The organism is Curtobacterium sp. VKM Ac-2884, from assembly GCF_015350945.1.
Classification (GTDB): Bacteria; Actinomycetota; Actinomycetes; order Actinomycetales; family Microbacteriaceae; genus Curtobacterium.
In genome coordinates, this window is the sequence record NZ_JADKSA010000006.1 from 230,687 (window position 1) to 277,291 (window position 46,605).

Below are 46,605 nucleotides of genomic sequence, written 5' to 3' on the forward strand. Positions count from 1 at the left end.
CCACCTTCGCCGAGCAGCTCGCCGTCGGCCTGGCCGAGCGCGGGCACGAGGTCCACGTGGTCGCCCCGGCGTCGAGCCGCCACCACGGCACCTTCGACGAGGAGCACCAGGGCGTGACCCTCGTCGTGCACCGCCTGAAGTCGTACAAGTGGCCGCTGCACGCCTGGCTGCGCTTCGTGTGGCCGTGGAGCGTCAAGAAGTGGACCGGCCCGATCCTCGACGCCGTGAAGCCCGACGTCCTGCACATCCAGTCGCACGTCGTCATCGGTCGCGGGATCGTCCCCGAGGCGAACGCGCGCGGCATCCGGGTCATCGCGACGAACCACTTCATGCCCGAGAACCTGCTCGAGTACACGCCGTTCGGCAAGTGGACGCTGCCCATCGCGCTGAAGATCGCGTGGAGTGACGCCGCGAAGACCTACCGGCTCGCCGACACCATCACGACGCCGACGAACCTGGCCGCCGACTACCTGCGGAAGGCCATCGCCGGGCAGCGGGTGCTCGCGATCTCGTGCGGGATCGACGCGTCGCGGTACGTCGCGCGCGCGGGCCGTCCGGTCAACAACGACATCGTGTTCGTCGGCCGCGTGGCGCCGGAGAAGAACCTCGACGTGCTGGTCCGGGCCGTGGCTTTGCTGCCCGGCTCGCTCGCGGCGACCCTGACGATCGTCGGCGACGGCGAGATGATCCCGAAGCTGACCGCCCTGGCGAAGGAGCTCGGGCTCGAGGACCGTGTCCGGTTCCTCGGGTTCGTCTCGGACGAGGTCAAGCGCACCGCCCTGACGAACGGCACCGTGTTCGCGATGCCCTCCACCGCCGAGCTGCAGAGCATCTCCTCGCTCGAGGCGATGGCGTCCGGGCTGCCGGTCGTCGCCGCCGACTCGATGGCACTGCCCCACCTGATCGACGGCAACGGGTACCTGTTCGCCCCCGGTGACGAGCACGACCTCGCCGCCAAGCTCGAGGCGGTGCTGACGGCGTCGGACGCGGAGTACACGGCCATGCGGGAGCGCAGTTCGGCCATGATCGAGGCACACGACATCAACCGCACGCTCACGACGTTCGAGGCGCTGTATCGTGGGGAACCGGTGGCCTGACGGCCGTCGAGGGGCGGTAGCCAAGCTGGTCAAGGCAGTCGGCTCATAACCGAACGATTCGCGGGTTCAAGTCCCGCCCGCCCTACGTGCAGATGAAACGCAAGCGCGAGGACGACCACGACGGTGCCGGTCCGACGCCGAACGTCACGTTCCAGGTGAACCGCGGTGGCACCGGCGTGCGCGTCAACGCCTTCCGCATCGGGTTCATGGGTGCCATCGGTGTGCTCGTCGCGCTGCTCGCCGGCACCATCATCGGCGAGCTCAGCACCGTCCTCGTCTACATCGGGGTCGCGCTGTTCCTCGCGCTCGGCATCGACCCGCTCGTCTCGTTCCTCGAGCGACTCATCCCGCGGTGGGCGGCGATCACCGTCGTCGTCGTGGGGGTCCTGGGAGCGTTCGCGGGGGTCGTCTTCGCGGTCGTCCCGATCCTGGTCGAGCAGGCGACGAACCTGATCCAGAACTTCCCCGAGGTCGTCGACGACATCTCGAAGCAGCAGTGGGTGCAGGACCTGTCGAAGCAGTTCGCCGGGTCGTTCGACATCGACCACGCGCTCGAGTCGGTGCAGTCCTTCGTCGAGAACCCGGGCAACCTGCTCAGCGTCGGCGGCGGCATCCTGGCGGTCGGCAGCGGCATCCTGTCGGGGCTCACCGGCGTGCTCATCGTCCTCATCCTGATGCTCTACTTCCTCGCGTCGATGCGGGGGATGAAGCGCGCGGCGTACCGGTTCGTGCCGGCGTCTCGCCGCGAGAACTTCATCGACGTCAGTGAGCAGATCACCCAGGCGGTCGGTCGGTACGTCGTCGGCCAGGTGTCGCAGGCGCTCATCAACGGCATCCTGAGCCTGGTGTTCCTGCTCATCATCGGTGCGCCGCTGCCCGTGCTGCTCGCCTCGTTCGCGTTCCTCGGCTCGCTCATCCCGCTCGTCGGCACCCTGGGCGCTGCGGTCGTCATCTCGTTGCTCTGCCTGTTCGCGTCGCCCGCGACCGCCCTCGCCGCGGCGATCTACTACCTCGTCTACATGCAGGTCGAGGCGTACCTCATCTCGCCGCGCATCATGTCGCGTGCCGTGCAGGTGCCCGGGGCCCTCGTGGTCATCGCCGCGGTGGCCGGCGGCACGATCGGCGGCGTGCTCGGCGCCCTGGTCGCCCTGCCCGTCGCCGCGTCGATCATCATCATCGTGCAGAAGGTCATCTACCCGCGCCAGGAGCTGGCGTGACGGACGACGCCGGCGGCTTCGCCGACCACGTCGCGGAACGCGATCGCTGGGCACGCGGTCCCCGTGGCCCGCTGGCGCTCGTGAACGCCCAGCACGTCGACCAGCAGCAGCCGGTGTGGCCGGTCCCCGGCACCTGGGCACCCGCGGTCGGCGGCCTCACGGTGACGGCCGCCGCCACCGACGGTGTCGTCGTGGACGGCGTCCCGGTCGACGGCACCGTGCTCGTCGCCGGTGACACCGCCGTGGTGCCGTCCGCCGTCGCGTTCCCCGACGGCTTCGCGGGCACGGTGTCCGGCTCGACGCTGCGCGTCTGGGACCCCGCAGCGGAGCCGATCCACCGCTTCGCGCGCATCGCCCGGTTCGACCGGTCCGACGACTGGGTGGGGTCCGGCACGTACGTCCCGCTGCACGCCGGTGCGGGCGACGACCGGGAGGCCCGTGGCAGCGTCCTCGACGCCGCCGGCGACGCCCTGCCGGTCGCCGGGCACATCGAGACGGCCGTCGGCAGCACGACCATGCGGTTCGTCGCGGTCCGGTCCGCCGCGTTCCGGGGTGCTCCGCGGCTGCAGCTCATCGTGCAGGACGCCACGAGCGCCCTCGCCGAGGACGACCCCGGCAGCACGTACTCGATGGGCCGCTTCCTGTACCTCGACGACCCCGGCACCGCGGACACGGTCGAGCTCGACTGGAACCTGCTCGTACTGCCGCCCTGCGCGTTCTCGTACCAGTTCGCCTGCCCGATCCCGCCGGCCGAGAACCGCGTGCCCGTGCCGATCACGGCGGGGGAGCGGCACCCCGTCGACTCCGCGGGCACCGTCCTGCACTGAACTGGATCGTGCTCGGCGGGGTCCTTGCCGTTCCCAGCCGGAACGCTGCATAATGGGCGTGTCCTGTCGGGACATCACAATCGCATACCGAACGGTTCCGTGGCTCGCAGCCGCTCGGATCCTCCGCACCAGGTCGATGGGGAAGTCGCACCTGACGTATCGGAGGAACCGTGAACGGAACGACGACAGGAGTGCTCTACGTGCACTCCTCACCCCGCGCGCTCTGCCCGCACGTCGAATGGGCAGCAGGCCGCGCGATGAACCGCGCCGTGAACTTCTCCTGGCTCGACCAGCCGGCACAGGACGGAGCCCGGCGGACCGAGTTCACCTGGACCGGTGCGGTCGGTGCCGGTGCCGCGATCGCCTCCGCGCTGCGTGGCTGGGAGCACCTGCGCTACGAGGTGACCGAGGAACCGACGACCGAGTCCGACGGTGGCCGTTGGATGCACACGCCTGACCTCGGCGTCTTCTACGCGCAGACCGACGTGACCGGGAACATGGTCATCCCCGAGGACCGCGTCCGGTACGCCATGGAGGTCGCGGGCAGCAACGCGCTCGAACTCCACCGCGAGCTCCGGCTCGCGCTCGGACAGGCCTGGGACGACGAGCTCGAGCCCTTCCGCCACGCGGCCGAGGGCAACCCCGTCGTCTGGCTGCACCGCGTCGGCTGAGCTGTCGTCGGGCACTGGGCGGTGCCACGGAACGACGGAAGCCCGCCCCGACGACGCGGGACGGGCCTCCTGGCAGGGTGCGACGGATCAGACGCTGCGGAACGCGACCACGGCGTTGTGTCCGCCGAAGCCGAACGAGTTGCTCACCGCGAGCAGGTCGCCGTCGGGCAGCGCACGCGGCTCGCGCGCGACGTCCATGACGATCTCCGGGTCCTGGTCGTTGAGGTTGATCGTCGGCGGCGCGACACGGTTGTGCAGCGCGAGGACGGTGAACGCAGCCTCGATCGCCCCGGCACCACCGAGCAGGTGACCCGTCGACGCCTTGGTCGCCGACACGACGATGTCGTCGAGGTGGTCACCGAAGACGCGGCGCATGGCGTGGTACTCGGCGACGTCGCCCACCGGGGTCGAGGTGGCGTGCGCGTTGACGTGCACGACGTCCTCGCGGCTGGCACCGGCGTGGTCGAGAGCCTGCAGGACCGCACGGGCGGCAGCGCTGCCCTCGGGGTCCGGTGCCGTGATGTGGAACGCGTCCGAGGTGATGCCGGCGCCGGCGACCTCGGCGTAGATGGTCGCACCGCGGGCCTCGGCGTGCTCCTTCGACTCGAGGATGAGCGCCGCGGCGCCGTCACCGAGGACGAAGCCGTCACGGGTGACGTCGTACGGACGCGAGGCGGTCTCGGGGGAGTCGTTGCGGCGCGACAGGGCCTGCATCGCCGCGAACGCCGCCAGCGGCAGCGGGTGCAGGGCGGCCTCGGCGCCACCGGTGATGACGATGTCGGCGTCTCCGTCGGCGACGTGGCGGTACGCCTCGGCCAGGGACTCGGTCGACGAGGCGCAGGCCGACAGGTAGGTGCGGGCGCCGCCACGGGCGCCGAACTCCATCTCGATGGCGGCGGCCGGACCGTTCGCCATGAGCATCGGGACCGTCATCGGCAGGACCCGACGCGGGCCCTTCTCGCGCAGGGTGTCCCAGGCGTCGAGCAGGGTGTTCACGCCGCCGATGCCGGTCGCCCAGTCGACGATGAGTCGCTCGGGGACCACGGACTCGGCGTCGATGCCGGCGTCGGCCCACGCCTCACGCGCCGCGACGAGCGACAGCTGCGACGAGGGGTCCAGGCGCTTCGACTCGGGGCGGGTGAGCTGGTCGGTGAGGAACCGACGTGCCTGGCCGGCGAACTCCACGGGGAGTTCGAGCTCGGCGTAGCGCGGGTCCTCGATGCGGGTGATGCCGGACTTGCCGGCGAGCAGCGCGTCCCACGTTTCCGGGGCAGTCGCGGCGAGGGGTGAGATCGCACCGATCCCGGTGACGACGACGGTCTTCTTGGTCATGGAACGACGGTTCTTTCGTTGGGGAACAAGATGAGCGCCGCGGCCGACGGTGACCGCTGGCCGCGGCGCTCAGGAAGCTCGTGTCAGGCCTGGGCCTTGACGATGTAGTCGACCGCGTTGCCCACGGTCTTGAGGTTCTTGACCTCTTCGTCCGGGATCTTCACGTCGAACTTCTCCTCGGCGTTGACCACGATGGTCATCATCGAGATGGAGTCGATGTCGAGGTCGTCCGTGAAGGACTTGTCGGCGGCGACGGTGTCGGTGGCGATACCGGTCTCGTCGTTGATCAGCTCGGCCAGGCCGGCGAGGACTTCTTCGTTGGACAGGGCCATGAGTTTCTCCTTGAGGGGGGTGTCGTTTGACCGTGGACCAGCCTAGGGCACGCAGCGTGCTCGCGCCCGGAGACTCGTCGGGGTGGTCGCTGGTCGCGCGGGATGCGCGGCCGGGTGGGTTCGGGTTCGCCGGGTGGGCGAGTCAGGGGAGCACGACGACCTGGGCGCCGAACACGAGCCCGGCACCGAAGCCGATCTGCAGGGCGAGCCCGCCGGACAGCTCGGGGTGTTCCTCGAGCAGGCGGTGGGTGGCGAGCGGGATGCTCGCGGCGGAGGTGTTGCCGGTGGTGGTGATGTCGCGCGCGATCGTGACCGACTCGGGCAGGCCGAGCTGCTTCGCGAACTCGTCGATGATGCGGATGTTCGCCTGGTGCGGCACGAACGCCGCGAGGTCCTCCGGTCGGACACCGGCGGTCTCGAGTGCTTCGCGGGCGACCTTCACCATCTCCCACACGGCCCAGCGGAACACCGTCTGGCCCGCCTGGCGCATGGTCGGGCGGGGCGCGCCGGCTTCCCACTCGTTGTAGGTCGCCGTCATGCCGATGGCGTCCCACTTCGAGCCGTCCGAGCCCCAGATGGTCGGGGCGATGCCGGGGAAGTCGCTCGGGCCGACGACGGCTGCGCCGGCACCGTCACCGAGCAGGAACGAGATCGAGCGGTCGGTCGGGTCGACGACGTCGCTGAGCTTCTCGGCCCCGACGACCAGGACGTGGTCGGCGAGCCCGGACTTGATGAACGAGTCGGCCTGGGCGATGCCGTAGGCGTACCCGGCGCACGCGGCGCTGATGTCGTACGCGGCGGCGGGCGTCGCGCCGATCCGCTCGGCGAGCAGCGACGCCATCGACGGGGTCGCGACGGTGTGCGTCACGGTGCTGACGAGCACGACACCGATCTGGTCGGGGGACAGGCCGGCCTTCTCGATCGCCTCGCGCGCGGCGGTCTCGGCGAGGTCGACGGCCTCGACGTCCTTGCCGGCACGCTTGCGCGTGATGATCCCGGTGCGCTGGCGGATCCACTCGTCGGACGAGTCGATCGGGCCGACCAGGTCGTCGTTCGGTACGACGTTCTCGCCGCGGGCGGCACCGAAGGCCAGGATGCGGGTGAACTCGTGGCCGCGGCGCTGGGAGAGTGCGGGACGTTCGGTCATGCGGTGGCGTCTGCTTCCTGGTCCGCGCGCTGCAGCAGGTCGATCGCTGCGGGCAGGTCCTCGGGGGTCTTGATGGCGACGGACGGCGTGCCGCGCAGGCCGCGCTTGGCGAGCCCGACCAGGGCGCCGGCCGGCGCGAGCTCGATGATGCCGGTGACCCCGGCGGCCGCGAACGACTCCATCACGGCGTCCCAGTGCACGGGGCTCGCGATCTGCTGGACCATCAGGTCGACGAACCGGCGACCGTCATCGACCCGTGAGCCGTCGGCGTTGGTCCAGATCGGCAGGGTCGGGTCGTGCACCGTGGCGGCCGCGGCGACCGGGGCCACGCGCTCGACCGCTGGGGCCATGAAGTCGGTGTGGAACGCACCGGCGACCGCGAGCGGGATCACGCGGGCCTTGGCGGGCGGGTCGGCGACGAGCGCGGCGATGCCGGCAGCCGTGCCGGCGACGACGGTCTGGCCGCCGCCGTTGTGGTTCGCGGGGACGAGCCCGTGGGACTGCAGTGCTGCGGCGACCGCGTCGGCGTCGCCACCGAGCACAGCGGCCATCGAGGTCGCTTCGAGGGCAGCGGCGTCCGCCATGGCCCGGCCGCGCTCGGCGACCAGCGACACGGCGTCGGTCGGCTCGAGGACCCCGGCGACCGCAGCGGCGGTGAACTCGCCGACCGAGTGCCCGGCGACCCCGCCGACCAGCGCACGGCGGCCGTCGGCCAGCAGCGCGTCGGCGGTCACGAGACCGGCGGCGACGATGAGGGGCTGCGCGAGTGCGGTGTCCTTGATGGTGTCGGCGTCCGACGTGGTGCCGTGTGCGGCGAGGTCCACCCCGATCGACTCGGACCACTGCCCGACACGTTCACGAACGGCGGCGTCCTCGAGCCAGGGGGCGAGGAAGCCGGGGGTCTGGGAGCCCTGTCCGGGCGCGACGACGACGATCACCGGACAATCCTGTCGCTCATGCACCGCGGGGCCCGTGTGGGCTTCCCACACGAAACCCCGCGTGACATTGTCGGTTCCCTACCGGCGAGGGGTGATCCGGCGACGACCCGTGGCCGATTCGGACATCGCACCGAGGATCAGGGCCGACTGCACGATCAGGGCGTCCCGAGCGTGCGTGGCGTCCCACCCGATGATGTCCGCGACGCGGCGCAGGCGGTAGCGGACGGTGTTCGGGTGCACGAAGAGCTCGCGCGCCGTGGCCTCGAGCGACCGCCCGGTGTCCAGGTAGCACCACAGGGTCTGCAGGAGCTCGGTGGACTGGTCCTTGAGCGGCACGTAGATGCGCTGCACCAGGGCGGACCGGGCGAGCGGGTCGCCGGCCAGGGCGCGTTCGGGCAGCAGGTCGTCGGCCAGCGCCGGACGGGGGACCCCGCGCCATGCCCGCGCGACGGCGAACCCGGCGAGGGCTGCCTTCGCGCTGGTCGAGGCGTCGACGACCCCGGGGACCTCGTTGCCGAGCACCAGGTGGCCCTCGCCGAACAGCGGCTCGAGCGCCTGCGCGATCGCCGTGAACGAGACCGGGTCCTCGCCCTCGGGCACGTCGTCCCGCGGGGTCGAGCGCCCGATCACCACGACGAGCCGCGAGCCCTGCACGCCGACGAGCACGTCGGCGTCCATGTGGCGGGCGGTGCGGCGGACCTGGTCGACCTCGAGCTGCTTCGGTGCCGTGCCGACGAGCACCGCGACCTCGCCGTGCCCGTGCCACCCGAGGGCAGCGATGCGGGACGGCAGCTCGTCGTCGTACTCGCCCGACAGGATCGAGTCGACCACGAGCGCCTCGAGTCGGGCGTCCCACAGCCCGCGGGCCTCGGCCGCTCGGGCGTAGACGTCCGCCGCCGCGAAGGCGATGTCCCGCGAGTACTTCAGGATCGCTTCCTGCAGCATCTCGTCGTCGGCAGCGCGTTCCTCGACCACCGTGACGACCACGCGGATGAGCTGCAGGGTCTGCTGCAGGCTCACCGAGCGCAGCAGTTCACGCGGGGCCGACCCGAAGACGTCGGCCGCGGCGATCCACGGCGTCGACGCGGTGCCCTCGAGCCAGCTGATGAACGAGGTGATGCCCGCCTGGGCGACGAGGCCCACGGCGGAGCGGCGCCCCGGCGGCATCTCGCTGTACCAGGGGAGGGTGTCCTCGAGCCGCTTGATCGTGGCGGTGGAGAGTTCTCCGGACACCTGACGGAGCCAGGAGAGCGCCCGCTCGCGCGCGCTCTCCTGGCTCTGGGCCTTCGACAGGCCCTCGGTGTCCGGCTGGACGGGTGTCACCTGCTGATCAGCTCTCGCCGCCCGCGCTGCCCGTGGTCCCAGCGGTCACGTCGTGCAGGCGGTACTTGTCGATCGCCTGCTGGACGAGTGCGCCGTCGACCTTGCCCTGGCGGGCGAGCTGCTGCAGCGTCCGCACGACGACCGAGGGGCCGTCGATGTGGAAGAAGCGACGAGCGGCCGGACGGGTGTCCGAGAAGCCGAAGCCGTCGGCGCCGAGCGTGGCGTAGTCGGTCGGCACGAACGGGCGGATCTGCTCCTGCACCTGGTGCATGAAGTCGCTGACGGCGACGACCGGCCCCTCGGTGGCGAGCAGGCGCTCGGTGACGTACGGCGTGCGCGGCGACTCGTTCGGGTTGAGGAACGCGTGCTGCTCCGCGTCGAGACCGTCGCGGTACAGCTCACCCCAGCTCGTGACGCTCCAGACGTCGGCGGAGACGCCCCAGTCCTCGGCGAGCAGCTGCTGCGCCTCGAGGATCCACGGCACGGCCACACCGGACGCGAGCAGCTGGGCCTTCGGGCCGTCGTGCTCGCTCGGCTTGAGGAGGTACATGCCCTTGACGATCCCGTCGACGTCGACGCCCTCGGGCTCGGCCGGCTGGACGATCGGCTCGTTGTACACCGTCAGGTAGTACATGACGTTCGGGTCGCTGTGCTTCGGCGAGCCGTCCTCGTTCGTGCCGTACATCCGGTCGAGGCCGGCCTGCACGATGTGCCCGATCTCGTACCCGTACGCGGGGTCGTACGACACCACGGCCGGGTTCGTCGTCGCGAGGAGCAGCGAGTGGCCGTCGGCGTGCTGCAGGCCCTCACCCGTCAGCGTGGTGCGACCGGCGGTGGCGCCGATCATGAAGCCACGGGTCATCTGGTCGCCCGCCGCCCAGATCGCGTCACCCGTGCGCTGGAACCCGAACATCGAGTAGAAGACGTAGACCGGGATGAGCGGTTCGCCCTGCGTCGAGTACGAGGTACCCACCGCGGTGAACGCCGCCAGGGCGCCCGCCTCGTTGATGCCGACGTGGATGATCTGGCCCTGCGGGCTCTCCTTGTAGGCCAGGAGGAGCTCGCGGTCGACCGAGGTGTAGTGCTGGCCGTTCGGGTTGTAGATCTTCGCCGACGGGAAGTAGGCGTCCATGCCGAACGTGCGTGCCTCGTCCGGGATGATCGGGACGACGCGGTCGCCGAAGTCCGGGGAGCGGAGCAGGTCCTTCAGCAGTCGGGCGAACGCCATGGTGGTGGCGATCTCCTGCTTGCCGGAGCCCTTCTTCACGACCTGGTACTTCGAGTCCTCGGGCAGGGTGATCGAGGTGTACTTCGTGCGACGCTCCGGCACGTAGCCGCCGAGCGCCTGACGACGCTCGTGCATGTACTGGATCGCCTCGTCGTCGTTGCCCGGGTGGTAGTACGGCGGCGTGTAGGGGTTCTCTTCGAGCTGCGCGTCGGTGACCGGGATGCGCATCTCGTCGCGGAACTGCTTGAGGTTGTCGAGCGTGAGCTTCTTCATCTGGTGGGTCGCGTTGCGGCCCTCGAAGCTCGGGCCGAGGCCGTAGCCCTTGACCGTCTTCGCCAGGATGACCGTGGGCTGGCCCTTGTGCTCGGTCGCGGCCTTGAACGCGGCGTAGACCTTGCGGTAGTCGTGGCCACCGCGCTTGAGGTTCCAGACCTGGTCGTCGCTGTAGCCCTCGATGAGCTCGAGCGCCTTCGGGTCGCGCCCGAAGAAGTTCTCGCGGACGTACGCGCCGTTCTCGGCCTTGTACGTCTGGTAGTCGCCGTCCGGCGTCTGGTTCATCAGGTTGAGCAGCGCGCCCTCGGTGTCGCGGGCGAGCAGGTCGTCCCACTCACGCCCCCAGACGACCTTGATGACGTTCCAGCCCGCACCGCGGAAGAACGCCTCGAGCTCCTGGATGATCTTGCCGTTGCCGCGCACCGGACCGTCGAGCCGCTGCAGGTTGCAGTTGATCACGAAGTTCAGGTTGTCGAGGCCGTCGTTCGCGGCGACCTGGAGCTGTCCGCGCGACTCGACCTCGTCCATCTCGCCGTCGCCGAGGAACGCCCAGACCTGCTGGTCGGAGGCGTCCTTGATGCCACGGTTGGTGAGGTACTTCGCCTGCTGCGCCTGGTAGATCGCGTTGATCGGGCCGATGCCCATCGACACGGTCGGGAACTGCCAGAAGTGCGGCATGAGCCGCGGGTGCGGGTACGACGACAGGCCGCCGCCGGCGTGGGACTTCTCCTGACGGAACCCGTCGAGCTGGTCCTCGCCGAGACGTCCTTCCATGTAGGCGCGGGCGTACATGCCGGGGGAGGCGTGGCCCTGGAAGAACACCTGGTCGCCGCCGGACGCGTGGTCCTGCGCACGGAAGAAGTGGTTGTAGCCGACCTCGTACAGCGCGGCGCTCGACGCGTACGTCGAGATGTGGCCGCCGACGCTGATGCCCGGACGCTGCGCACGGTGCACCGTGATGGCCGCGTTCCAGCGGATCCACCGGCGGTACCGGCGCTCCAGTTCCTCGTCGCCGGGGAACTCGGGTTCGTTCTCCGGCGCGATGGTGTTCACGTAGTCCGTCGTCGGGACCATCGGCACACCGAGGTGCAGTTCCTTGGACCGCTTGAGCAGGCTCAGCATGATCTCGCGACCGCGCTGGTGTCCGTGGGTCTGGACCAATCCGTCGAGGGACTCACGCCATTCGGCGGTCTCCTGCGGGTCCTGGTCGTTCGCCCCGGTGCTGTACGGGTCCTGGTCGTTCACCGTCACCCTTGACCTCGTTCGTTCTCGTGGTGGTGGACATGGTGGCTCCGGTGGTCGGGTCACGACCGGATGGGGCCCCGTCCACTCTAGGCCCCAGCACCGACGGTGATGCTGATGGTGTGGTGCACGTGGCGGGTGCTTGCATTCGGGTGCGGTCGGCGTAGCATGGCCGATCGTGCACACGCGACCCGCGTGCGCACGGACCCGACGGGTACACCCCACACCCGAGGAAGAAGCACACGTCCCGATGGCTCTCGAGATCGGCTCTCTCGCGCCGGACTTCGAGCTCCCGAACCAGTTCGGTGAGCACGTCCGACTCAGCGACTTCCGCGGCAACCGCCCGGTCGCACTCGTCTTCTTCCCGCTCGCGTTCTCGTCGAACTGCACGAACGAGCTCTGCGCCCTGCAGGACAACGTCGCGATGTTCCAGGACCAGCGCGTCGAGCTCATCGGCATCTCGGTCGACTCCAAGGCGACGCTCCGCTCCTTCGCCGAGCTCAACGGCTACGACTTCGAGCTCCTCGCCGACTTCTGGCCGCACGGCGCGGTCTCGAAGGAGTACGGCGTCTTCCTCGAGCACAAGGGCTTCGCCACCCGCGCGACCTTCGTCATCGACGTGCAGGGCCGCATCAAGGCCTCGATCATCACGGAGCCGGGCCTGCAGCGCGACGTCGCCGAGTACAAGGCCGCGCTCGACCGCCTCGCCGCCTGCACCGCACCCGTCCCGGTCGGCTAGCGTTCCGAATCCCTCCTGCGACGCATCCGCGTCGACAGCGGACAGGAGGCCCGGTGCACGCCATCGACACGGACGCACGTGACCGTGTGCTCACCACCGAGGCCTACGCCCCCTACCCGGTGTCGCCCACGCCCGCCACGTGGCACCTCCGGCGCACCGAGGTCCTGACACCTGCCGGGCCCGTCGTGGTGCACCACCGCGCCGGCCCCGATCCGCTGCTGCTGCTGCACGGCGTCGCGGGTTCCTGGTCGACCTGGACCCCGCTGCTGACCGCGGCGCACGGCGTCGGTGACCGTGGCCTGGTGCTCGTCGACCTGCCGGGATGGGGATCGTCGCCGGCGCCGAGCGGTGCGTTCGACCTCGACGACGTGACCGTGTCGCTGGTCACGGTGCTGGATGCACTCGGGATCACGACGGTGGACGTCGTCGGGCACTCGATGGGGGCCTTCGTCGGGATGCACCTGGCGGTCGTCGCGCCCCGCCTCGTGCGGTCGGTGGCCCTCGTGTCCGGCACGACCGTCGCGACCGCGGACGCCGCACGGCACCCGCTCCGAGGGTTCCGGACGCTGCCGGCGTTCACCCTGCTGCGAGCTGGCCTGTCGATCACCGGCGAGGCCGCGCGACCGGTGCTCCGGGCGCTGTCCCGCGTCGGGCTGCTACCGCTGCTTGCCGCACCCGTGTTCACGCACGTGCGACGCCTCGACCGCAGCGTGCTCGACGCCTTCGTCGAGGAACTCCGGCCGACCCGGTTCACCGACGCGGCGCGGACCGCTGCGGGCTACGACCTCGGTCGCTGGCGGGGGATCACCTGCCCGGTCACCGCGATCGCCGGGCGCGACGACGTGTTCGCGCGCGTCGCGGACCTCGAGGCCCTCCGGGAGCTCGTGCCGCAGGTCCGCACGGTGCTGCTCGACGACTGCGGGCACTTCGCGCACGTCGAGCACCCGGACGCCGTGGCCCGGGAGCTCGCACTCGCCTGATGCACACGCACCGGAGCGGGACGCGCGGGTCAGGCGGAGACGGGGAACGTCGCCGCGACGCGGGAACGCACCTCGGCGCGCACGGCGCGACGCATCACGGGGGAGAACAGTGAGTGGTCGCCGTCCTCGACCCGCACGATCGACACCGAACCGCGCCGACCGACACCGCCGTAGCGGCGCAGGGCCTTCTGCCCGCCGAGCCGGTCGAACAGCGCGGCGTCCTCCGGGGCGGCGATCACCACGACGTCGGTGCCGTGCTCCACGAGCGGTCGGACGTGCTCGACGACGCCGCCGACCCGGTCCCGCCGGGCGATCCACGCACGCAGGCCCTTCGGCACGACGGCGTTGTACCGCCGACGGACCCACAGCCGACGTGCCGAGGGGGCGTCGACGGCGCGGACGGCGTCCTCGTAGCTGCCCGGTGCCGCCGGCTGTCGGCGGTAGTCGTTCGGGCTGATCTCGACGACCAGACGCGGAGCTTCGTCCGCCGACCGACCGGCGAGCCACGCGCCGGCGCACATGCCGACGAGCACCAGGCGGTCCGAGGGGGTGCCGAGGTCGGCGACGACGGCGGACTGGTCCTCCACCCACTCCTGGGCGAAGAGGAAGCTGCGTTCGTCCTCGCGCACGCTGGTGCTCTCGCCGGTGGCACGGCGGTCGACCCGGACGACGCGGGCGCCGTCACGGGCGAGCGCGCGGGCGAGGTCGACCTGGTAGTCGGTCGCACCGACCCGGTGTTCGGCGGCGCCGTTGTGCAGGACGACGAGCGGGGCGTCGTGGTGCTGGGCGGACGACACGGTCTCGACGGCGAACAACGCGTCGGGGCCGAGGTGGACGATGCGCTCCGACACGCGGCCGTCGACGTCCAGGACCTCGTCGAGCACGGGCGGCACCACCTGCGCCGCAGCGGTCGGCGCCCAGGCGTCGAGCCAGGCGACGGCTCGGTCGACCGCGGCTCCGGGGATCCGGGCGTGGATGCTCGTGCCGTCGAGCAACTCGGCGCTGCCGGGCACCTCGACGGTCTCGACGGGTCCGAGGGCCTTCGGCGCGCGGGTCTCGGGCCGCACCAGCGCCACGGTCGGACCGGTGCGCGGCGCGAAGGCGAGGGCGGAGAGCGCCGTCGCCTCGTCGGGTTCGACCTCGATGCCGATCAGGCTCTCGACGCCGTCGACGATCCGCTCGCTGCCGATCGTGATCGTCGCGAGGGCACGTTGCCGACGGAGCCAGCCCCGACCGGACGCCGGGGCGTCCCACACGAGCAGGGCGTCGGTGTCCTCGGCGGCGGCCGCGGCGACGAGGGCTGCGGAGGCGAGTCCGACGAACGCCACGTGCTGCACTCCCGACGTGCGGAGCACGGCGGCCGCGTGGCGTGCGGACCGGACCTGCGCGTCGGGGTCGGTGTCGGGTGCGCCGTCACCACGTCCGGACGGGTCGTAGCGCACCGAGGCGATGCCACGGGCCTCCAGGCGGTCTGCGAGCAGGCGGAGCGTGCGGTACGCGATCACGCCCTCCTGACCCAGTGGCGGGCAGACGACGACGCCGGCCCGCGCCGCGGGCGGCAGCTGCACGGCGGCGCGGACGGCCGGCGAACCGGACCATCCGTGCAGCGTCGTCACAGCTCGAGTGTCGCGCGGACCGACGCCGGCCAGGCGTCGACGTCCGTGCCGTGTGCGGCGAACAGGGCGATGGTGATGCGCTCCAGGCCGAAGGCGACGCAGGCGCTGTGGGCGACCTCGCCGTCGGCGGTGCGGAGGCCGAACGAGGTGCCGAAGTGGTCCTCGTGCAGGTTCGCCGAGCTGATCGCCGTGGTCGGGTGGTCGTCGCCGTAGACGGGCGTGACGAACTCGAACTTGAGCGCCTGCTCGACCTGGTTGCGGGCGAGCATCTGCCCGACGCGGCCGAAGAACGGGTCGTTGGCGGGGACGACGTCGATCTCGAGCCCGAACGACTCGAGCAGCTCGCGCATCACCGGGATCCGGCCGTCGCGGTGCTGCTGGGCCGACGCCGGCGTGCCGATGTGCACGAACTCGTGCATGTGGAAGGCCTGCAGGCGCATCGGGTCGAGCGACGGCTCGCGGCGGAAGGAGTCGCCGACGATGTCGAAGAAGCGGCCCTCCTGCGGGATCGTGTCGCCGACCAGGCCGTACACCGGGTGGCAGACCGCGGGGGTGAGCATGAGGTCGGCGGGCTCGAGGAAGCCCTCCCAGCGCTCACCGCGCTCGCGGGCGGCGAGCAGTGCACGGTGGGTGCGGTCGTCGCCGGTGAACCCGGAGATCGACGCGGCGAGGTCCGGGAACGACGCGATGTAGTCGGTGCGCTCGAACGCGGCGAGCGGCTCGACCGGCGGGAAGCGCAGCACCTCGGCGTCGAGGTCCTGCTGGCTGCGCACGGCCGCGGCGTCGACCGCCGTGTACACACGCTCGAACACGCCGGTGCGGCCGTACAGCCCGGGGGAGCCGAGGTCGATGAGCACACGGTCGGCGAGCAGGCGGGCACGGAGTGCGGCGCGGGCGGCGTCGAGGTCCGGAGCGATGGGGCTGGTCGTGCTGGTCGTGCTGGTGGTGGGGTCCGTGATGGTCACAGGATCACTCCCGTCATGAGGGCCAGGTCGGCGTCGTTCTTGAGGAGACGGTCGTTGCTCACCATGACGGCGGCACCGTGGGCGTCTCGGAGGTGTCGGGCGATGCTCATCGGACCCGAGGCCGCGTAGCCCGCGATCCCGACGATCCGCATGGCCTTCGTGACGATGTCGGTGACGCGCTCGGACGCCCCGATCTTCAGGGCGTTCGCGGCGAGGGCGTAGGCACTCGAGGCGAGCACCTCGGGGTCGTCGGCCGCGGCGTCGAACCGCTCGGCGGCGTGCCGGACGGAGTCGGCGAGGCCCTGCAGGTCGACCAGGAGCTCGGCGAGGCGGAGTGCTCCGGGCGGGGTCGTCCCGATCGCGGCGCGCGCCTGCTTGCGGACGGCCGTCCGGGCGCGCTCGCTCGCCGAGGCAGCGATGCCGAGCCACACCGAGGCCCACAGCACGTGCGACACCGGCAGGACCGTCTGCGCCGAGATCGCGGCGTAGTCGTCGCGGAACACCCGGTCGACGGTGGTCTCGGTGTCGAGGACCCAGCCGTTGCTGCAGGTCCCGCGCAGCCCCATGGTGTCCCAGGTGGAGGTCTGCGACAGCACCATCGAGTCGGTCCGGCAGATGAGCAGCCGCTGGTCGGAGGCCGGGGCATCCGGGTCGCGGCGGGCGGTGACGAACACCGCGTCGGCCTCGGTGGCGTACGAGATCACCGGCGCGTCCTTGCGCAGGCGGATCCGGCCGTCGTCGGTGGCCTCGATGGAGCACGTGGAACGGCGGGCGTCGCCGCCGACCCCGCGCTCCGTGGTCGCCGAGGCGACGAGCGCGCCGTCGCGGACCGCTGCGATCGTCTCGAGCACGCCGGCACCGTCGCCGCCGTGTCGCCAGAGCGCCATCACCTGGCCCTGGTGCATCGCGAAGACCATCCCGGTGGCGGCACAGGCACGCCCGAGCTCGGTGGCGATCGCGGAGAGCTCGGACACCGAGGCGCCCTCGCCACCGTGCTCGGCGGGGACGGCAGCGGCGAGCAGACCGTACTCGCGCATCGCTGCGATGGCCTCGCGCGGCGGACGGGCGTCGCGGTCGACCTCGTCCGCGAACTGCGCGGCGACCGCGGCGACGGCGGCGGCACGCTCGGCGAACCGGTCGACGACCGCGGTCGCCGCCATGGTCAGGGTCACGAGGCGAGCTCCGCAGCGGCCACGATCGACTCGACGGTGGCGAAGGTGGACCGGTTCAGGACCGAGTCGGGGAACTCGACGTCGAGCTCGGACTCGACGGCGAGCATGACGTTCACCGTGGCGTGCGACGACAGCCCGAGCGCGTACAGGTCGGCGATCGACGCGACGTCCTGCGCGTCGACGGTCAGGCGCCCGTGGTCGGCGAGGGCACGGCGGACGGCCTGCTCGATCGCCGGGTCGGCGAGCGTCGCGGTCGTGGTCGCCGTCGGTGCGGTCGTGCTGGAGAGCTGTGGTTCCTGGTCCATGACGGCAACGATAAGGAAGACCGGGCCTCGGGAAACCGCCGTGCGGGTGCGCGAAACCGCACGGCGTCCGACGCCCCTGTGCGGTGGTACAGGGTGGGTCGGGTCGGGTCGGGTCGGGGCGGGTCGGCAGGGCCGGCGGCGGTGGAGCTGCCGGTGCGTCCCGTCAGCGGTCGGACAGCGCGACCGCCGTCGCGACCGCGAGCCCCCACTCGTGCGCGAGCGACACCGCGATCGGGCCGCACCCGACCGACTCGGCCAGCGCGGCGGCGGCCCCGGTCAGCTCGACCGTCGGCGCCCCGTGGTCGTCGAGGACGATCGCCACGTCGCGCAGCGGGATCGCCTGGTCCGGTGCGGGGCGGAGGAGCTTCACGACCGCCTCCTTGCCCGCGAACCGTGCGGCCAGACGCTCCGGGTCGTCGCCCGCGTCGGTGCGCTCCCGCACGGTGAAGAGCCGGTCCAGGTACCGCTCACCGTGGGCGGAGATGCCCGCCACGACGTCCTCGACCGCAGCGAGGTCGGTGCCGGTCCGGATCGTGCCCATGGCAGCAGGCTACGCAGGTCGCGGCGACCCCGCATGCCCGCAGCGGCATGGGCGTCGGAGGGGGTTCGTATGATCGGTGCCAGAGACCACCGAGGGGGAACCGATGGCATCACCGTGGACCGGCATCATCGAGGACGCGCGACACTACCCGTCGCCGCACAACTCGCAACCGATCGTCGTGCGCGTCGAGGACGACCGCACCGCGACCGTGTTCTACGACCTGCGACGGGGGCTGCCGGCAGAGTCCTTCGGCATCCCGTTCGGGCACGTCTGCGCGGGGGTGTTCCTGGCCGGGCTCGAGGTCGTCGCCCGGGCGCACGGCTTCTCCGTGCAGGAGCGCCTCGACCACGCCGAGATGGACTTCGGCCGACTGGACGCCGCGTCCGGCGCGGCCGACGAGCACCTGCACCGGCTGGGCACGGTGCGCCTGCGTCCGCGGGCGGTCACCGCTGACGACCGGGAGGCCCTGGCCCGCTTCCTCGCGCGGCGCACCTCACGCAGGCCCTACGACGCCACCCTGGTGGACGACGCCGCGATCGAGGCCGCGTCCGCCATCGCGTCGGCAGCCGGGCAGCGCTTCCGCACCACGTCCGACCGGTCGACCGTCGACGAGATCGTGCGGGTGAACCAGGAGACGCTGTTCGACGACCTGCAGCACGACGCCGTGCACGACGAGATCCTGCACTGGCTGCGGTTCTCGAAGCGGCAGGCGGCGACGACCGGTGACGGCCTGTCGGCCGAGACGATGCTCATGCCCGGCCCGGTGCTCCGGTTCGCCATGGAGCACCGCGGGCTGTGGGAAGCACCCGGCGTCGGCGGGGTCTTCAAGCGCGTGTACCTGTCGACGATGCGCGGGGTCCGGCAGCTCGGCTGGCTCGAAGGGCCGTTCCGCACGCCGGCCGAGTACGTCGAGGCCGGTCGCGTGTTCATGCGGATCTGGCTCGAGTTCACCGCGCGGGGGATCGCCCTGCACCCGTTCGGCACCGTGATCACGAACCCGCGCTCGCACGCGGCCTTCGTCGAGCAGGCCGGCGTCGACGAGTCCGACGGCCGGATGGCGTGGATGCTGTTCCGCTTCGGGCACAGCGCTCCACCGCCCCTGGCACACCGCAGACCAGCGGCCGCGATGACGCTCGGGGGTGCACGGTGAAGCGCGCGGCGGTCTTCACCGTCGTGTGGGTCGTCGAGACCTTCGTGGCGCTGTTCATGCCGCGCGTCGGCACGCACAAGCTCCTGCTCACGCCGGGCATCGAGCCGCTCCGCTGGACCCTCGGACGCTGGCGTGCCTGGCGGACGGTGGAGCGGGCTGCGAAGCGGGTGCCTGCGTACGGGGCGTTCCTGGCGGAGGCGGGGCGGGCCTCCCGTCTCGACACGCGTGGCGGGATCGCCGCAGCGATCTCGGGGCTGCCCGAGATGGACAAGGAGTCGTACGTCAAGCGGTGGAGCATCCCGGAGCGCTGCGTGGACGGACGGCTGCCACGGCGCGGGGTCGTCGTCGACGAGTCGAGCGGGTCGAGCGGCACGCCGACCAGCTGGGTGCGCGGTCCCGACGAACGGCAGGCCACACGGCAGCTGCTGCAGCTCGGGTTCTCGCGCACCGCGAAGGACCTGCCGAAGCAACCGTTCGTGCTCAACGCGTTCTCGCTCGGGGCGTGGGCCACGGGCATGAACGTGACGGCGTCGCTCACCGAGTCGTCCATGATCAAGTCGATCGGGCCGGACCGCGACAAGATCGTGCAGACGATGCGCGAGTTCGGCACCGACTTCACGTACATCATCTGCAGTTACCCGCCGTTCCTGAAGGCGCTGTTCGAGGACGACCGGCTCGACTGGAGCGAGTACACGATCGTCGCGGCGTTCGGTGGCGAGGGCATCAGCGAGAACATGCGCGCCCACATCGAGCAGTACGCGCAGGCCGTCCTCGGGTCGTACGGAGCGAGCGACCTCGAGATCAACCTCGGCATCGAGACGCCGTTCAGCGTGCAGCTGCGTCGGGCGATCGCGGCGTCGCCAGAGCTGTCCGCCGCGCTGACGAAGCAGGCCGAGTACGGCGTGCTGCCGATGGTGTTCCAGTTCAACCCGTTCGGGTACCTGATCGAGACGAACGAACTCGGCGAACTCGTCGTCACGATCACTCGATCCGAGAACATCAGCCCGCGGATCCGCTACAACATCCACGACCGCGGGCACGTCGTGCGGATGCGGTCACTGCGGCAGACGCTCCGCGCACACGGCTTCGACGAGCTCGCCGACGCCGCCGAGCTCGACCTGCCGCTGCTGTTCCACTACGGCCGGTCCGACCTGTCCGTCGACTACAACGGCGCGGTCGTCGCACCCGACGTCGTGCGCGACGTGGTCTACGGCGACCCGGAGCTGCTCGAGGCCGTCGAGAACCACCGGCTCATCAGCTACGAGGACGACCGGGGCGACCGCCAGCTGCACATCGCGTTCCAGCTCGCTGCGGGCGCCGGGTCCTTCGACTCGGACGCGGCGCGCCCCGCGGTCATCGCCGAACTGCGGCGGCTGAACAAGGACTTCTCGAACGCGATCCGGACGGCGCCGCCCGGCACGCTGCCGACGGTGGCGTTCTACCCGTACCGGACGGGGCCGTTCCGTGACGACGGGCGGAAGCTCAAGAACGAGTACGTGTGGCAGTTGCCGGCCGGATCGGTGGAGCAGTGGGAGCTCGACCTGGCGTGGGTCGCGCCGAAGGAGGCGTGAGCGGGGTGCCGTGCGGGGCGGCGCGCCGCGCGCGGGCGGGTGCGCCGTGCGCGGGCTGGGCGCGCCGTGCGCGGGCTGGGCGCGCCGCGCGGGGGCGGGCCGGTGCTCGCTAGCCGTACTGCGGCGGCCAGTCGAAGGGGGCTGGCAGGCGCGGGACCTCGCCGATCGTCGTGACGATCAGGACGACCTCGCGCCGGTTCGTCAGCTCGATGGAGCGTGGGTTGCCGATCGTCCGGCGCCCGTCCACCCACACCGTGAGCTCACCGCGCAGGCCGCCGACGTGTTCCGGACCGAGCGAGACGCCCCACTCGTCGAAGAACTGACCGAGCGTGAACGTCTGCTCGGTGGGGGACTCGACGTGCACGATGCCTGAGGTGTCGTGCGTGTGGATCTCGGCGGCGAACTTCCCCCGGTCCGAGTGCCCGATGTTCGCCGGGACCGTCACCGGGCTGTCGCCGTCGAGGATCGTCAGGTGGGTGTGGACGTGCTCGGCGAGCCGCTCGCCCCACACGTTCCGGAGGCCCGCAGCGTCGGCGCGGGCGGACAGGTCGGTCGGCCGCGGCCAGGGCGGGGCGTCGCGCGACGTCCCCGCTCCCGGGGCGGCACAGCCCGACAGCAGCAGGAGTGCGGCCACCGCGGCCGCGACGACGCGGGTCCTCACCAGCGGTCGTGGACCGTGGCGCGGAACCACGTGTCGTAGAGGTCGCGCACCGTGGCGTCCAGGCCGTCGATCTCCGGCAGGTCGCCGGCCGCTGCGTTCGACCGAGCCTGCTCCGGGTTGCGGGCACCGGGGATCGCCGCGGTCACGCCGTCCTGCGCGATGACCCAGGCGAGCGCCGCCTGCGGCACCGAGACGGCGTCCGGCAGCGACGCGGCGAAGGTCTGCGCCGCGCGCACGCCGTCGTCGTAGTCCACACCGCTGAACGTCTCGCCCTGGTCGAAGGCCTCGCCGTGCCGGTTGTAGTTGCGGTGGTCGCCCTCGGCGAACGACGTCTCCGTCGTGTACTTGCCGGACAGCAACCCCGAGGCCAACGGGACGCGCGCGAGGATGCCGACCCCTGCCTCCCGGGCTGCCGGCAGCACGCGGTCGAGCGGCTTGAGCCGGAACGCGTTGAGGATGATCTGGACGCTCGCGACGCCGGGCCGGGCGATCGCAGCGAGTGCCTGGTCGGCCGTCTCGACGCTGACGCCGTAGGCGGCGACCGAGCCGTCCGCGACCAGCGCGTCGAGGGCGTCGTACACGGCGTCGTCGCCGATGACCTCGGACGGCGGGCAGTGCAGCTGCACCAGGTCGAGCGTGTCCTGCCGCAGGTTCGTGCGGGAACGGTCGACCCACTCGCGGAAGTTCGCTGCGACGTAGTTCGCCGGGACCTGCTCGGCGCGGCGCCCCATCTTCGTCGTGACCGTCAACGGCACGTCGGGGTTCGACGCGCGCCACGACCCGATGAGCTGCTCGCTGCGACCGTCTCCGTAGACGTCGGCGGTGTCGAAGAGGGTGACGCCGGACTCGACCGAGGCGTCCATCACGGCGTTCGCGTCCGCTTCGCTCACCGGGCCCCAGTCACCGCCGAACTGCCACGTCCCGAGACCGATGGGGGAGACTTCGCGGCCGGTGCGACCGAGGGTTCGACTCTGCATGCCGCCGAGCGTAGTCAGTGGGTTCCGGCGGTCGCTCAGCCGATGGTTTCGCGCGGTCGCTCAGCCGATCGTGGAGACGCCGCGGCGGAGCAGCGCACGGGCCGCTCGAGCGCGGGGGATGACCCACACCGCCGCCCACAGGACCATGCCGGCCCAGAGCAGGATCAACATCGTCGTGATGAGGGCGTCGTGCTGGTCACGCATCGACCACGTCATCGCGATCCACAGCGTGCCGAGGACGACCTTGCCCCAGCCGGCTCCTTCGCGGTCGGCCTGCGCCTGGACGAGCGGGATCCACAGCTCGGCCGGCACGCCGTACGGCACCTGACCGTCGGCGATCCACTCGCGGACCGCGACCGAACGCTCGTACCCGCCCTCGGCACGCCAAGCGCGGAGCTGCAGGTACACGGCGATCGCGGCACCTGCCGCCGCGGACGGGATGCCGACGGAGACCAGGACGGTGGTGGTCGCCTCGGTCCACGACGACAGCACGAGCATGACGAGGACGACCGCGAACGCGGCACCCGTCACCCCGGAGCCGAGGAGCCGCAGCCGCCCGGATTCGTCGAGGACACCGGCACCGTTCACGAGGGAGATGGTACCCGCCGTCCCCGGGGTTCTCAGGTGCGGGTGCGGGTGCGGGTGCGGGTGCGGGTGCGCCCCGAGGTTCCGAGATCTCGGCATCTCGTGGCCCTGTCCGCTCGGGATCGGCACCTCGGCGATCGTCGCGCGGCATGTCCTGGAACCTCACCGCGTCCTTCGGGTTCGGACTGGAGGCCCGTTCCGCGTCGTTCTCCACAGATGCGCCCGGTCGTGGTCGGGCCCGGCGCCTCGTGCGCGATGCTCTCGTCATGGGGAGCCGAGCGCGAGACGACCACCTGCCGAGGCCGTTCCTGGTGCGGCAGGCCATCGCGGCCGGAGCGAGCCCTGCGCGGTTGACCCGTCGAGACCTCAAGGCTCCGGTCCACGGCGTCCGGGTGCGAGCGGACGTCCCTGTGACGGTCGTCGAAGCGATCGCCGTCGTCCTCCGGAGCGACCAGTTCGTCAGCCACACCACGGCCGCACGGCTCTGGGGAGCGCCCCTCCCGTCGCGCCTCGACGGCGAGCTCGTGCACGTGACGGCGATCGGGACCGCGCCGATCATGCGCCGGCCCCAGGTCGTCCCGCACCGGACGCGCGTCGAGGGCCTCCGACCGGATCTCGTCCGTGGCATCCCGGTCAGCCCTCCTGCACGCGCGTGGTTCGAGTCGGCGTCCCTGCTCACCCCGGTCGAACTCGTCGTCCTCGGCGACCACCTCGTCGGCCCGAGCGGGCTGACCACCATCGACGGACTGGCGGCCGCGGTCGTCGCGGGGAGTCGCTCGGCACGACGAGCACGAGCGGCCCTGGACAAGGTACGAACAGGAGTCGAGTCACCGATGGAGACCCGTCTCCGGCTCGGAGTCGTCGACGCCGGGTTCCCGGAACCCGAGGTGAACGTCGACGTCGTGGACGACCGCGGTTCGTTCCTCGGCCGAGCAGACCTCGCCTGGCCGACGCTCCGGATCGCCCTCGAGTACGACGGCGACCACCACCGTGACCGTCGGACCTTCCAGCACGATCAGCGCCGATCGAACGGGTTCGCGGTGAACGGCTGGATCGTCATCCACGCGACAGCTGCCGACACCGGGCGTCCGGCCGTGCTGTTCGAGCGACTCCGGCAGGCGTTCGTCCAACGCCAGGTCGAGGGTCGGGCCCGCCGCACGGCCTGACGCGGCTCCGAAGCGCCCCGATGCCGGGCGGACTCGCTGCGCCGAGGTTCCACAACTCGCCGCCCGTTCGTCGCCGAGGTTCCACAGCGGCGCTCCCAGGGCCCCGAGATGCCGAGATTTCGGAACCTCGGGGACTGCCCGACCGGCCGATGGGCCGATGGGCCGATGGGCGGGCGGGACGGGACAGGCCCGGGTCAGCTGTGCGCCAGGAGCCAGCACATGCCAGCGGCGGCGAAGGCCATCGCCCAGCTCACCAGGCTGCCGATCAGGAAGTACTCCGCCTGGTAGCCGCTCGTCTCGCGCCGGATCTCGGGGAACCGGACGATGCCCTTGGCCGCGATCAGTGCAGCGACCACCGGGAAGGCCCCCGCCACCGCGAACCCGGCCAGCAGCAGTCGTTCGATCGGGCCGATCAGGCGACCGCCCTTGAGGCGCACCGTGCTGTCCCCGGACTGTTCGGCGTCGGCGTCGGAGCGTCGGCGTCGCCCGAACCGGCGTCGGAGGTCGTCGGCCTCGGCGCCCGTGACGGCTCCGCGCTGCAGTCCCGGCGGGAGTGCCTGGGCGACGACCACGTTCGCGGAGTCGACGAGGAACAGCGCCGAGCCGACACCGCCCACGACGGCGGCGAGCGGAACGGCGTCGACGAACGCCAGGCCTGAGCCGTCGTGCCAGTCGACCACGAAGCCCGTGGCGTCGGGCAGTGGCCCCCAGAGGAGCAGCACGGCGACGGCGACGGCGAGCAGGACCGCGGGCCAGGACCCGGACCGCCGCAGCCACCCCCGGGTCGTCGGCGCGTCACGGTCGTCGTCGGCGGTCCCGGTACCGGCTCGGACCGGCGCCGTCGCGGCGATCCACGCCGCCGCGAGCACCACCGTGACGAGGACACTCCACACGGGGACTCCGAGACCGAGCCGTGCCACGGCGGACACCCCGGCCCACAGCACGACGACCGCGATGGTGGTCAGCGTGCGTTGCTGGTGCGCGTCGGCACCGGTGCGGGCCCGGACGACGTCGCCCAGACCGATGAGTGCGAGGAGGATCCCGGCGAGCATCAGCGTTCCTGTCCCACGAGGACCCGGAGGCCCTCGACGATCGCGGCCACGCCCGACTTCTGCACCGACTGGGACACCGCTGACGGGGTGATCCCCTCGGTCGCGGCGATCTGCGCCTGGGTCCGGCCCTGGACGAGGCCGAGCGCGATGCGTCTTGCCCGGGGCGTCAGGCGGGCCAGGACGTGGTCGCGGCTGAGGAAGTAGGCGTTCACGAGTCGCTCCTCGGTGCCGTGGCGATCGTCGGACGCGTGGAACCACGACCGGAGGAAGGACGTCCTGCCGTCTTCACGGCGGTGCGTCTCGTTGATGGCGTCGCGGGCGAACCACCAGGCCGGGCCGTCCTGGAGCGGACCGCTCGTGCCGGACCCCACCGTCCGCACCGTCCCGCGACCCATCCCGAGCCGGACCTGCACCGTCGGTGGCAGCGCGAGCATCGCGGCGGTGCTGGCGACGAGCGCGTCGGTGAGCGTGGCGTAGATCACCTGGAACTCGTCGCCGACGGTCGCGTGCACCGGGTCCACCGGGGTGACGTCGGTCGTCTCGCGGAACGCCTGCTCGACGTCGCGCTGTGCGGCGGGGCGGTCGTCGAGCGTGCGTGAGTCGACGAGGTCGAGGATCACGGCGTAGACGGACTCGTCAGACATGAGTTAAGTGTACGGCTTACTATCGGCGAAATGAAGCCGAGCGCTGAACTGGCCAGCGGCCGGGCTGTCCAGCGCAACGATACGGGGGATCGACCTCTAGGATCGTGTCGCGGGCTCTTAGCTCAGTTGGTAGAGCACTTCGTTTACACCGAAGTGGTCGGCGGTTCGAGCCCGCCAGAGCCCACCGCAGACGCGATCACGGGGGGTCCGATGAACAGCCGACGACACGAGCCGGTCCGACAGCACTCCGTCGACTACTTGCCGGGAACGAGTGGGAACCCGGTCGCGCCGTTCCAGCGCGACCACCAGCCCGGACAGGGTCCGATCCGGCACGACTGGGTGTACCTCGTCCCGATCGGCGCGGTCCTGATCGGCGGGATCATCGCGTTCTTCGTGTGGGGGAACTGACCTCGTGAACGGTCGACCCGGGTTCGTCCGCCTGTTCGCTGGAGTGATCGGTGCGGTGATCGTGTCGGCCGTCGCCCTCACCGGCTGCTCGGACGGTGATGCCGCACCACGTGCATCGCCGAGTGCGCACCCAACCGGAGCGTCGACGACGCCGCGCCCGAACCCGACGACCGACGCGGCAGACTACTTCTCGATCCTGCGGCAGCCGGTCACCGCCGCGGACGCGCTGCCCGAGGAGGACCAGACGACGGCTGCTGCCGACATGGTCCCGGACAGTGCACGGTTCGCGGTCGAGCGCGACGGCACGAAGTACTGGATCGCTGCCGTCGCCGACGGCGGAGCGTGCCTGATCGCACGGAACGATGACCCCGACAGTGTCGACAACTACGCGGTGTGTGCCGGCGGGCAGGATCTCGAGCCGGCATCGGTCATCACGAGCATGATCGACGAGCAGGAACACCAGACCCTCCTGGTGTCCGACGGCTACACCAGTGGCGGACCGGACCCGTTCCAGGAGCTCGCCCCCAACGTCTGGGTGTCGGCGCCCGGCGACTGACCCACACCGCGATCACGATGCGACGCGGTGCGACGCGGTGCGACGAGGTCGTTGTCGAACGACGTCGACCTCGTCGTTGCGCATCGGGTCAGCGCCGACCAGCCCTCAGCGCCCGCGTCAGCCGCCCACCACGTGCGGGTACTCGTCCGAGCGCCCCTGGAACGCGAGGATCGCCGGGTTGCGCACGTGGCCGTCCTCGATCTCGACGGCGCGTCGGATCGTGTCCGAGTCGGCCCACGACGACGTGCCCTCCATGACCGGCCGGAGGAACGGCATGAGCGCCTCGCTGATCTCCCACGTCGTCGAGTTCCAGAGCAGCGACGGACTGTGGTCGACGGCGTAGTAGTTCGTGCTCTCGCCGACGGTGGTCATCGGTTCCGCGAAGGTCGTCGCCTGCGCCCACTCGAACCCCATCCCCACGTCGATCGAGACGTCGACGATGAGGCTGCCCGGTCGGAACACGCCCAGGTCCTCGGTGCGCAGGTACGTGAGCGGGGCGTTCGGGTCCTGGAGTGTGCAGTTCACGACGATGTCGTTCTCGGCCAGGTACGGCGCCAGCGGCACCGGACCGTCCTCGGTCTTGACCGTGTTGCCGCTGGGGTCGTGGTCGTCCTGGCTGATCTGCAGCATGTCGACGGAGGGGATCGGCGACCCCACGGCGGCGATGTCGCGGTTGGTCAGGACGCGGACGTCGTGGATCCCGTGGGCGTTCAGCGCGGTGACGGCACCGCGGGCGGTGGCCCCGAAGCCGATCACGACCGCGGTGAGGCGGCGGCCGTAGTCCCCGGTGGAACCACAGAGCTGCAGGGCGTGGATGACCGAGCAGTAGCCCGCGAGCTCGTTGTTCTTGTGGAACACGTGCAGGCTGAACCCGCCGTCCGACCGCCAGTGGTTCATCGACTCCCACGCGATGAGGGTCAGGCGCTTGTCGATCGCGACCTGGGTGAGGGCGGGGTCCTGCACGCAGTGCGGCCAGCCCCACAGGACTTGTCCGTCCCGCAGGTCCTCGAGGTCGGACACCTGGGGCTTGGGCAGCAGGACGACGTCCGACGCGGCGATGAGCTCGTCTCGGTCCGCCATGGCGCCGACGAGGGGTTCGAGTTGGTCGTCCGTGACGCCGAAGCGGCGACCGTACCCGCGTTCCAGGATGATGTTCGCGCGCAGGTCGGGGTCGATGCGCTCGAAGTGGGCGGGATGGATCGGGAGGCGGCGTTCGTCGGGTTTCCGCGACTCGGCCAGCACCCCGAGGTGCAGCAGCGGCGATGCTGCCGGTGTTTGGGTCATGGTGCACTCTACGGCGGCCTCGCCGACCTGACGTGCTGCGGTTCTCCGCACGATGTGGGCCGGCCCGTCGGAGCTCGGCCAGGATGCACTGGGAGGCGTCGTCCTGCCGGAAGAGGAGTCACCCCATGCGGGTCTTGAGCTACGTCCTGCTCATCGTGCTGATCACGGCGCTCACCCTCGGGGGCACCCTGCTGGCGGTGTTCGAACTCAGCGACGTTTCGGACGTCCTGATCATCGCGGTGAGCGTCAGCATCCCGCTGTTCGTCGTCGGACCTGCGGTGGTCGGGTCGTTGGCGGGCTACTGGGACCACCGGTCGTCCGCGGACAGTTCCCGGTACCTGCGGTGGTGGCTGCTGGGCGTGGTCGCCGTGGACGTGGCGGGTGCGGTGGTCATCGTGCTCGCGTCGGTCTCGGCCGGCGCGCCGGTCTGGGTGCCGGTCGTGCTGATCGGGGGAGCGGCGGTGCTGCTGGTGATCGCGCGGCCACTCGGTGCGCTGTTCCGGCGCACGGAGCCGTCGCCGTCGGCGTACCCGGTCGGCTACCGGTTCGGACCGGCCGAACTCCGCCACACGATCGTGGTGATCGCGGTGACCTTCGGCGTGTCCATCGTCGTCGTGACGATCGGCGTGGTGGTCCTGGCCGCCTTCACCGGGGACGACCCCGTTGGACTCACCCAGGCGGCCTTCCTCGCCGGCCAGCTGGTCTTCACTGCGACCGCGTTCGCGGCCTTGCTCCAGTCGCTGCCGTTGAACGGGCTCTTGCGGGCGTCCGCCGGCCACGACCTCGGTCGACTCCGTCGCTTCGCGAAGATCGTGGCCCGCGGCGCGGACCTGCCGCTCGACCCGGCTGAGCAGGTCGGCGCCGTCCGGTACGCCACGGTGGTCCCACTCGCGCTGCGGTTCCAGCTCGCGTACATCGGGCTGCTCTACACAGCGCTCGCGTTCCAGATGGTGTCGACGTGGATCCGCGGCGACCTCGGGATCCTGCCGCCGGTGTTCCTCGTGCTCATGGTGGCGGTGCTCGTCTGGGTCGTCCCGCTGACGCTCCGCCGGATCCGCCGTGCGACGGCCTACGCCGCGCGGCACGCGGACCTGGTCGACATCGACCAGACTTGATCCGTGTCCCAGACGATCCACTTCCACCAGAAGCACCACGACGCCGTCCAGCGCGGCGAGAAGGTCACGACGGTGCGCTGGCACGAGGACGTCCGCACCGGCTCCGCGGTGTTCGTCTTCGACGAGCACCCCTCGGCGACGCCGTTGACCGGCCAGGTCACTGAGGTGACCGACCACCGCCTGGCGGAGCTCACCCCTCGGGCGGCGCACCAGCCGGCCGACACCGACATGGTCGACTTCGCCCGGCAGCTGCGCGCCAACTACTACCCGGACATGCCGGACGACGCGGTGGTCCAGGTCGCGGTCATCGCGCTCGACGCGACGCCGTCTGCGTGACGTCCGTCAGGGCGGTGGACGGGACGACCTGACGGACGGGAGGCGCGGTGCGGGCCCGCCACGCGCCTCCTGTCCGCCCGTCGGCCCCGCCCAGGGCACGCCGTCCTGCAGCGCACGGGTCACCGGTGCAGCGTGGCCTTCGGGTACTCCCCGTAGCGGCTCGTGTACTCCGCCGAGAACCGGCCGAGGTGGGCGAACCCCCAGCTGCGGGCGACCTCGCTCACCGAGGTGGTCGCGGTGTCGAGTCGCAGCAGGTCACCCCGGACGCGCTGGAGCCGGACGGACCGGACGTAGGCCGACGGCGGCATCCCGAACAGCCGCTGGAACGACTCCTGCACGGCACGGACGCTCAAGCCGGACACCGCGGCGAGGTCCGACACGGCGATGGGTTCCGCCGCGTGCTCGTGCACGTGGTCGACCGCTCGCCGGATCCGGGCGTTCCGGGGTGCCCACAGGGCGCTCGACGGTTCGGCGGCCTTCGGTGGGTACAGGGCGAGGAAGGCGACGGCGACGGCCCGGGTGGCATCCGACCACGCGGTGGAGGCCACACCCTGTGCCGCGAGGACCCGACGAGCGGACTCGAGGACCTGCCGCCAGCGCACGACGGCGTCCGCTGCGGGGACAGCACGCTCGTCGAGGTGCAGGCCGCCGGAGGGCAGGCCGTGGCGCTCCTCGGCGACGGACCGCACGAACGCGCGGGTGAGGTGCACCATGACGGCGTCGTGGTTGCTGGCCTCGACCACGGCGCGTCGTTCGGTGGGCATCAGCGCCGGCACGCCGTTGTCGACCGGCCCGCCGCCGCGCAGGAGGTCGAGCGTGACGACGCCGCCGAGCACCAGGACGACGACGTACGCGTCGTCGGGGGCCACGGTGCCGCGGACGTAGCCGCGCATCTGCGACCGGCGGAGCGTCACGTTGCCGTCACCGACGGCCAGGTACCGGAACGAGTACGCCCCGGTGGTCGGACGGGTCTGCCAGGAGGTGCCCGTGACGAGGCCCGGCAATTGCTCGAGGGCCTGTTCGGGCGAGGACGCCGAGGCCTCCAGGCGGACCGGAGCGACCGCGGTCACGGTGGTCTGCTCGGTGGTGTTCGCGGATGACGTCTCGTCGACGGATTGCTGCGGCACGGTGAATATCCCTGATCGTCTCGAGGAACACAGGAGTTCCGGCGACCGGGGTCCGGGGCAGCTGCCGCAAAGCTACGTCGGTCCGGCTCCGGGCACAAGAGCGGTGATCATGCTCCTGTCCCGCGCGGTGCGCGCTCTCCTACGTTCCGTGACGAATCACTGCGTCCCGTTACGTCGACGCTCGTGCGCGTCGCTCGCTCGTGTTTGCATCGCTCCACTGACGAGGGAGTGTTGTATGACGCACGTCGAACGCACCGCCCGCGCGGCCACGGTGCCGTTGCGGATCGCGGTGTTCTCGCACGGCACCGAGGCGCCGCCGGCGACCCGGGCCTACCGCGAGGAGCTCGAGCTGTTCGCCGCGGCGGAACGCCTCGGGTACGACGGGGCCTGGGTCCGCCAGTTCCACTTCCGACACGACGACGCACCGGCGCGCGGCGGACTGCCGTCACCGTTCGTGTTCTTCGCGGCCCTCGCCGAGCGGACGTCCACCCTGAGCCTCGGGCTCGGAGCGGTCACGCTGCCGCACGAGGACCCGGTCCGGGTCGCGGAGGACGCTGCCGTCCTCGACGCGATCAGCGACGGACGCGTGGAACTCGGCGTCGCGAACGGTGGCGGCCCGGAGACCCTCGACGTCTTCGCGCCCGGTCTGGTCGGGGCCGACCACGACACCCGTCGTGCCGCGTTCGACGAGCAGCTCGCACGGCTGCTCGACGCGCTGCGTGGTGCGTCACTCGGCACGGGGACCGCACGCCTGAACCCGGACGGCAGCGGGCTGCTCGACCGGATCTGGGACGCCACGCTCAGCGCCGAGAGCGCCGCCATCGCCGCCCGTCGGGGGCACGGGGTGCTGATCGGCACCACGCAGACCGTGCCGGCCGAGGTCACCGCGGACGCCTACTACGCCGCGCTGCCGGACGACGCTGTTCCCCGGGTCGCACTCTCGACGGCGATCTACCCGGCCCCGGACCGCGACACCGCGCTGCGCGAGGCGCGTGCGGGCATCGAGGCGAAGTACGCGTGGGGCGAGTCGTTCCTGCCGCCGGCGACGACCCTGGCCGAGAAGGCCGCGTCGCTCAACCTGCACTACGGCACGGCCGACGACATCGCCGAGTCGATCGCGTCGAAGCCGTACTCCCGGTACGCGACGCAGCTCAACGTGCAGGTCGACGACGGCTACTCCGACGTCGGTGCACGGACGGACGCCCTCGCGCTGTTCGCCGAACAGGTGGCCCCGCAGCTCGGCGCCGTCCTGGCCCACGAGGCGGTGACGGCATGACCCGCGACGGCGGCCTGGTGCTCGGCGGGATGGTCTTCTACCCCGGCGGCGAGCACGTCACGAGCTGGCGCCTGCCGGGCAGCGAACCGGACGCCTACCTGGACGTCGAGTACTACGTCCGGTTCGCGCAGACGCTCGAGCGCGGTGGGTTCGCGACGCTGTTCATCGCCGACGAGCTGTACGTCTGGGACCGCTTCGCGTCGGGCATCGACCACGCCGTGAACATCCGCACCGAGCCCTTCACCCTGCTCGGTGCCCTGTCGCAGCGGACCGAGCACATCGGGCTCGCCGCGACGGTCTCGACCACCTACAACGAGCCGTACCACGTGGCCCGGAAGCTGGCGTCGATCGACCACCTGAGCGAGGGCCGGGCCGCCTGGAACCTCGTGACGAGCGCCTCGGACGAAGAGGCCTGGAACTTCGGTCGCGACGCGAACCTCGACCACGCCGTCCGCTACCGCCGGGGTGCCGAGTTCGTCGACGTCGTGCAGGGCCTCTGGGACAGCTGGGACGACGACGCGTTCCTGTACGACCAGGAGTCCGGGTACTTCGCGAAGCGCGACGGACTGCACGTGCTCGACCACGAGGGCGAGTTCTTCCGCGTACGCGGGCCGCTCAACATCGCCCGGCCGCCGCAGGCCCACCCGGTGCTGTTCCAGGCCGGGGCATCCGAGGCCGGCCGTGCGCTGGCCGGTGCGAAGGCCGAGGGCGTCTTCACCCTCTGGCAGGACGACCTCGCCGACGCACAGGCCCTGTACGCCGACTACAAGCGCCGCGCCGTCGAGCACGGACGTGACGCGTCGTCGATGCTGATCCTGCCGGCGGTGTCGCCGGTGATCGGCGACACCGAGGCCGACGCGCTGCGGCAGCTCGACGAGATCGAGGAGCTGACACCGGACCGCGTCTCGCTCGACCTGCTGTCCCACTACCTGCAGACCGACCTGTCCGACCGGCCGCTCGACGCACCGTTCGAGCACGTCTTCGACGAGACGGCGATCAACCAGTCGAAGTCCGTCTACGAGTCGATCCGCCGCATCGCCGCCGAGGCCACCACGCTGCGCGAGGTCTACCGGACGATCCTGCGCCGTCGGTTCCTGCCGGGCACGCCCGAGCAGATCGCCGACTGGCTGACCGAGCGCTACGAGCAGGACGCCGCCGACGGCTACATGCTCGCGTTCTCGTCGATCCCGGTGAGCGTCGACCGGTTCGTCGACCAGGTGGTGCCGGAGCTCGAACGTCGTGGCGTGTACGACCGCGCGTACCGCGGCGACACCCTGCGGGAGCACCTCGGGCTGGCGCGACCGGCGAGCCGGTACGACGGTTCGGCAGCCGCGCCCGCGCCAGCGGCTGTCGACCAGGAGGCGTCCGCATGAGCGACCGCATCCTGCTGGGCGCCTTCGCCTTCCACCCGGGAGGCGCGCACGTCACCGGGTGGCGGCACCCGTCCTCGCGTCCCGCCGAGCACCTGAGCATCCGGCACCACCGGCACATCGCGCAGACCGCCGAGCGCGGGGTGTTCGACACGCTCTTCCTCGCCGACGGCCTGTACTTCTGGGACCGGTACCCGTCGGGCGTCGACCACTACGGTGCGCTGCGGCCCGAACCGTTCACGCTGCTCGCCGCGCTGTCCCAGGTGACGTCGCGGATCGGCCTCGCCGCGACCGTGTCGACGACGTACAACGAGCCGTACCACGTGGCCAGGACCCTCGCCTCGCTCGACCACCTCAGCGGTGGGCGAGCCGCGTGGAACCTCGTCACGAGTCGTTACGACGAAGAGGCCCGCAACTTCGGTGGGGACGCCCACATCGACCACTCCCGGCGGTACGAGCGCGGTCGCGAGTTCGTCGACGTCGTCAACGGTCTGCTGGACAGCTGGGACGACGACGCGATCGTCGCCGACCCGGCGTCCGGGGTCTTCGCGCGCCGCGACGGCCTGCACCGTCTCGACCACGAGGGCGAGTTCTTCCGGGTGCGCGGGCCGCTGAACACCGCCAGGCCGCCGCAGGGCCACCCGCTGCTGTTCCAGGCCGGCGGGTCCGAGTCCGGGCTGGAACTCGCCGCGGACACGGCCGACGCGGTGTTCACCCGTGGTGGCTCCACCGCGGACGTCCGACGCTTCGTCGACGACCTGCGCGCCCGCGCCGTCCGGCACGGCCGCTCCGCCGACGCGGTGAAGATCATGCCGTCGGTGATGCCGGTCGTGGGGGAGACCGCCGCCGACGCCCGAGCGGAGGCGGACGCGATCCTCGCCCTGACGCCGGACGCCCTCATCCTCGAGGACGTGTCGCACCAGATCGGGCAGGACCTGTCCGGCCGCGACGTCGACGTGCCGTTCGACTACGCCGAGGAGTTCGACACCTCGAACGAGACCCGCTCGCCGAAGCCCGCGGTCGAACGGCTGCTCGCCGACGGCCCGGCGACGCCCCGCGACGTCTACGCGTGGTCGTACCGCCGGAGCCTGCTGACGGGCACCGGTCCGGAGATCGCCGACCGGTTCGAGGAGCTCGCCGACGACGGTGGCGCCGACGGCTTCATCGTGCAGTTCCCGTACCTGCCCGGCGGGATCGACCGGTTCGTCGACCACGTCGTCCCGGAACTGCAGCGCCGCGGCCGGACCGCGACGGCGTACGACGACCTCACCCTGCGCGAGCGCTTCGGACACCCCCGGGTGCCGGACCACGCGCACCGCTGACCGCTCCACCGCTCCCTGCACAGCACCCCTGCAACCCGAACCCCTAGGAGTCATCCGTGACCGTCGACCTCACGTCGCGGCGGCGTCGCCTCAAGCGCCTCGCCCTCGCGGCCACCGCGTCCGCCCTCGCCCTCACGCTCGCCGCGTGCTCGTCCGGCGGCGACGCCTCGCCCGGATCGTCCTCGGACACCGGCACCTACACGCTCGGGCTCCAGGAGCCCGACAGCACGATCAACCCGCTCACCACCTCGGACTACAACGCGATGTTCATCGTGGGGTTGGCGTCCGAGGGCCTGCTCAGCCAGGACGCGAAGGGCAAGCTCGAGGGGCGTCTGGCCGACTCGTGGAAGGCGTCGTCCGACGGACGCACCTGGACGGTGCAGCTCCGCGACGACCTGCAGTTCTCCGACGGTGCCGCGCTCACGAGCAAGGACGTCGTCGCGACGTTCGACTCGATCATCGGCAAGGACAGCCAGTCGCCCGGCAAGTCGAGCTTCGACGGCATCCTGCAGTCGGTCGCCGCCGACGGTGCCTCGACCGTCGACTTCACGCTCGCCAAGCCGTACGCCGACTTCCCGTACCTGCTCACGGGCTCGAACACGACCATCCAGCCGGCCGGCTTCGACGCCGGCGCGAACTGGGCCAAGCAGCCCGTCGGCGCCGGACAGTTCGTGCTGACGAAGTACTCGGCCGGCCAGGGCGCCACGTTCACGAAGAACCCGGACTACTGGGACGCGAAGGACGTGGAGCTGCAGCAGGTCGACGTGAAGTTCTACGCCGACGACCAGGCCCAGCTGCTCGCGTTCCAGAGCGGGGAGATCGACCAGATCGCCGCCAGCCCCACTGCGACGTCGACGCTGCGGGCCTCGGACTACACCGAGACCGAGCCGTACTTCAACAAGTTCGACGGCATCTTCCTCGACGTCACCAAGGCGCCCTTCGACGACCCGAAGGTCCGTGAGGCCTTCGCCCTCGCGCTCGACCGCGAGGAGATCGTCAAGACGGTCTACGGCGGAGCCGCCGAGGTCGGCAACGACACCACGTTCTTCCCGAGTTCGGCGATCCAGCCGAAGGGACTCGAGCAGCGCGAGCAGGACAAGGCGAAGGTCGCGGACCTGCTCGGCGGCAAGACGGTCTCCTTCGAGATCACGACGCTCGACGCCGAGAAGGCCCTCGCCCAGGTGGTGCAGCAGCAGCTCGAGGCGGTCGGCGGGTTCGACGTCACCCTCAAGGTGCTGACGAGCGCGCAGTACTACGCCGACGGCGACGACACCCCGTGGCTGAACGCCCCGGTGACGATCACGAACTGGGCGCAGCGCCTGCCCGCGCAGTACGTCGACCTGATCTACCGCGACGGCGCCGTCTGGAACGCCTCGAAGTACTCGAACCCGGAGCTCGAGCAGCTGACCGACCGGTACGAGTCGACGACCGACGAGTCGGAGCGGCAGGACCTCGCGAACCAGATCGCCGAGATCGAGTGGACCGACCTGCCCGTGATCGTCCCCGCGTTCGCGTCGAGCAGCATCCTGCTGCAGAAGCGCGTCACGGGCACCTTCCGGTCGGGGCAGGACTTCCCGGGCGGGTTCGACTTCCGGGGCATCGGGGTCACCGCGTCATGAGCACCGCGCGCCGCCGTCGTCTGCTGACCCTGGTCGGGCAACGGGTCGTCCAGATCCCGCTCGTCCTGGTCGTGGTCTCCGTCCTGACGTTCTGGCTCGTCCAGGTCGTGCCGGGTGACCCGGGCCGGAACGCCCTCGGGCAGTACGCGACGGCGGCGCAGGTGCGCGCGTGGAACGTCGACCACGGGCTCGACGGGTCCCTCGTCAGCCGGTACCTGCACTGGATCAGCGGGTTCGTCACGGGGGACTGGGGCACGAGCTTCGTCTACTCCGAGCCGGTCCGTGACCTGGTGCTCGGCCGTCTCGGCAACTCCCTGCTGCTCGGTGCGTACGCGTTCGTCATCATGGTGCCGGTCGCGATCACGCTCGGTGCCGTGCAGGCGTACCGGCAGGGTCGCCGCTCCGACCGGGCCGTCACGGTCGGGCTGCTGACGATCTCGGCAGTGCCGGAGTTCGTCGTCGGGATCGTGCTGCTGCTCGTCTTCGCGGTCTGGCTGCGGGTGGTGCCGGTGCAGGCGTCCGGTGCGCTCGACGCCGGGTTCGGCGAGCGGCTCCGGGTGCTCACGCTGCCCGCCGTGGTGCTCGCCGTGGCGTACCTCGCCGTCCTGACCCGGATGGTGCGTGCGGGGACGATCGAGACGATCCGGTCGCAGTTCCACCGCACCGCCGTGCTCAAGGGCCTGACCACCGGCCAGGTCGTCCGCCGGCACGTCGTCCGCAACGCGCTCATCCCGACGTTCTCGGTGCTCGGCATCTACCTCGGCACCCTGCTCGGCGGCAGCGTCATCGTGGAGACCCTGTTCTCCTACCCGGGCCTCGGCGCGCTGCTCGTGTCGGCAGCCGAGCGCAAGGACGCCCTGCTGCTCGAGAGCGGGGTGATGCTCGCCGGAGCGCTCTCGCTCGGCGCGCTCCTGCTCACCGACCTGCTGTTCGTGGTGGTCGATCCCCGGATCCGCTTCGAACGGGCGGCCACCGCATGACCGCCGTCGTCCCCGGTGCCGTCGAGACCGATGCCCTGGCCGGGCGTCCGCCGGCGTCGACCACCACGGGCACCGCACGGGTCACCCGCCGCGGCTGGCGCGGACTGCTCCGGCGTCCCACGTTCCTGGTCTCCGTGGCGATCCTGCTCGGGTGGGTCGTCCTGGCCGTGGGCTGGCACCTGCTCGGCCTGCAGCCCTTCGCCCGCACCGGCGAGCTCCTGCAGGCACCGAGCGCGGCGCACTGGTTCGGCACCGACTCGCTCGGTCGCGACGTCTTCGCCCGCGTCGCCGCCGGGGCCCGGCCGGCGCTCGTCATCGGCCCGTTCGGCGCGGCACTGGCGACCGTCGTCGGCGGCACCCTGGGCCTGCTCGCCGGCTACCACCGCGGCTGGGTCGACACCGCCCTGATGCGGTTCTTCGACGTGCTGCTCGCGTTGCCCAGCCTGATCTTCCTGGTCGTCCTCGTCGGTGCGTTCGGGGTGTCGACGCCCGCGCTCGTCCTCATCGTCGGCGTGCTCTTCGCCCCGGGCATCGCGCGGATCGTCCGGGCCGCGGTGCTCGTCGAGATGGGCAAGTCCTACGTCCAGGCCGCACGGCTGCAGGGCGAGAGCGCCGTCCGGGCGATGGTCACGGAGCTGCTGCCGAACGTGATCGGGGTCTTCGTGATCCAGGCGGTCCTGAGTCTCGGTGCCGCGATCTTCATCACCGCGTCGCTGTCGTTCCTCGGGCTCGGTTCGCAACCACCGGCCGCCGACTGGGGGCTCGACATCAACGCGAACCGCGCGTACCTGCAGGCCGCGTGGTGGACGGTCGTGTTCCCGGGTGTCGCCGTGGCGTCGATCGTCGTGTCCGCGAACCTGATCGCCGACAACCTCAAGGAGGTCTCCGAGTGAGCGAGCAGCCCCGGACCACCGGCACGACCGACGCACTGGTCCGCGTCGAGGGGCTCACCGTGTCGTACCGCGGCACCCGGGTGGTCGACGACGTCGCGTTCGTGATCGAGCCCGGTGGCTCGTACGGGCTCGTGGGCGAGTCCGGCTCCGGCAAGAGCACCGTCGCCGGCACGCTGACGGCGTCGCTCGGCCCGGACGCCGCCGTCGGGTCGTCGGCGCTGGTCGTCGACGGCGTCGACGTCGCGTCCCTGCGCGGTGAGCGCCTCCGGCGGTTCCGGCGCGACGTCGTGGCGGTCGTCCACCAGGAACCGGGCCTCGCCCTCAACCCGACGATGACGGTCGGACGCCAGGTCGCCGAGGTCCTGCGCGCCACGGGCTCCGGCCGCGCGGCTGCGGACACCGCGACGATCGAGGCGTTCACGCGGGTCGGGCTGCCGTCACCGACGACGATCGGCGTGCGGTACCCGCACGAGCTGTCCGGCGGTCAGCAGCAGCGCGTCGCGATCGCGATGGCCCTGGTGGCCCGTCCGCGCCTGCTCGTGCTCGACGAACCCACCACCGGCCTGGACAGCACGGTCGAGGCGGGCATCATGGCGCTCATCGACGAGCTCCGGACCGAGATCGGCTTCGCGACCCTGCTCATCAGCCACAACCTGCCGCTGGTCGCCGCGCACTGCGGCCGGGTCGGGGTGCTCCGCCACGGGGTGCTCGTCGAGGAGGGCACCGCGACCCAGGTGCTGCTCCACCCCACCGAGCCGTACACGAAGCAGCTCGTCGACGCCCTGCCCGACATCACGACGGGCAAGGCAGGAACGGCGGGCAAGGCCGACACGTCGGCCGACACCGCGCAGCACGACGTGCTCGCGACGATCAGGGGCCTCCGCAAGGAGTACGACGGCGCCGTCGCCCTCGACGGCATCGACCTCGAGCTGCGCCGCGGTGAGGTGCTGGGCGTCGTGGGGGAGTCCGGCTCCGGCAAGACGACCTTCGGGCGAGCCCTCGCCGGACTGGTCCGACACGACGGCACGATCACGCTGGACGCGGGCGACCGGACGCCGACCGGCACCCCACCCGTGCAGGTCGTGTTCCAGAACGCCGACGCCTCGCTCAACCCGCGACGGACGGTCCGACAGGTGCTCGGACGGGCGATCCGGCTGCTGCACGGCGACGGCACCGCCGAGCAGCTCGCGGCGCGGGTCGGGCTGCCCGCCGACGTCCTCGACCGCCGGCCGGCCCAGCTGTCCGGCGGCCAGAAGCAGCGCGTGGCCATCGCCCGGGCGTTCGCCGGACCGGTGCCGCTGGTGGTGTGCGACGAACCCACGTCCGCCCTCGACGTCTCGGTGCAGGCGCGGATCCTCGACCTGGTGCTCGACCTGCAGCGCACCACCGGCACGACCTGCGTGTTCATCTCGCACGACCTCGCCGTCGTGCGCCGGGTCGCCGACCGCATCGCGGTCTTCGACACTGGTCGCGTGGTCGACGTGGGCCCTGCGGAGCGGCTGTTCGACGCGGGCGCGCACCCGCGCACCCGCGAGCTCGTCGCGGCCGCGCTCGACCTGCGCCGGCGCGCCGGTCTGATGGCTCCCGCGGCCTGAGTGGGGCCCTGGACCTGCGCACAGGGCGGACTGGAGGCCCGTGGCGGGTCCGCCACGGGCCTCCAGTCCGCCTGTCGGTCGTGTTCACCGCCGCGGACGCTGAGCGTTCCGCGCTACTTCGCGAGGAACGCCAGCACCACGCGGTTCCACTCGTCCGGGTGGCTGACGTTGACGCCGTGCGGGCCGCCGGACACGACGTGCAGCTCCGAACCGGCGATCGCGGCGTGCGTGCGGGCCCCCGAGCCCTCGTACGGCACGGTCGCGTCGCCGTCACCGTGGATGACGAGCGTCGGCACGGTGACCTTCGGCAGGTCGTCGCGGAAGTCGGTGTTCGCGAAGGACGCCATCGCCTCGAGCGCGGCGGTCTTCGACGCCTGCTTCGCGAGCGTGAGGGCCTGCTGCCGGTCCTCCTCGGAGACGACCAGGGTGCCGTCCACCGAGAAGAAGTCGGTCGTGAACTGGTCGTAGAACGCGTCCTCGTCCTTCGTCAGGCCGGCGGTCATCTCGGCCGCCTGCTCCTTCGGCAGCGGGCCGTCAGGGTTGTCCGACGTCTGCAGCAGGTACGGCGGCACGGCGGAGGCGAAGACGACGCTGTGCACCCGCTCGGTGCCGTACTTCGAGAAGTACCGGGCGACCTCGCCGCCGCCCATCGAGAAGCCGACGAGGGTGACGTCCTGCAGGTCGAGTTCGGTGAGGATCGTGTGCAGGTCCTCGGTGAGGTGGTCGTAGTCGTAGCCGGTCTTCGGCTTGTCGCTGCGACCGAAGCCACGGCGGTCGTAGGTGACGACGCGGTGTCCGGCGTCGACGAACGCCGGGACCTGCTTGTTCCAGGACTCGCCGGACAGCGGCCAGCCGTGGATCAGGACCACGGTGCGGCCGGAGCCGCCGGTGTCGTCGACGTGCAGGTTCGTGTCCTTGAAGAGCCCGTGGTGGGCGGTGATCTCGGTCAAGAGTCGCTTCCTTCCGGCGCCGCACTGGTGGCGGCACGCACCTCGTTGCTACCAGCGGGATCCCGAGCGACAGCGCGGAGTGGACAGATCCCTCGGCGCCGTCTCCGGCGTCGCTTTCTGTGACGCGCGCGGCGGCCGCGGCCTACTGTCCAGCAGGATCAGGGAACCGTCACCGCGGCGGATGCCCCTCGTCACGAGGGAGCACCGATGAAGTACGTCAACTACGCGGGGACCGTCCGGGTCCTGACCGGCGACACGGTCGCCGACGCGGTGATCCGGTACGCGGCCGCCCTGCACCAAAGCCGGTTGAGCGACGTCGTGTCGGTCCCGACGACCGACGAGTTCGGCGCGGCCAGCACGGTGGAGCTGCTCCTCGCACCCGCGGTGGCGGTAGCCCTGGAGCCGGCGCCCGACGACGACCTGGAACCCGAGGGAGGGGCGTTCCTGGCCGAGATGCGCCGGCGGACCGAGGCCGTCCTGGCGGTCGACGCCAGCAGGTTCCCGACCGATCTCGGCCGGTGAGCGCGGTGAGCGCGGTGAGCGCGGTGAGCGCGGTGCGTGTTCCTCCGACCGCGCTGCGGTCAGGCGACCGGTCCGTCGCCCGTCAGGTCCGAGCGGGTGTCGGCGTGGATCGTCTCGGGGTGGTCGAACGTCCGCGCTGCAGCACGCAGGCGTTCGACGAACTCACCGTTCTCGACCTCGAGCTCGTCCTCGTCTGCGTCGGCGACCACGATCTCGCTCGACGGGCCGATGAGCATCTTCGTGGTCGTCATCGTGCCGTCCTCCGCCACCGTCGGGATCGCGATCGCGTCGGCGCGGCTGCCCCCGGCGAGCGCAGCGGCGTACTCGATCACCGCGTCGGCGACGTCGTCGCTGGTCAGGATCGTGGAGCGGTCGTACTGGATGTACTTCATGTCGCATCAGTCAAACGCGCGGATGCTGGTCGTCGTTCAGGAAACCCGGCGCGTCGTGCGTTGCGCGGATGCCGACATGTCGCGAGGATCATGACGTGCCCGAGATGATGCACCGCACGCAGCGCGAGATCAGGACAGACGAGCCGTCGGTCGCGGCCGAGGCGCTGTCGGTGACCCACGTGACCCACGGTCTGACCGTCGAGGCGACCGGTGAGGGCTTCGTCTTCGAGGAACGCGTGCGGGGCACCGCCCTGCTCTCCCTCGAGTCGACGCGGTGCACGGGCACCCTGAGCGGCGCGGTCGAGCCCGGACGGGCGATGATGATCGTCTGGGTGAAGTCCGGTTCGGCGCTCGTCGACGACAACCCGGTGCAGATCGGCCGCCCGGTGCTCTACCGACAGGATCCCCAGCGGTTCCGGTGGGTGGACTTCCAGCACGACGTGCTGCGCATCGACCGGACGATCGTCGAGCAGGTCGCCGCCGAGCGCGGTGACTGGGCTCCGGGTCCGCTGGAGTTCCGTCCCCGACACGTACCAGAGGGGGCGCCGCTCGCCGCCTGGTGGCTCATGGTCCGGTCGGTCGCGCAGGAGGTCCTGCAGGGTCCGACGGACGTGCCGCTCGAACGGGAGCGCGAGCTCGCCCGGTTCGCCGCCGGTGGCTTGCTGACCGCGATCCCGCACTGGCCGGTGGGACAGCACGAACCGGTGATGGCGTCGACCGCGCGCTTCGCCCGTGCCGAGACGTTCCTGCTCGACCACGCGACCGAGCAGATCACCGTCAACGACGTCGCCGAGGCCGCGGGTCTGAGCGTCCGCGGCGTGCAGGCGGCGTTCCAGCGGCACCACGGCATCACGCCGACGATGTACCTGCGTCGGATCCGGCTCCTGCTCGCCCGGGAGCAGCTCGAGGCAGGCGACGACCGCAGCGTCGCCGAGATCGCCCGGGCGACGGGGTTCGCGCACCTGGGCCGGTTCGCGGGGAGCTACCGGCAGGAGTTCGGGGAGCTGCCGCGGCAGACGGCGCTGGCGGCGCGGGAGTAGCGGTCCGGCGGTCGGTCGGCGGCCGGTGGTCGGTCGTCGTCGGCGACCGGCGATCGGCGGTCGGTCGTCGGCGGCGGCCGCCCGACGGCTCGTGCGTGGGGCGTCAGAGCCGTCCGAGGCCGTCGCCGACCAGGACCGCGCCGACGAGCACGAGGACGACGACGGTCACGGCGCGCGAGTTGTGCCGCAGCCAGGTGCGGAACCGCTCCAGGTCCGCGCGGGCCGGTTCCCCGCCGACCAGCGCGAAGACGATCGGCCCCGTCACCGTGGCCGTCATCAGCAGGGTGCTCGCCCCGACGAGGACGGTCGACGGCACCGCCGGCAGCTCCGCGGGGGCGAGCACGATGCCGACGCCGGACGCCAGGAGCAGGGCCTTCGGGCGCAGCGCGAGCACGGCACCCACGGCGAGCGCGACGGCGGGTCGGACGGTGCCGACTGCCGCCGTCAGGAGTGCGCTCGTCCGGCTCGGTCCCGCTGTGGCGGGGCGCCGGAAGACGACCCCTGCGGCGAGGACCGAGACGACCCCGAGCAGGCATTCACCCAGGCCGAGGCCCGGTGATGCCGTCGCCGGCAGGTCCACGACGAGGACACGGCCGAGCAGCGCGGTCGCGGCGACCGTGACCACGAAGACCCCGGTCACCGAGCCGACGGCGAACAGGACGGCCGGACCGAGGCCGCGACCGCCGAGCAGCAGGGTGAGCACCGCGGCGATGGGGACGGAGCTCAGCGCACCGGCGATGGGGAGGGGCAGGAGCTGGCCGATCACGGCGAGCACGGTGCCGGTCAGACCCCTCGGTCGTCCTCGTCGACCCGGCGGACGACACGCTGTCCGGTCACGGGGTCGATCTCGGTGACGACGCTCGTCGTGGCACGGCGCGGCCGGAGCCGGAGGACGATCCCCAGCACGAGGACCAGGAAACCGGCGACCATCAGGATGTAGCCGATGAGCTGGATGTCGATGCCGACGACCGTGAAGTCGAACGCGAACGCCATGATCGCGCCGACGACGAGCAGGAAGATCCCACCGCCGATGCTCACGGTGTCACCGCGGGTCGTGCTGTCACGGGGTTCATGGACGCAACGATCGACGGCCGGTGCCGGCGGTGCATCACCCGCCCCGGGTGATCTGCGGAGGCGTGCCAGATCACCCGCTCAGGGTGGTGCCCGACCCGTTCCGGCGCGGCTACACCTGGTGCCATGACCACAGGGGAGGCACCGTGACCACCTTCACGTACGGCCCGGCCGAGGTGTTCGTCGTCTCGTTCCGGGGCGAGCTGCCCGACGACGCCGTGCTCGGCGCGCTCGTCGACCTGACGGACGCCGAGACGGTCCGGGTCCTCGACCTGCTGCTCATCAGCCGGGCCGAGGACGGCACCGTCCACGTCCGCGAGCTCGATGACGTGACCAGGACCGGCACGTCCGGCTCGGTCGCCCTCGAAGGCCGCGGCCTGGCCGCCAACGACGACGTCGACCAGGTCGCGGACACGCTCGCGCCCGGGACCTCGGCCGCGATCGTCGTGATCGAGCAGCTCTGGGCCAAGGACCTGGCGGAGCGGTTCGCCGACAGCGGGGGCCAGCTGCTCTGGAGCGCACGCGTCCCCGCACCGGAACTCAACGACCTCGCCGCTTCGGCGCACATCGGGGTAGGAGACACCATGCCGTTCCGACGATTCGGCCGACCCGGCCTGCTCGGGCTCGCTGCACGGACCGCGGTAGTGGTTGTCCTCGGCGAGCGAGGGGTACCAGTTGTTCGTCTCACCGCCGATGAAGCCGTAGAACCGGTCGTAGCCCTGCGCGAGCGGCCAGTTCTTCTTCGAGGCGCCCGCTGTCCACTCGTCGATCGGGACGTTGTGGTTCTTGCCGACCCAGAACGTGGACCACCCGGCGTCGCGGAGCACGTTCGCCATCGTCGCGTTCTCGGGCGGGATGTGGGAGTTGTAGCCGGGGAACCCGGTCGACGACTCCGAGATCGTGGCGAAGCCGTTCGCGTGGTGGTTCCGGCCGGTCAGGAACGTCGACCGCGTGGGGGAGCAGAGCGCCGTGGTGTGCCACTGCGAGTAGGTGAGGCCGTTCGCGGCGAGCCGATCCATCGTGGGCATCTGGATCCGGCCGCCGTACGGCGACCACGCTGCCTGCCCGGTGTCGTCGTAGAGCACGACGAGGACGTTCGGGGATCCCTTCGGCGCCTTCGACGGGATGAACGCGTCCCAGTCGGCGACGGAGTCGCGCACGTCGAGTTCGATCTTGCCGGAGAACTGCTTGGCCATGGTCTGCTCCTGTTCGTTGGTCTGTGCGACGAGCCTCACGGCCCGGCACGTCGACGTGCACGCCCGGAACGGGTGAGATCGCACGGCCCCGCACGGCCCCGCACGACCCCGCACGACCCCGCAGAACCGTCAGTCCACGGCGTCGACGAGCGCGGTCAGGAACCGTGGTCCGTCCGACGACACCGAGCAGGTCAGGCCGGTGCCGCCGAGCGCCACCGCGACCGCGCGCACCACCGACGACCGGGCGGCCTCGCGGTCGTCGTACGCGGACCAGAACCGGATGGTGATGTCCGCCCAGGCCGGCGTGATCGTGTGCAGGAAGACCTCGGGATCCGTCGACGACACCGAGGACCCGGAGGACACCGAAGCCACCGAGGCCACCGAGGCCACCGCGTCCAGCAGCACCGGGCAGACCCGGTCGAGGTCCGGCGACCCGTGCAGCCGCGCCCGGACCTCGCTCCGGACCGCCCCCGACTCGCTGGCGTTCCAGAGCGGGTTCTCGAGCAGCATGGTGTTCGGGATCCGGATCGTCCTGCCGTCCGAGGTGGCCAGCAGGACGGCACGCCCCGTCAACTCGACGATGCGGCCGGCCACGCCCTCGACCTCGATCGAGTCGCCGATCCGCACCGGTCGTCGGGCCTGGATGACCAGACCCGCGCCGAAGTTCGCCGCGATCCCGCGCAGGGCCAGGAACGCGACCGCGCTGATGATGATCACCGCGGCGAGCACCGGCTGCAACGGCGCTCCGAGCACGGTGAGGACGATGCCGATCGTGAGCAGGAGGATCGAGTAGCGCACGAGACGCGCCACGAGGTTCGTCCCGCTCGGTCCGAGCCCGCTCCACTTCGCCAGCGCCACGACGACGCCCCGCCGGGCCCACACGGACGCGAACCACCCGACGACCAGGACGACGACGGCGAGGACCACGTCCCAGGCGCCGAAGGACGAGTTCTGCACCAGACCGTTCACGATTTCCTGCATGTCGCCTCCCAGCCGCAGCACGGTAGGCGAGCACGGGCGCTGCCCGGATCGCACCGACCGGGTGAGATCGCCGTCGTGCCGGCCGGCGGGCGATACCGCAAGGATCGCGCAACCACCAGTGCGTCCGTTGTCGAGCCGCCCGGCAGCGCCTACGTTTCGGCTGTGCGACCCCGCACCGTCCCCCGAACCCAGGAGGCCGCATGGCCACGCCAGCCGTCCCCGTCCCCGTCCCCTCGACGTTCGCCCGACGCCTCCGCGAGGACGTCGCGCACGCCCGAGAGCACGTCCTGCTCACGGCTCTGCTCGGCTCGCCGTTCCTGCCGCGGGTCGTGCGACGGCTCCTGCTGAACGCCGCGGGCGCGCACGCCGAGTCGGCCCCCGGCGTCGGCTTCTCGCTCACGGGCGACCCGCGCAACCTGTCGGTCGCGCGAGGCGTCTACTTCAACCGCGCGACGACCATCGAGGCCATCGCCCCCGTCAGCATCGGTGCGAACGCCGCGATCGGCATGCAGGTCCTCATCATGACGAGCCACCACGCGATCGACGCCGACGGCCGGTGGAGCGACACCGCGACCGGCCGTCCGGTCGTCATCGAGGACCGCGTGTGGATCGGCGGCCGTGCGACGATCCTGCCCGGCGCCCACATCGAGCACGACGTGGTCGTCGCGGCCGGCGCGGTCGTCACCGGGCGCCTGCTGGCGCACGGCGTCTACGCCGGCGTACCGGCGAAGCGCATCCGTGACCTGGCCGGGGCGGACCCGGCCACGGACCGCACCGCGACCGCCTGACGGCCTGGAGGCCCGTGGCGGGGCCGCCCCCGG

At 71.5% G+C, this 46,605-nt stretch carries 46 protein-coding genes, 2 tRNA genes and 2 pseudogenes (1 of these 50 running past the window's edge); 26 read left to right on the top strand and 24 right to left on the bottom strand.

The window, feature by feature from the left end; all coding sequences use genetic code 11:
* The 5 genes from ITJ60_RS16755 to ITJ60_RS16775 form a co-directional block, all read left to right on the top strand.
* Nucleotides 1–1,097: the 3' portion of a glycosyltransferase gene (locus ITJ60_RS16755; protein ID WP_194648744.1), read on the top strand. It extends 115 nt beyond the left edge of the window; only the last 1,097 of its 1,212 coding nucleotides appear in the window; the start codon falls outside the window, past its left edge; the stop codon is at nt 1,095–1,097.
* 10 nt (nt 1,098–1,107) lie between these two features.
* Nucleotides 1,108–1,182 (top strand) — tRNA-Ile (locus ITJ60_RS16760).
* A 7-nt stretch (nt 1,183–1,189) separates the two neighbouring features.
* Nucleotides 1,190–2,314: an AI-2E family transporter gene (locus ITJ60_RS16765; protein ID WP_194648745.1), complete on the top strand. Its 1,125-nt coding sequence runs from the start codon at nt 1,190–1,192 to the stop codon at nt 2,312–2,314.
* The gene (locus ITJ60_RS19405) at nt 2,311–3,141 is read left to right on the top strand and encodes a DUF1684 domain-containing protein (RefSeq protein WP_194648746.1); all 831 of its coding nucleotides are present in this window, start codon (nt 2,311–2,313) and stop codon (nt 3,139–3,141) included. Before ITJ60_RS16765 ends, ITJ60_RS19405 begins: the two co-directional genes overlap by 4 nt.
* 170 nt (nt 3,142–3,311) lie before the next feature.
* Nucleotides 3,312–3,812, top strand: a complete 501-nt coding sequence (locus ITJ60_RS16775) for a DUF3145 domain-containing protein (RefSeq protein ID WP_235035923.1) — start codon at nt 3,312–3,314, stop codon at nt 3,810–3,812.
* Nucleotides 3,813–3,899: 87 nt separating this feature from the next.
* On the opposite strand, the gene ITJ60_RS16780 is transcribed toward ITJ60_RS16775, so the two are convergent.
* From ITJ60_RS16780 to aceE, 6 genes are all read right to left on the bottom strand, one after another.
* Entirely contained in the window at nt 3,900–5,144 is a 1,245-nt protein-coding gene (locus tag ITJ60_RS16780) for a beta-ketoacyl-[acyl-carrier-protein] synthase family protein (protein ID WP_123292578.1), read from the bottom strand.
* A gap of 83 nt (nt 5,145–5,227) precedes the next feature.
* Complete coding sequence (locus tag ITJ60_RS16785) at nt 5,228–5,476, bottom strand: acyl carrier protein (RefSeq protein ID WP_017886710.1); 249 nt, start codon at nt 5,474–5,476, stop codon at nt 5,228–5,230.
* Nucleotides 5,477–5,618: 142 nt separating this feature from the next.
* Nucleotides 5,619–6,623, bottom strand: coding sequence for a beta-ketoacyl-ACP synthase III (locus ITJ60_RS16790; protein ID WP_111085698.1), 1,005 nt, complete (start codon nt 6,621–6,623; stop codon nt 5,619–5,621).
* Nucleotides 6,620–7,561, bottom strand: coding sequence for an ACP S-malonyltransferase (locus ITJ60_RS16795; protein ID WP_194648747.1), 942 nt, complete (start codon nt 7,559–7,561; stop codon nt 6,620–6,622). The genes ITJ60_RS16790 and ITJ60_RS16795 overlap by 4 nt, the downstream gene beginning before the upstream one ends.
* A 78-nt stretch (nt 7,562–7,639) precedes the next feature.
* Nucleotides 7,640–8,854 (bottom strand): PucR family transcriptional regulator, encoded by a 1,215-nt coding sequence (locus ITJ60_RS16800; protein WP_111085717.1) that lies wholly within the window; start codon nt 8,852–8,854, stop codon nt 7,640–7,642.
* A gap of 37 nt (nt 8,855–8,891) precedes the next feature.
* Nucleotides 8,892–11,636 (bottom strand): pyruvate dehydrogenase (acetyl-transferring), homodimeric type, encoded by a 2,745-nt coding sequence (aceE, locus tag ITJ60_RS16805; RefSeq protein ID WP_194648748.1) that lies wholly within the window; start codon nt 11,634–11,636, stop codon nt 8,892–8,894.
* Between the two features lie 241 nt (nt 11,637–11,877).
* Here aceE and ITJ60_RS16810 point away from each other — a divergent pair, with 241 nt between their 5' ends.
* Together ITJ60_RS16810 and ITJ60_RS16815 are read left to right on the top strand one after the other, a co-directional pair.
* Entirely contained in the window at nt 11,878–12,366 is a 489-nt protein-coding gene (locus ITJ60_RS16810) for a peroxiredoxin (RefSeq protein ID WP_111085695.1), read from the top strand.
* 53 nt (nt 12,367–12,419) lie between these two features.
* Nucleotides 12,420–13,346 carry an alpha/beta fold hydrolase gene (locus tag ITJ60_RS16815; protein WP_194648749.1) on the top strand — a complete coding sequence of 309 codons (927 nt, stop codon included), beginning with the start codon at nt 12,420–12,422 and terminating at the stop codon, nt 13,344–13,346.
* Between the two features lie 29 nt (nt 13,347–13,375).
* Here ITJ60_RS16815 and ITJ60_RS16820 read toward each other — a convergent pair whose 3' ends face one another.
* The 5 genes from ITJ60_RS16820 to ITJ60_RS16840 all read right to left on the bottom strand — a co-directional run bounded on the left by ITJ60_RS16820 (nt 13,376) and on the right by ITJ60_RS16840 (nt 17,945).
* Nucleotides 13,376–14,962, bottom strand: coding sequence for an alpha/beta fold hydrolase (locus ITJ60_RS16820; RefSeq protein ID WP_194648750.1), 1,587 nt, complete (start codon nt 14,960–14,962; stop codon nt 13,376–13,378).
* The gene (locus ITJ60_RS16825; protein ID WP_323749204.1) at nt 14,959–15,927 is read right to left on the bottom strand and encodes an amino acid--[acyl-carrier-protein] ligase; all 969 of its coding nucleotides are present in this window, start codon (nt 15,925–15,927) and stop codon (nt 14,959–14,961) included. The genes ITJ60_RS16820 and ITJ60_RS16825 overlap by 4 nt, the downstream gene beginning before the upstream one ends.
* Nucleotides 15,924–17,099 (bottom strand): acyl-CoA dehydrogenase family protein, encoded by a 1,176-nt coding sequence (locus tag ITJ60_RS16830; RefSeq protein ID WP_323749205.1) that lies wholly within the window; start codon nt 17,097–17,099, stop codon nt 15,924–15,926. Before ITJ60_RS16830 ends, ITJ60_RS16825 begins: the two co-directional genes overlap by 4 nt.
* Nucleotides 17,096–17,404 (bottom strand): acyl carrier protein, encoded by a 309-nt coding sequence (locus tag ITJ60_RS16835; protein WP_123292585.1) that lies wholly within the window; start codon nt 17,402–17,404, stop codon nt 17,096–17,098. Before ITJ60_RS16835 ends, ITJ60_RS16830 begins: the two co-directional genes overlap by 4 nt.
* A gap of 163 nt (nt 17,405–17,567) precedes the next feature.
* Nucleotides 17,568–17,945, bottom strand: a complete 378-nt coding sequence (locus ITJ60_RS16840) for a holo-ACP synthase (protein ID WP_194648751.1) — start codon at nt 17,943–17,945, stop codon at nt 17,568–17,570.
* Nucleotides 17,946–18,048: 103 nt separating this feature from the next.
* Between ITJ60_RS16840 and ITJ60_RS16845 the strand changes: the two genes are divergently transcribed.
* The gene (locus tag ITJ60_RS16845; RefSeq protein WP_194648752.1) at nt 18,049–19,095 is read left to right on the top strand and encodes a hypothetical protein; all 1,047 of its coding nucleotides are present in this window, start codon (nt 18,049–18,051) and stop codon (nt 19,093–19,095) included.
* Nucleotides 19,092–20,666 (top strand): CoF synthetase, encoded by a 1,575-nt coding sequence (locus tag ITJ60_RS16850; protein WP_307860894.1) that lies wholly within the window; start codon nt 19,092–19,094, stop codon nt 20,664–20,666. Before ITJ60_RS16845 ends, ITJ60_RS16850 begins: the two co-directional genes overlap by 4 nt.
* Nucleotides 20,667–20,775: 109 nt before the next feature.
* Here ITJ60_RS16850 and ITJ60_RS16855 read toward each other — a convergent pair whose 3' ends face one another.
* The 3 genes from ITJ60_RS16855 to ITJ60_RS16865 are packed head-to-tail and all read right to left on the bottom strand — an operon-like array spanning nt 20,776 to nt 22,892.
* Nucleotides 20,776–21,327 carry a hypothetical protein gene (locus ITJ60_RS16855; RefSeq protein ID WP_194648753.1) on the bottom strand — a complete coding sequence of 184 codons (552 nt, stop codon included), beginning with the start codon at nt 21,325–21,327 and terminating at the stop codon, nt 20,776–20,778.
* Nucleotides 21,324–22,304 (bottom strand): aldo/keto reductase, encoded by a 981-nt coding sequence (locus tag ITJ60_RS16860; protein ID WP_194648754.1) that lies wholly within the window; start codon nt 22,302–22,304, stop codon nt 21,324–21,326. Before ITJ60_RS16860 ends, ITJ60_RS16855 begins: the two co-directional genes overlap by 4 nt.
* A 60-nt stretch (nt 22,305–22,364) precedes the next feature.
* Nucleotides 22,365–22,892, bottom strand: coding sequence for a hypothetical protein (locus ITJ60_RS16865; RefSeq protein ID WP_194648755.1), 528 nt, complete (start codon nt 22,890–22,892; stop codon nt 22,365–22,367).
* A 146-nt stretch (nt 22,893–23,038) separates the two neighbouring features.
* On the opposite strand from ITJ60_RS16865, the gene ITJ60_RS16870 reads away from it, so the two are divergent.
* Nucleotides 23,039–24,055: a hypothetical protein gene (locus ITJ60_RS16870; RefSeq protein WP_194648756.1), complete on the top strand. Its 1,017-nt coding sequence runs from the start codon at nt 23,039–23,041 to the stop codon at nt 24,053–24,055.
* Between the two features lie 194 nt (nt 24,056–24,249).
* Here ITJ60_RS16870 and ITJ60_RS16875 read toward each other — a convergent pair whose 3' ends face one another.
* Together ITJ60_RS16875 and ITJ60_RS16880 are read right to left on the bottom strand one after the other, a co-directional pair.
* A complete protein-coding gene (locus ITJ60_RS16875; protein ID WP_194648757.1) occupies nt 24,250–25,107 on the bottom strand; it encodes a hypothetical protein in 858 nt (285 codons plus the stop codon).
* Complete coding sequence (locus tag ITJ60_RS16880; RefSeq protein WP_194648758.1) at nt 25,107–25,751, bottom strand: SatD family protein; 645 nt, start codon at nt 25,749–25,751, stop codon at nt 25,107–25,109. Before ITJ60_RS16880 ends, ITJ60_RS16875 begins: the two co-directional genes overlap by 1 nt.
* Nucleotides 25,752–25,862: 111 nt before the next feature.
* Here ITJ60_RS16880 and ITJ60_RS16885 point away from each other — a divergent pair.
* The 3 genes from ITJ60_RS16885 (at nt 25,863) to ITJ60_RS16895 (ending at nt 26,715) form a co-directional block, all read left to right on the top strand.
* Nucleotides 25,863–25,935, top strand: a tRNA-Val gene (locus tag ITJ60_RS16885).
* Nucleotides 25,936–25,961: 26 nt separating this feature from the next.
* Nucleotides 25,962–26,159 (top strand): hypothetical protein, encoded by a 198-nt coding sequence (locus ITJ60_RS16890; protein WP_194648759.1) that lies wholly within the window; start codon nt 25,962–25,964, stop codon nt 26,157–26,159.
* Between the two features lie 4 nt (nt 26,160–26,163).
* The gene (locus ITJ60_RS16895; RefSeq protein WP_194648760.1) at nt 26,164–26,715 is read left to right on the top strand and encodes a hypothetical protein; all 552 of its coding nucleotides are present in this window, start codon (nt 26,164–26,166) and stop codon (nt 26,713–26,715) included.
* A 117-nt stretch (nt 26,716–26,832) separates the two neighbouring features.
* On the opposite strand, the gene ITJ60_RS16900 is transcribed toward ITJ60_RS16895, so the two are convergent.
* A complete protein-coding gene (locus tag ITJ60_RS16900; RefSeq protein WP_194648761.1) occupies nt 26,833–27,999 on the bottom strand; it encodes a N(5)-(carboxyethyl)ornithine synthase in 1,167 nt (388 codons plus the stop codon).
* Nucleotides 28,000–28,124: 125 nt separating this feature from the next.
* Here ITJ60_RS16900 and ITJ60_RS16905 point away from each other — a divergent pair, with 125 nt between their 5' ends.
* Nucleotides 28,125–29,114, top strand: a complete 990-nt coding sequence (locus ITJ60_RS16905; protein WP_194648762.1) for a hypothetical protein — start codon at nt 28,125–28,127, stop codon at nt 29,112–29,114.
* Nucleotides 29,115–29,117: 3 nt separating this feature from the next.
* Complete coding sequence (locus tag ITJ60_RS16910) at nt 29,118–29,450, top strand: ASCH domain-containing protein (RefSeq protein ID WP_194648763.1); 333 nt, start codon at nt 29,118–29,120, stop codon at nt 29,448–29,450.
* Between the two features lie 119 nt (nt 29,451–29,569).
* On the opposite strand, the gene ITJ60_RS19410 is transcribed toward ITJ60_RS16910, so the two are convergent.
* On the bottom strand, nt 29,570–30,577 hold the full coding sequence (locus ITJ60_RS19410) for a helix-turn-helix transcriptional regulator (protein ID WP_194648764.1): 1,008 nt from the start codon (nt 30,575–30,577) through the stop codon (nt 29,570–29,572).
* Between the two features lie 235 nt (nt 30,578–30,812).
* On the opposite strand from ITJ60_RS19410, the gene ITJ60_RS16920 reads away from it, so the two are divergent.
* Genes ITJ60_RS16920 through ITJ60_RS16950 form a run of 7 tightly spaced genes read left to right on the top strand, consistent with a single transcriptional unit; the run spans nt 30,813 to nt 39,632 of the window.
* Complete coding sequence (locus ITJ60_RS16920; RefSeq protein WP_194648765.1) at nt 30,813–31,853, top strand: LLM class flavin-dependent oxidoreductase; 1,041 nt, start codon at nt 30,813–30,815, stop codon at nt 31,851–31,853.
* Nucleotides 31,850–33,226, top strand: a complete 1,377-nt coding sequence (locus ITJ60_RS16925; RefSeq protein WP_194648766.1) for an LLM class flavin-dependent oxidoreductase — start codon at nt 31,850–31,852, stop codon at nt 33,224–33,226. The genes ITJ60_RS16920 and ITJ60_RS16925 overlap by 4 nt, the downstream gene beginning before the upstream one ends.
* Nucleotides 33,223–34,545, top strand: coding sequence for an NtaA/DmoA family FMN-dependent monooxygenase (locus ITJ60_RS16930; RefSeq protein WP_194648767.1), 1,323 nt, complete (start codon nt 33,223–33,225; stop codon nt 34,543–34,545). The genes ITJ60_RS16925 and ITJ60_RS16930 overlap by 4 nt, the downstream gene beginning before the upstream one ends.
* A gap of 56 nt (nt 34,546–34,601) precedes the next feature.
* Nucleotides 34,602–36,164 (top strand): ABC transporter substrate-binding protein, encoded by a 1,563-nt coding sequence (locus ITJ60_RS16935; protein ID WP_194648768.1) that lies wholly within the window; start codon nt 34,602–34,604, stop codon nt 36,162–36,164.
* A complete protein-coding gene (locus ITJ60_RS16940) occupies nt 36,161–37,144 on the top strand; it encodes an ABC transporter permease (protein WP_194648769.1) in 984 nt (327 codons plus the stop codon). The genes ITJ60_RS16935 and ITJ60_RS16940 overlap by 4 nt, the downstream gene beginning before the upstream one ends.
* Complete coding sequence (locus tag ITJ60_RS16945) at nt 37,141–38,037, top strand: ABC transporter permease (protein WP_194648770.1); 897 nt, start codon at nt 37,141–37,143, stop codon at nt 38,035–38,037. Before ITJ60_RS16940 ends, ITJ60_RS16945 begins: the two co-directional genes overlap by 4 nt.
* Entirely contained in the window at nt 38,034–39,632 is a 1,599-nt protein-coding gene (locus ITJ60_RS16950) for an ATP-binding cassette domain-containing protein (RefSeq protein ID WP_194648771.1), read from the top strand. The genes ITJ60_RS16945 and ITJ60_RS16950 overlap by 4 nt, the downstream gene beginning before the upstream one ends.
* A gap of 113 nt (nt 39,633–39,745) precedes the next feature.
* Here ITJ60_RS16950 and ITJ60_RS16955 read toward each other — a convergent pair whose 3' ends face one another.
* Nucleotides 39,746–40,582 carry an alpha/beta fold hydrolase gene (locus tag ITJ60_RS16955; RefSeq protein WP_194648772.1) on the bottom strand — a complete coding sequence of 279 codons (837 nt, stop codon included), beginning with the start codon at nt 40,580–40,582 and terminating at the stop codon, nt 39,746–39,748.
* Nucleotides 40,583–40,789: 207 nt separating this feature from the next.
* On the opposite strand from ITJ60_RS16955, the gene ITJ60_RS16960 reads away from it, so the two are divergent.
* Nucleotides 40,790–41,104, top strand: a complete 315-nt coding sequence (locus ITJ60_RS16960; RefSeq protein WP_194648773.1) for a hypothetical protein — start codon at nt 40,790–40,792, stop codon at nt 41,102–41,104.
* Between the two features lie 59 nt (nt 41,105–41,163).
* On the opposite strand, the gene ITJ60_RS16965 is transcribed toward ITJ60_RS16960, so the two are convergent.
* On the bottom strand, nt 41,164–41,496 hold the full coding sequence (locus ITJ60_RS16965) for a hypothetical protein (RefSeq protein ID WP_194648774.1): 333 nt from the start codon (nt 41,494–41,496) through the stop codon (nt 41,164–41,166).
* A 104-nt stretch (nt 41,497–41,600) separates the two neighbouring features.
* On the opposite strand from ITJ60_RS16965, the gene ITJ60_RS16970 reads away from it, so the two are divergent.
* Nucleotides 41,601–42,536: an AraC family transcriptional regulator gene (locus ITJ60_RS16970; RefSeq protein WP_228510597.1), complete on the top strand. Its 936-nt coding sequence runs from the start codon at nt 41,601–41,603 to the stop codon at nt 42,534–42,536.
* Between the two features lie 103 nt (nt 42,537–42,639).
* Here ITJ60_RS16970 and ITJ60_RS16975 read toward each other — a convergent pair whose 3' ends face one another.
* Together ITJ60_RS16975 and ITJ60_RS19180 are read right to left on the bottom strand one after the other, a co-directional pair.
* The gene (locus tag ITJ60_RS16975) at nt 42,640–43,302 is read right to left on the bottom strand and encodes a GAP family protein (RefSeq protein ID WP_194648776.1); all 663 of its coding nucleotides are present in this window, start codon (nt 43,300–43,302) and stop codon (nt 42,640–42,642) included.
* A gap of 17 nt (nt 43,303–43,319) precedes the next feature.
* Nucleotides 43,320–43,574 (bottom strand): DUF6458 family protein, encoded by a 255-nt coding sequence (locus ITJ60_RS19180; protein WP_123340453.1) that lies wholly within the window; start codon nt 43,572–43,574, stop codon nt 43,320–43,322.
* A gap of 251 nt (nt 43,575–43,825) precedes the next feature.
* Here ITJ60_RS19180 and ITJ60_RS19460 point away from each other — a divergent pair.
* Nucleotides 43,826–44,107, top strand: a pseudogene (locus ITJ60_RS19460) (DUF6325 family protein); the annotation flags it as partial.
* 150 nt (nt 44,108–44,257) lie between these two features.
* On the opposite strand, the pseudogene ITJ60_RS19465 reads toward ITJ60_RS19460, so the two are convergent.
* Both ITJ60_RS19465 and ITJ60_RS16990 read right to left on the bottom strand, forming a co-directional pair.
* Nucleotides 44,258–44,803, bottom strand: a pseudogene (locus ITJ60_RS19465) (sulfatase-like hydrolase/transferase); the annotation flags it as partial.
* A 129-nt stretch (nt 44,804–44,932) separates the two neighbouring features.
* The gene (locus ITJ60_RS16990; RefSeq protein ID WP_194648777.1) at nt 44,933–45,784 is read right to left on the bottom strand and encodes a mechanosensitive ion channel family protein; all 852 of its coding nucleotides are present in this window, start codon (nt 45,782–45,784) and stop codon (nt 44,933–44,935) included.
* A 200-nt stretch (nt 45,785–45,984) separates the two neighbouring features.
* Here ITJ60_RS16990 and ITJ60_RS16995 point away from each other — a divergent pair, with 200 nt between their 5' ends.
* A complete protein-coding gene (locus ITJ60_RS16995; protein WP_123340467.1) occupies nt 45,985–46,572 on the top strand; it encodes an acyltransferase in 588 nt (195 codons plus the stop codon).
* Nucleotides 46,573–46,605 lie beyond the last annotated feature (33 nt).

What these genes read in the sequence shown, in the direction of transcription:
- ITJ60_RS16765 (WP_194648745.1), top strand. Translation starts at nt 1,190, where the DNA reads ATGAAACGCAAGCGCGAGGACGACCACGACGGTGCCGGTCCGACGCCG.
- ITJ60_RS16780 (WP_123292578.1), bottom strand. Translation starts at nt 5,144, where the DNA reads ATGACCAAGAAGACCGTCGTCGTCACCGGGATCGGTGCGATCTCACCC.
- ITJ60_RS16785 (WP_017886710.1), bottom strand. Translation starts at nt 5,476, where the DNA reads ATGGCCCTGTCCAACGAAGAAGTCCTCGCCGGCCTGGCCGAGCTGATC.
- ITJ60_RS16790 (WP_111085698.1), bottom strand. Translation starts at nt 6,623, where the DNA reads ATGACCGAACGTCCCGCACTCTCCCAGCGCCGCGGCCACGAGTTCACC.
- ITJ60_RS16810 (WP_111085695.1), top strand. Translation starts at nt 11,878, where the DNA reads ATGGCTCTCGAGATCGGCTCTCTCGCGCCGGACTTCGAGCTCCCGAAC.
- ITJ60_RS16835 (WP_123292585.1), bottom strand. Translation starts at nt 17,404, where the DNA reads ATGGACCAGGAACCACAGCTCTCCAGCACGACCGCACCGACGGCGACC.
- ITJ60_RS16840 (WP_194648751.1), bottom strand. Translation starts at nt 17,945, where the DNA reads ATGGGCACGATCCGGACCGGCACCGACCTCGCTGCGGTCGAGGACGTC.
- ITJ60_RS16845 (WP_194648752.1), top strand. Translation starts at nt 18,049, where the DNA reads ATGGCATCACCGTGGACCGGCATCATCGAGGACGCGCGACACTACCCG.
- ITJ60_RS16860 (WP_194648754.1), bottom strand. Translation starts at nt 22,304, where the DNA reads ATGCAGAGTCGAACCCTCGGTCGCACCGGCCGCGAAGTCTCCCCCATC.
- ITJ60_RS16870 (WP_194648756.1), top strand. Translation starts at nt 23,039, where the DNA reads ATGTCCTGGAACCTCACCGCGTCCTTCGGGTTCGGACTGGAGGCCCGT.
- ITJ60_RS16875 (WP_194648757.1), bottom strand. Translation starts at nt 25,107, where the DNA reads ATGCTCGCCGGGATCCTCCTCGCACTCATCGGTCTGGGCGACGTCGTC.
- ITJ60_RS16880 (WP_194648758.1), bottom strand. Translation starts at nt 25,751, where the DNA reads ATGTCTGACGAGTCCGTCTACGCCGTGATCCTCGACCTCGTCGACTCA.
- ITJ60_RS16890 (WP_194648759.1), top strand. Translation starts at nt 25,962, where the DNA reads ATGAACAGCCGACGACACGAGCCGGTCCGACAGCACTCCGTCGACTAC.
- ITJ60_RS16900 (WP_194648761.1), bottom strand. Translation starts at nt 27,999, where the DNA reads ATGACCCAAACACCGGCAGCATCGCCGCTGCTGCACCTCGGGGTGCTG.
- ITJ60_RS16905 (WP_194648762.1), top strand. Translation starts at nt 28,125, where the DNA reads ATGCGGGTCTTGAGCTACGTCCTGCTCATCGTGCTGATCACGGCGCTC.
- ITJ60_RS16920 (WP_194648765.1), top strand. Translation starts at nt 30,813, where the DNA reads ATGACGCACGTCGAACGCACCGCCCGCGCGGCCACGGTGCCGTTGCGG.
- ITJ60_RS16925 (WP_194648766.1), top strand. Translation starts at nt 31,850, where the DNA reads ATGACCCGCGACGGCGGCCTGGTGCTCGGCGGGATGGTCTTCTACCCC.
- ITJ60_RS16930 (WP_194648767.1), top strand. Translation starts at nt 33,223, where the DNA reads ATGAGCGACCGCATCCTGCTGGGCGCCTTCGCCTTCCACCCGGGAGGC.
- ITJ60_RS16940 (WP_194648769.1), top strand. Translation starts at nt 36,161, where the DNA reads ATGAGCACCGCGCGCCGCCGTCGTCTGCTGACCCTGGTCGGGCAACGG.
- ITJ60_RS16945 (WP_194648770.1), top strand. Translation starts at nt 37,141, where the DNA reads ATGACCGCCGTCGTCCCCGGTGCCGTCGAGACCGATGCCCTGGCCGGG.
- ITJ60_RS16960 (WP_194648773.1), top strand. Translation starts at nt 40,790, where the DNA reads ATGAAGTACGTCAACTACGCGGGGACCGTCCGGGTCCTGACCGGCGAC.
- ITJ60_RS16965 (WP_194648774.1), bottom strand. Translation starts at nt 41,496, where the DNA reads ATGAAGTACATCCAGTACGACCGCTCCACGATCCTGACCAGCGACGAC.
- ITJ60_RS16970 (WP_228510597.1), top strand. Translation starts at nt 41,601, where the DNA reads ATGATGCACCGCACGCAGCGCGAGATCAGGACAGACGAGCCGTCGGTC.
- ITJ60_RS16990 (WP_194648777.1), bottom strand. Translation starts at nt 45,784, where the DNA reads ATGCAGGAAATCGTGAACGGTCTGGTGCAGAACTCGTCCTTCGGCGCC.
- ITJ60_RS16995 (WP_123340467.1), top strand. Translation starts at nt 45,985, where the DNA reads ATGGCCACGCCAGCCGTCCCCGTCCCCGTCCCCTCGACGTTCGCCCGA.